The sequence below is a fragment of the Pantoea sp. R13S299 genome (assembly GCF_048515925.1).
Classification (GTDB): Bacteria; Pseudomonadota; Gammaproteobacteria; order Enterobacterales; family Enterobacteriaceae; genus Pantoea.
This window is the reverse complement of the sequence record NZ_JBLYEF010000002.1, coordinates 403,701-461,371: the sequence shown is the minus strand read 5'-3', so window position 1 is coordinate 461,371 and position 57,671 is coordinate 403,701. Positions and strand designations below refer to the sequence as shown.

The window sequence follows — 57,671 nt, the reverse complement described above, 5'->3', positions numbered from 1 at the left end:
GCGGACCCAGCGACAAAATCGCCTGACGAATATCGTCATGAGTGGTGTAGTGCGTCTGTCCTGTCACCACCAGTTTTGACAACGGCAGCCGGGACGCATCGTTCATCCACTTCACCACCACCAGCCCGCCAGCAACCATAATCCCGATTACGATCAGCAGGAAAAAAATGCCGAACAGTCGGGCTCCGTTACTGCGCCCGGTGCGAATACGCTCCTGCGGTTCACGGTTTCGAACTCTCATCGCCGCCTGTGACATATCAGTCGGCCAGCTCCAGAATATGGGCAACCAGCTGCGGGAAGCTCATGCCCGCCTGTTTCGCTGCCATAGGAACCAGGCTGTGGCTGGTCATGCCTGGCGAGGTATTGGCTTCCAGTAACTGAAAGCGCCCTTCCCCATCGGTCATCACATCAACCCGTCCCCAGCCGCGACATCCCAGCGCACGCCAGGCCGCCAGCACCAGCTGCTGCAATTCAGCTTCACGTTCAGCGCTTAAGTCGGCCGGACAGACGTACTGAGTATCGTCAGAAATGTATTTAGCTTCATAGTCATAGAACTCGCTGGCGCTCTTTATTTCAATTGAGGGCAGAATGCGATCGCCCACAATCGCGACGGTGTACTCCGCGCCGCTGAGAAACGCCTCGACCAGTACATCATTGTCGTACTTAAACGCCATCTCCAGTGCTGCCGGCAGCGCGCTCAGATCGTTAACACGACTGATGCCCACGCTGGAGCCTTCACAGGCTGGCTTCACAAATAATGGCAGGCCAAGCGCGGCAATCGCCGCGTTACTTTCCTCATCCAGCCCGGCATCAAACTGCTGACGCGTCAGCCAGACAAACTTTCCTGACGGTAAACCACGACCCTGCCACAGCAGTTTGGTGCGCAGCTTATCCATCGTCACCGCCGATGCCATCACGCCGCTGCCGGTGTAAGGCAGTTGCAGGAACTCCAGCACCGCCTGCATCGTGCCATCTTCACCGCCACGACCATGCAGTGCGATAAAGGCTTTGGTGAATCCCTGCTCTTTCAGCGTCAGTACGGAGACATCGCGGGTATCGATGCCATGCGCATCAATGCCCATTTCCCGCAATCCGGCAATTACTGCCTGACCCGAGTTGAGTGAAACCTCGCGCTCTGCCGAGGTGCCGCCCATTAAAACTGCAACTTTATCCGCCATGACGATCCTCCGCTTTGCGTTCCGGCTGGAGCTTCGTGTCCGCCAGTTTGCGGGCAACCTTGCCGACGTTACCGGCACCCTGCACCAGAATCAGGTCATTGCCTGACAGCAGCGGCGCCAGCATCTCCGGCAGTGCGTCATGTTCCGGCACCAGAATCGGATCGACCTTGCCCCGGTTACGAATGGCACGGCACAGCGAACGGCTGTCAGCGCCAGGAATCGCGGTCTCACCGGCGGAGTAAACATCCAGCATCAGCAACACATCGACATGCGACAGCACGTTAGCGAAATCATCAAACAGATCGCGGGTACGGCTGTAACGGTGCGGCTGAAACACCATCACCAGTTTTTTATCCGGCCAGCCTGCGCGCGCGGCTTTAATCGTCGCGTCCACTTCGGTTGGGTGATGACCGTAATCATCCACCAGCATCGCGGTGCCCGGCTGGCCGTTGACCGGCTCTGTCGGGAATTCACCCAGCAGATCAAAGCGACGCCCTGTGCCCTGGAAACTCTCCAGCGCAGCCAGGATGGCATTGTCTTCAATGCCCTCTTCCGTGGCGACGGCGACGGCGGCTGCCGCGTTCAGGGCGTTGTGACGACCCGGCGCGTTCAGCGTAATCTGCAGCGGCGCTTTGTCCTGACGGATCAGGGTGAAATGCCCCTGCGCGCCACTCTGCTCGTAGTTTTCAATGCGCAGATCCGCATCGTCACTGAAACCGTACGTGGTGATGTGACGGCCCACCCGTGGGATCAGGTCACGAATAACCGCATCATCCACACACATCACCGCACGACCGTAAAACGGCAGGTTGTGCAGGAAGTTAATAAACGTCTGCTTCAGGTTCTCGAAATCACCCTGATAGGTGTCCATATGGTCAGCTTCAATGTTGGTCACAATCGCCACCATCGGCTGCAGATGCAGGAACGACGCATCGCTCTCATCCGCTTCAGCAATCAGATACCGGCTGTGACCCAGACGGGCATGGGTACCTGCTGCTTTAACCAGTCCGCCGTTAACGAAGGTCGGATCGAGACCCGCTTCCGCGTAAATACTCGACACCATCGCCGTAGTCGTCGTTTTGCCATGCGTACCCGCGACGGCGATGCCGTGACGGAAACGCATCAGTTCCGCCAGCATCTCCGCGCGACGGATCACCGGGATACGCTGTTCGCGTGCCGCCACCAGTTCCGGGTTGTCCTGCGAAACGGCGCTGGAAACGACCACCACGCTGGCATCGGTCACGTTTTCGGGGCGATGGTTAAAGTAAATGGTGGCACCCAGCGCAATCAGGTTCTGCGTCACCGGGTTAGGGGCCAGATCTGAACCGCTGATATGGTAGCCTTCATTTGCTAACACTTCGGCAATACCGCCCATGCCAGCACCGCCGATGCCGACAAAATGGATGTGCCGGACGCGACGCATCTCGGGCACGATAGAACGCAGTTTTGCCAATTGTTGTGTATTCATCGCTCTCTGTTACCTGCTATTTCAGTTTGTACCCAGTCCGGGTACAGGTCAGACGCGCTGACCGGAATGATTACTTTGCGGCGCGAGCCACTTCCTGAGCGACCCGTTCAGTCGCATCGGGGATCGCCACCTGACGAGCCTGTTCAGCCATCGTCAGCAGTGTTGCGCGATCCCAGTGGCGTAGCAGATCCGCTACAGCCTCCGCAGTAAATTGCGGCTGCTCAAAGATTCTGGCGGCGCCCGCTTTCTCCAGCGGCAGCGCGTTCCAGTACTGCTGGCGATCTTTGTGCTGAAACGGCACGAAAATCGCCGGTAAACCAGCGGCAGCGACTTCGCTCACGGTTAACGCGCCGGAGCGGCACACCACCACATCAGCCCAGGCGTAGGCAGCGGCCATGTCATCAATAAACTCGGTCACCTTATGCTGCGTCTGACCGGCCTGCTGATACGCTTTCCCGGTTTCGGGCAGCGCTCCTTTACCGGTCTGATGCCACAGGGTGATCTCGTCACCTACCAGCGCCGCAATCTGCGGCAGCGTCTGGTTCAGTATCCGCGCGCCCTGACTTCCGCCAATCACCAGCACCCGAATCGGGCCATGACGATCCGCCAGACGTTGCGCGGGTAAAGGCAGTGCCAGAACATCAGTGCGAACCGGATTTCCCACCACATCGGCGGCAGGAAACGCGCCCGGAAACGCCTGCAAAACTTTGGTGGCGATCTTCGCCAGCCATTTATTGGTCAGGCCGGCAATACCGTTCTGCTCATGCAGCACCACCGGAATACCGCAGCTCCATGCCGCTAAGCCGCCAGGACCAGAAACGTAGCCGCCCATGCCCAGCACCACATCCGGCTGCCAGGCTTTCATGATGCGACGCGCCTGACGCCATGCATTGAAGATGCGCAGCGGTGCCAGCAGCAACGCTTTCATGCCTTTCCCGCGTAATCCACTGATGCGGATGAAGTCGATGTCGATGCCGTGCTTTGGCACCAGATCGGCTTCCATACGGTCGGCGGTGCCTAACCAGCGAACCTGCCAGCCCTGTTCCATCAGATGATGGGCGACAGCCAGACCGGGAAAAACATGTCCGCCGGTTCCACCTGCCATCACCATCAGTCGCTTACCGCTCATCGACCACCTCGGGTAAACGCCTGCGCTTTCGCCAGGCGCGTTTCATAATCTATGCGTAATAAAAAGACGATGGCGGTCGACATAATGATCAGACTCGATCCACCGTAACTGATCAGCGGTAAGGTCAGACCTTTGGTCGGTAACATACCGGCGGCAGCCCCGACGTTAACCAGCGCCTGGAAGCTGAACCAGACACCGATTGAACAGGCTAAAAAGCCGGAAAAACGCTGATCCAGTTCCAGAGCACGACGGCCAATCGACATCGCACGAAAAGCGACGAAGAATACCATTAAAAGTGCCATTACCACACCGACGTAGCCGAGTTCTTCCCCGATGATGGCGAAAATAAAGTCGGTATGCGCTTCCGGCAGATATTCCAGCTTTTGCACGGAGTTACCGAGTCCCTGCCCCCAGAATTCACCGCGACCAAATGCCATCAGTGACTGGGTTAGCTGGTAGCCGCTACCAAAGGGATCTTCCCACGGGTTCCAGAACGACGTCACACGGCGCATACGGTAGGGTTCTGCAATGATCAGCAGAATTACCGCAAAGATGCCGGAGCCGATGATGGCCATGAACTGCCACAGCTTGGCACCCGCCAGGAACAGCATCGCCAGCGTAGTCACAAACAGCACAACCACCGTACCGAGGTCCGGCTGCGCCAGCAGTAACACCGCCAGCACGACCATCACGCCCATCGGCTTACAGAAGCCCCAGAAGTTGTTTCGCACCTCTTCCACTTTGCGCACCAGGTAACTGGCGAGATAGCAGAACAGGGAGAGCTTCGACAGCTCCGCAGGCTGGATACGCAGTGGACCCAGCGCGATCCAGCGCGATGCACCGTTAACCGAGCTACCGACCACCAGAACAATCAGCAGCATCGCCACCGTGACCATCAGCATCACGTTGCTGTAGCGTTGCCAGAAGTCCATCGGCACCCGCAGCGTGACCAGCGCCATCGCCACGGCCAGCACGATGTAGAAAGCATCACGCTTGGCGAAGTAGAAAAGATCGTTATTCAGACGCTGACCCACCGGCATTGACGCCGACGTCACCATCACAAAACCAATCACCGCCAGGCCCAGCGTCAGCCATAACAGTGTGCGGTCATAGAGCACCAGCGAGGAGTCATCACTTTCGCGTGCGCCCATCACCCAGTCTTTCAGGCGTCCTGAGAAATATCCTGCCAGTCCGGCACCAGGAATACGCATCAGCTCAGCTCCTTCGCCAGTTGCGCGAACTGCTCACCGCGCTGCTCAAAGTTACGGAACTGGTCAAGGCTGGCGCAGGCCGGCGACAGCAGAACCATATCGCCTGCTTTAACCTGCGGCGCGATCTGCTCCATCGCCTGTCGCAGGGTTTCAGTGCGCACGGCGATCTCAGGACGCAGTGCGGCCAGCTCATCGCCGTCGCGGCCAAAGCAATACAGGCGCACATTGTCGCCCTGCAGCCAGGGGGTCAGTGGCGTAAAATCGGCTGACTTACCATCACCGCCCATCAGCAGCCACAGCGTTCCCTCAACCTGCAGGCCATTCAGTGCCGCTTCGGTGCTGCCGACGTTGGTTGCTTTGGAGTCATTAATCCAGCGCACGCCCTGATGTTCATGGACCAGCTGGAAGCGATGCGCCAGACCGTTGAAGTGCGTTAAGGCCGCCAGGCTTGAAGCGCGTGGCAGGCCCACCGCATCGGCCAGCGCCAGCGCCGCCAGTGCGTTGGTGTAGTTATGCTGTCCCACCATCTTCATTTCAGCAGTGTTCAGGACTTTCTCGCCTTTCACCCGCAGCCAGATACTGCCCTGCTGCTTGTTGAGGTGATAGTCCCCGAAATCGACACCAAAGCTGACACAGCGGGTATCCGCGCCGCGTACCGGCATTGTCAGCGCGTCATCGGCGTTAACGATGCAGATCTGTGCATTCTCATAGACCCGCAGCTTGGCGGCGCGATACTGCTGCATACCCAGCGGATAGCGATCCATATGATCTTCGCTGACGTTGAGCACGGTTGCCGCAGCCGCTTTCAGGCTGTGCGTGGTCTCAAGCTGGAAGCTGGAGAGTTCCAGGACATAAAGTTGCGCTGGTGATTGCAGCAGACTCAGCGCAGGCAGACCGATATTGCCACCGACCCCCACCTGCCAGCCTGCGGCTTTCGCCATTTCGCCCACCAGCGTAGTAACGGTGCTTTTACCGTTGGAACCCGTGATCGCCACGATAGGTGCCTGCGCCTCGCGGCAGAACAGCTCAATGTCACCGACGATTTCGATTCCGGCTTCGACGGCTTCGCTAAGAATCGGATGCGACAGCGCGACGCCCGGGCTGGCAACAATCAGATCGGCCGCCAGCAGCCAGTCACCGTTGATGCCGCCAAGGTGACGTTCAACCTGCCCGGGTAATTTATCCAGCCCCGGCGGCGAGACACGGGTGTCCATCACGCGAGGCGTTACGCCCTGCGCTAAAAAGAAATCAACACAGGAGAGCCCGGTAAGGCCCAGCCCGATGATGACGACTTTTCTACCCCGATAGTCAGCCATGATTAACGCACCTTCAGCGTGGCCAGGCCAATCAGCACCAGCATTAGCGAAATAATCCAGAAGCGCACAATGACGCGCGGTTCCGGCCAGCCCTTAAGTTCATAGTGGTGATGGATCGGCGCCATGCGGAAAATACGCTGGCCGCGCAACTTAAACGATCCCACCTGCAGGATCACCGACAGCGTTTCAACCACAAACACGCCGCCCATGATCACCAGTAAAAATTCCTGACGCAGTAACACCGCAATGGTGCCCAGCGCGCCGCCTAAAGCCAGCGAGCCGACATCGCCCATAAAGACCTGAGCCGGATAGGTGTTGAACCACAGGAAGCCCAGCCCTGCCCCGACGATGGCGGTACACACAATTACCAGCTCACCGGCATGACGCAGATAGGGAATATGAAGATATTCAGCAAACTTCACGTTACCGGTTGCCCAGGCAACCAGCGCAAAGCCCGCGGCAACGAAGACGGTTGGCATAATTGCCAGACCATCCAGGCCATCGGTCAGATTGACCGCGTTACCGGTTCCGACAATCACAAAGTAGGCCAGCAGCACATAAAAAAGTCCTAACTGCGGCATGATGTCTTTGAAAAATGGCACGACCAGTTGGGTTGCGGGGGTATCTTTGCCGGCCGCATAAAGTCCGAACGCAACGCCCAGCGAAATCACCGACATCCAGAAATATTTCCAGCGGGCGATCAGGCCTTTAGTGTCTTTGCGCACCACTTTGCGGTAGTCATCGACAAAGCCGATGATGCCAAAGCCAATTAACACAAACAGCACGCACCAGACATACGGATTCGAGGGGTATGCCCACATCAGCACCGAAATGGTGATTGAGGTCAGAATCATGATGCCGCCCATCGTGGGCGTGCCGCGCTTACTGAAATGCGATTCGGGGCCATCGTTACGGACAACCTGGCCAATCTGTAACTTCTGCAGCCACGCAATCAGGCGCGGTCCCATCCAGAGAGAGATAAATAGTGCAGTCAGCAGGCTGACAATGGCGCGAAACGTCAGATAGGAAAAGACGTTGAAGCCTGAATAAAAAGCGACCAGATGCTCGGCCAGCCAAACTAACATGTTCCTTTCTCCTTTAAGCTCTGTACTACCTGCTCCATGGCGGCACTACGTGAGCCTTTAATCAGGACGGTAATTTCTGAGTGTTCGGACAACAACTGACGCAAACGTTCAGTCAACGCTGTCTTATCGCTGAAATGTTCACCAACTTCGCTGCTTTCACTGATGAAATGGCTGAATTTTCCGCAACTCAGCACGCGATCGATACCTGCGTCACGAGCCGCTTCACCGATTTCTCGGTGACATTTTTCGGTCTCGTCACCCAGTTCCGCCATATCACCTGCGACCAGCACCTGGTAACCCGGCATCTCTGACAGGACCTGGACGGCGGCGGTCATCGATCCGACGTTAGCGTTGTAGCTGTCATCCAGCAGCAGCTGATGCGCAGAGAGGCGCACCGGGAACAGGCGACCTGGCACCGACTGCAGGTTTTTCAGTCCCTGCTGAACGGCACTAAGCGGGGCATCCACTGACAGGGCCAGAGCCGCCGCAGCCAGTGCGTTGGCGATGTTATGCCGACCCGGCAACGGCAGCACGATCTCAGCCTCGCCACGCGGTGTCTTCATCACAAAATGGGTGCCGTCCTGCGCAATGCGGATATCACGGGCGGAGAAATCGCACTCTGCCGCCTGCGGCGAGAAGCGCCATACGGTTTTGTCCTGCAGCGTGGCCTGCCAGTTTGGCCAGTCGTTGCTCTCCTCGTTGAGAATCGCAATACCGTTAGCCGGTAAGCCCTGGAAGATCTCACCTTTAGCTTTAGCGACACCCGCCAGCGAACCAAAACCTTCCAGATGGGCCGCTGCCAGGTTATTCACCAGCGCGCTTTCCGGTTTAACCAGGTCGGTGGTATAGGCGATTTCGCCCTGATGATTAGCGCCTAGCTCGATAACCGCATACTGATGTTCTGCGGTCAGACGCAGCAGCGTCATCGGCACGCCATAATCGTTGTTGAGATTGCCTGCGGTGTAGAGCGTTTCACCGCACTCACGCAGAATGGCCGCCGTCATCTCTTTAACCGAGGTTTTGCCGGAAGAGCCGGTCAGCGCCACGACGCGGGCGGTTGACTGCTGACGAACCCAGGCACCCAGTCGGCCAAAGGCGATACGGGTATCTGCAACCACCACCTGAGGTACAGCGACAGGTAAGTGCTTACTGACCAGCAGCGCCTGTGCGCCACTGGCAATCGCCTCTTCCGCGAAGTCATGGGCATCAAAACGTTCACCTACCAGCGCGACAAACAGGCTGCCCGCCGTCACTTTGCGGGTATCGGTGGTCACGTCGCTCAGGGTTAAATCGCTGCCGTGCAGCGTACCGTCGGTGATCTCCGCCAGCGTCTTTAATGAAACCGGAATCATGCTGCGCCTCCCAGCAGTGCCGCAACCGTGGCACGATCGGAATAGTCGAGACGGCGGTTGCCAATGATCTGATAATCTTCGTGGCCTTTACCGGCCACCAGCACGATATCGTCGGGCTGTGCCTGCATAATGGTGTTAGTGACCGCTTGCGCACGACCGGACACCACGCGGGCGCGGCCTGGATCCAGCAAACCGGTCAGAATATCTTTTACAATCGCCTGCGGATCTTCGCTGCGCGGGTTATCGTCGGTAATCACCACCACATCGGCATATTGCTCAGCAATCGCACCCATTAACGGGCGTTTGCCCTTGTCACGATCGCCACCGCAGCCAAACAGGCACCACAGTTTGCCTGTGCAATGCAGGCGTGCCGCTTCCAGCGCTTTTTCCAGCGCATCCGGCGTGTGGGCATAATCCACCACAACCGTCGGTTTTCCTGCGGCGCTGAACACTTCCATACGCCCGTTAACGGGCTGCAACTGCGGTGCAACGCTGACGAGCGTCGCCAGCGGATAATCCAGTGACAACAGCGTTGCCAGCGCCAGCATCAGATTGCTGACGTTGAATGCGCCCATGAGCGGGCTGTTGATTTCGCCATTGCCCCAGCTGGAACTGAAACGGATGTGCGCGCCGTTATCGTGGTACTCCACCGCATCGGCTTTCAGCCAGCGGCCGTGACAGCCCGGCTGAAGGTTATCTTCCATGGTGACGGCAACCGCATCCGGTAAGCGCGCCAGCCAGCGACGGCCGACTTCGTCATCGGCGTTAAGTATCGCCTGCCCGACCTGATGCTCAGAAAACAGCAGCCATTTGGCTGACTCATAGCTCTGCATATCACCGTGATAATCGAGGTGATCGCGGCTGAGATTGGTGAAGACCGCCGCGGCAAACGGCAGCGCCGCGACGCGATGCTGAACCAGACCATGTGACGAGACTTCCATTGCGGTCAGGGTCGCCCCTTTTTCCGCCAGATCGTGCAGCAGATGCTGAACATCCACCGCTGAACCCGTGGTATTTTCAGCAGCGGATAAGTGTCCCACCAGCCCATTGCCGACGGTGCCCATTACTGCGCTGGTTTCACCCAGCAGCGTCGCCCACTGCGCCAGCAACTGCGTAGTGGTGGTTTTACCGTTGGTGCCGGTGACGCCAATCAGCGTCTGCTTCTCGCCAGGCTGCTGATAAAAACGGCCTGCTAAGGCCGACAGACGCTGATTCAGCTGCGCCAGATAGATAACCGGTACGCCGTGCATTTCACGGATTTCGCCGTCGGCCGCTTCGCCCTCAGCTTCAGCCACCACGGCAGCGACGCCCTGCGCAATCGCCTGCGGAATGAAACGGCGCCCATCGACCTGATGGCCTGCAACCGCGACAAACAGATCGCCAGAAGCCGCAATGCGGCTATCCAGGGTCATGTCGCGCAGTGGGCGCGCCGGCGCGCCTGGCACCCAGGGGCCGAGTAAGTCGCGCAGGTTACGATCTGTCACTTGTTTCCTCACTTCTGTTAGTCACCAACTCATTCTTGTCATTGGTCGTCGGTAATGCGTCGGGCTCGATGTTCATGGTGCGCAGTACGCCGCCCATGATGGCACCAAACACCGGTGCAGAAACCGCACCGCCGTAATACTTGCCGGCCTGGGGATCGTTGATCACCACCACCAGCGCGAATCGGGGACGACTGGCAGGCGCAACGCCTGCGGTATAGGCAATGTATTTATTGACGTAGCGTCCGTCCGGCCCCACTTTTTTCGCCGTACCGGTTTTTATCGCAATGCGATAGCCCTTGATTGCCGCTTTGACACCACCACCACCCGGCAGCGCCACGCTTTCCATCATGTGCATCACGGTTTTCACCAGTGACTCATCGAAAACGCGTTGTCCCGCGACGGGCGGATCCACTTTGGTAATCGACAGCGGGCGATTAATGCCATAGCTGCCAATCGTTGCGTAGACTCGCGCTAACTGTAACGGCGTTACCATTAGCCCGTAGCCGAAAGAGAAGGTGGCCCTCTCTATGTCAGACCACCGTTGTTTTTTAGGGTATAAGCCACTGCTTTCCCCGACCAGCCCCAAATTGGTCGGTTTGCCCAGTCCAAAGCGCGCGTAAGTTTCTACCAGCGCAGAGGAAGGCATCGCTAACGCCAGACGTGAAACACCGACGTTACTCGACTTCTGTAAAACCCCTGTCAGGGTCAATTCGTTGTAGCGCGCCACATCTTTGATCTCATGACCATTCACGCGGTACGGCACGGTATTCAGGACGCTGTTCTCTCTGACCACGCCGCGTTGCAGCGCCGCCATGACCACCATCGGCTTCACCGTCGAGCCAGGCTCAAAAATGTCAGTGATGGCGCGGTTACGCATCAGATCTTTTGGCGTGTTGCCGAGATTATTCGGGTTGTAAGCCGGGCTGTTGGCCATCGCCAGCACTTCACCGGTATTCACATCCACCAACACCGCCGTACCCGATTCCGCTTTGTTAAAGGCTACGGCGTTGTTCAGTTCACGGTAGACCAGCGCCTGTAAGCGCTCATCAATGCTCAGGGTCAGGTTGTGGGCTGCGCGGCTATCCACAGAGGAAATATCTTCGATGACGCGACCGTAACGGTCTTTACGCACCGTACGCTCGCCCGGTGCACCGGTCAGCCATTTATCAAAGCTCTTCTCAATGCCTTCGATGCCCTGCCCGTCGATATTGGTAAAGCCAATCAGATGAGAGGTGACCTGCCCGGCAGGATAGTAACGGCGCGACTCTTCGCGCAGATGAATACCGGGAAGTTTGAGTTTTTTGACGTATTCGCCGATGGCCGGATTGACCTGGCGCGCCAGATAGACAAAGCGGCCTTTGGGATTGACATTTACGCGTGCAGCCAGCTGATCAAGGGGAATGGAGAGCGCATCGGACAGTGCCTTCCAGCGGCTGTCCAGTGTGACGCCGCCACCGGCGTGCAGCTCTTTTGGATCAGCCCAGATGGCATTAACCGGTACACTGACGGCCAGTGGACGTCCGGCGCGATCGCTGATCATCCCGCGTGAGGTCGGCACCGCCTGAACACGTAGCGAGCGCAGATCGCCCTCTTTGACCAGCTTGCCAGGATTGATCACCTGCAGCCAGGCAACACGTGACAGCAATCCACCCAGCGCCAGTAAAATACAGCCGCACAGCAACGCAAAACGCCAGCTTACAAAGCTGGCCTTATCTTCCGGTTTCTTTAACTTCAGCGTTCTGCCTGTGCCGCTCATTCGCTATCTGAAATCCTTATTTCTGCACCACGATATTTTCTTGTGAAGGATCAACGTGCTGCAGCTGCAGCTTCTCGGTGGCGATGCGTTCAACACGACTGTGATCGCCCAGCGCATTCTCTTCCAGAATCAGGTTACGCCACTCGATATCCAGCGCGTCACGCTCCAGCACCAGCTGTTCGCGCTGCGCGGTTAACAGTCGTGTTTTATGAGTGGTGGTCACCACCAGCACGGCAGACACCACCACAGCGATCAGTAACAGCACCGGAATCTTGCCTTTTCGCAGCAGATCCCCGCCGATGACGGCAGGCAGGCTGTGACGCTCATTACCGATCATTCGTCGGTTTTCTCCGCGATGCGTAATACTGAGCTGCGCGCGCGTGGGTTCTCAGAGACTTCAGCGTCACCCGGCGACATTTTGCCGAGCAACTTCAGTTCACGACCGCCAAGGGCACGCAGCTGATGTTCAGTCATGGGAATCCCAGGCGGCACCTGCGGCCCGCGACTCTGATCGCGCATAAAGCGCTTCACCAGCCGATCTTCCAGCGAATGGAAGCTGATAACCGAGAGACGACCCTGCGGTGCCAGCACTTCAACAGCGCCTTTCAGTGCAATGTCGATCTCTTCCAGTTCGCTGTTAATCCAGATACGAATTGCCTGGAAGCTGCGCGTGGCCGGATGTTTAAACTTATCTTTCACCGGCATGGCGATGGAGATGACTTCAGCCAGCTCACGTGTGCGGGTCATCGGCTGCTCGCGGTTCCGCTCGACAATGGCCCGGGCAATACGTTTAGCGAACCGCTCTTCACCGTAGGTCTTCAGAACGAAAGCGATATCCGCCTCTTCCGCGTGCAGCAACCATTCTGCGGCGGAGTGACCGCGCGACGGGTCCATTCGCATATCCAGCGGTCCATCACGCATAAAGGAGAAGCCACGTTCGGCGTCATCCAGCTGCGGCGATGAAACCCCCAGATCCAGCAAAATGCCGTCAATTTTTCCGACTAATTCCCGTTCAGAGACATACTCTGCCAGCGCGGAAAAAGGACCATGAATAATTGAAAAACGCGGGTCGGTGATCTCTGCGGCAGCGGCGATAGCTTGCGGATCACGATCGATGGCGATCAGCTTTCCCTTCTCTCCCAGTTGCGAAAGAATCAGGCGTGAATGGCCACCACGACCAAATGTGCCGTCGATGTAAATACCGTCTTCCCTGATATTGAGGCCGTTAACCGCCTCATCCAACAGCACGGTGGTATGTTTGAAATTTTCCTGCATAGCTATAGCGACAAGTCCTGCAACCGCTCAGATAAAGGCTCCTGAGCCGACTGTTCTGCGTCAATATCGTCCCTGACTTGTTGATACCAGGTCTGTTCATCCCACAGCTCAAACTTATTGAACTGTCCAACCAGCATCACTTCTTTGGTTAATTTTGCGTGCTGCCGAAGCGTATTCGCCAGCAGCAGGCGGCCCGCATTGTCCATCTGACATTCACTGGCATGCCCCAGCAGCAAACGCTGCACACGGCGCTCAAGTGGATTCATACTGGAAAGGCGTGCCAGTTTTTTTTCAATGATTTCCCATTCGGGCAGGGTATAAAGCAACAGGCATGGCTGGTGGAGGTCGATGGTACAGACCATCTGCCCCTGAGACTCCCCAATCAGCAAATCGCGATATCGCGTGGGTACGGCGAGCCGCCCTTTGCTGTCGAGATTGACTAACGTTGCTCCGCGGAACATGCCAGTCTCTTCTCCTCATCACCCATTTACGCCACTTTATCCCACTTTTTACCACGAAACGAGTTTAAGGATCCCATGAAATCCTTGTCAAGCCGGAGCGGCAGTTGAATATCACTCTTTACAAGGCGCAGAATTAAAGTCTGGCGACGATATAATCGAATAAAAGAGGGAAGTTAAAATTAAGCCAATGAATACCTGAATAAAAAAAACAGCCCGGGGAAAAACGACTAAAAATGAAACAATGTAAAGGGCTAAATATTTATACCGGTTTCTGAGACAGCGGCGGCATTTTAGGGGATTTCCGAAAGGAAGCCCAGCAGCTTCAGGCCAGACGGGAAAGGAAGTTTGTTGAAGTTGTAAGCAGATAATAAAAATAAGTCTTTCTGCTTTGTTAGATTTGATGAGCAGAATTTACGCTTTTTTACGTCGACCTGTTTATTTAATCAGTTAAATTGCGAAATAAAATGGGCGGGCAGTGTAATACTGCCCGTTAATCATTTAACTCTTCGGCTTAATTGTCCGCGACGGTATAAATTACGGCGGATGCGGGTTAAACCCGGTTTTGGTTTTCTGGGTTCGTCCAGCGAGGCTAAAACTAATTCCAGCACGCGTTCTGCCACATCGCGATGACGCTGGCCGACCGCCAGTACCGGACACTCAAGAAAGTCCAGTAATTCGTGGTCGCCAAAGGTGGCAATCGCCAGCTCAGTCGGCAGGCGGCCGTCTCGTTTCAGCGTCACATCCATTACACCCTGCAGCAGACCAAATGAGGTGGTAAACAGCGCCTCCGGCATCGGGTGTTCTTCAAGGTATTTTTCAAACAGTGCCGCAGCGGCAGTGCGTTCGAAGCTGTTGCAGTAGATATAGTCAATCGGACGGGGATCGTCTTTCCATGCATCACGGAATCCCATCTCGCGCAGGAAACTTACTGACAGCTCAGGTAACGCGCCGAGGAACAGCACATTTTTAACGTCCAGCTGACGCAGTTCAGCGGCCAGTGTCTGCGCATCGTCCTGATCGGCACCGACAACGCTGGTGAAATGTTCACGATCCAGCGCGCGGTCTAGCGCGATAATCGGCAGCGGATCGTTGATCCAGCGCTGATAAAAGGGATGCTCTGGCGGTAGCGAGGTGGAGACGATAATCGCATCGACCTGGCGCTGCAGCAGATGTTCAATGCAGCGCATCTCGTTATCGGGCTGATCTTCAGAACAGGCGATCAACAGCTGATAGCCGCGCTGACGCGCCTGTCGCTCAAGATAGTTCGCAATACGGGTATAACTGGTATTTTCCAGATCCGGAATGACTAACCCAATAGAGCGCGTACGCCCGGCGCGCAGCCCGGCAGCCACCGCATTGGGGTGATAATTATGCTCACGAACCACCGCCATGACTTTCTCAACGGTCTTGTCGCTGACACGATACTGCCGCGCTTTGCCGTTGATCACATAACTGGCCGTGGTGCGCGATACGCCTGCCAGACGCGCAATTTCATCCAGTTTCACGATAACCCCACCATCAAATCCGCTTTTACGGCAGAAATAGCCGCAGTTAAGCTATGGATAACTCATGTCTATCATCTAACAGCAGAAAAGTGCGCGGAGCAACCGCTTTTCTGAATGTAACTCGCCTGGCGCATAAAAAATAAAAAAACCCGGCATTTCGCCGGGTTAGGTGAGGATTGATGATGACGCAGCGTGATTAACGCATGATACGATCGCCACGTGAAACGCCCACGATACCGGAACGTGCCACTTCAACAATTTCCGCGACATCGCGAACGGTACTCAGGAAGGCGTCCAGTTTGTCGCTGGTGCCGGCCAGCTGAACCGTGTACAGCGTCGGGGTCACGTCGATGATCTGACCACGGAAGATCTCGGCGTTACGCTTCACCTCTTCGCGGCCATAACCGCTGGCCTGAATCTTCACCAGCATGATTTCGCGTTCAACGTAAGCGCCCTGCCCCAGCTCGGTGACGCGCAGTACGTCCACCAGCTTGTGCAGCTGCTTTTCAATCTGCTCCAGTACTTTCTGATCGCCTACCGTCTGAATGGTCATCCGCGACAGTGTCGGATCGTCGGTCGGTGCCACGGTCAGGCTTTCAATGTTGTAGCCGCGCTGTGAAAACAGGCCGACGACACGGGATAATGCGCCGGATTCGTTCTCCAGCAGAACTGATAAAATACGACGCATAATTATGTCCTCTCCGTTTTGCTCAACCACATCTCATCCATGCTGCCACCGCGAATCTGCATAGGGTAAACATGCTCGCTACCGTCAACGGTGACATCCACAAATACCAGACGCCCCTTCGCCAGGGTTTCCAGCGCCAGCGTCAGCTTCTCTTCCAGCTCAGCCGGATGCTCAATCGCGATTCCGACGTGACCGTAGGCTTCCGCCAGACGCACGAAGTCAGGCAGCGACTCCATATAAGACTGGGAGTGACGGCCGGAGTAAATCATATCCTGCCACTGCTTCACCATGCCCAGCACCCGATTATTCAGGTTTAACACCAGCACCGGCAGATCGTACTGCAGCGCGGTCGAAAGCTCCTGAATGTTCATCTGGATACTGCCATCGCCGGTTACACAGATCACGGTCTCTTCCGGCAGCGCCATCTTCACGCCCAGCGCAGCAGGCAGGCCAAATCCCATGGTGCCCAGACCGCCGGAGTTGATCCAGCGGCGCGGTTTATCGAAAGGATAATAGAGCGCAGCAAACATCTGATGCTGGCCTACATCCGACGTGACATAGGCATCGCCTTTGGTCAGACGGCTGATGGTTTCAATCACGGCCTGCGGCTTAATCTTGTCGCTGGTGCGATCGAATTCCAGGCAGTGACGACTGCGCCAGCCTTCAATCTCCTGCCACCAGTCGTGCAGGCTTTCAGCGCGCTGGCTTTCGCTTTGCGCCAGCAACTCCAGCATCTGCTGCAGCACCTGCTTCGCATCGCCCACGATCGGGATATCCGCCGCGACCGTCTTGGAGATAGAGGTTGGGTCGATATCGATGTGCATCACCGTGGCATTGGGACAATATTTCGCCAGATTGTTGGTAGTGCGGTCATCAAAGCGAACGCCGATACCAAAAATCAGGTCGGTGTTGTGCATCGTCATGTTGGCTTCATAGGTGCCGTGCATACCGAGCATGCCGACGCACTGACGATGGGTACCAGGGAACGCGCCCAGGCCCATCAGCGAGGTCGTCACCGGAATATTCAGGCTCTCGGCCAGCTGTAACAGTTCTGCTTCGCAGCCTGCGGTAATGGCACCACCACCGGCGTAGATCACCGGCTTCTTCGCAGCCAGCAAGGTGGTCAGCGCGCGCTTAATCTGCCCTTTATGCCCCTGAATGGTCGGGTTGTAAGAGCGCATGCTCACCGACTCCGGCCAGTGATAAGGCAGTTTGTTAGCCGGATTCAGAATATCTTTTGGCAGGTCGATCACCACCGGTCCCGGACGGCCGGTTGAGGCCAGCCAGAACGCCTTTTTCAACACGGTTGGGATCTCTTCGGTGCTTTTCACCAGGAAGCTGTGCTTCACCACCGGACGAGAGATGCCGACCATGTCGCACTCCTGAAAGGCGTCATAGCCAATCAGCGACGAGGGAACCTGACCCGACAGAATCACCAGCGGAATCGAATCCATATAGGCGGTGGCGATACCGGTAATCGCATTGGTTGCACCGGGTCCTGAGGTGACAAGCACCACGCCGACTTCGCCGGTGGCGCGCGCCAGGCCGTCAGCCATGTGCACTGCGCCCTGCTCATGGCGCACCAGAATGTGATCGATACCCCCGACGGTTTGCAGCGCATCATAGATATCTAAGACCGCGCCACCCGGATAACCGAATACCTGCTTAACGCCCTGATCGATTAACGAACGGACGACCATTTCGGCTCCTGACAACATCTCCATCTTCTGCCTCCAGGCTTGAGGACCCGGCTCTGTTAATCCGCCCGTTTGTGCGTACCACATTGCCCTGGTGCCTGCTTTGCCAATCAAAATCTTATGTTTATGCACGACAGCGGAAACATCTGCCGCTGTCCGGTTACAGAGAAATCTGTTGAGTTTATTTTTCTGAGAGTAGGTCGATTACCATAACCGCAGTTAACCGGGCAGGCAAACCGCAAACCCGCGTAAATTAAAAGGCAGGGACGTAAAGCCTCTGCCCCACAAGAATTGGCTGCGCGGATTAAACTAATTACGCGGCAGAACCGCAGAGGAAAATGCTGGGTACGAAATTATTTTCAGCGTGATCTAAGAAATAACGAAAACTTATTACCGGCTGCAATAGCCCACAATCGCCTGACACTTTTATTTTCTGGCGTAATTAACCATCAAATCACTAAAGCGCATTGGATTATGCTAACCAGCAGGTGATAAATGCTGTGCCATCGCAGATCAGAAAACCCATTAAGCCTTTAAATTTCAATAGAATAAACCCTGAACCCTGCTCCAAAGCCCCGCATTCCGGCGCTGATTTTATCTGCCACGACTGAGGCGCTGTTCATTACGCTGCCTGACCGGTAAATAACAGAATATCTTCCTCTGTCGCCCCGGAGAATACCCCTGCATTGAAGGTTGACATCCCTGAATGATTCCAGTACCAATATGTACAGCACAACATTTTATAAGGTTTGAATCCATGTTTCGTTCTGTCCGCCTTCTCGGTCTACTACTAAACGCACTCAGCTTGCGCGGTAGACTTGTGGGCGGAATCAAACACTGATTCAAACCTGCTGAAAGTTAAAAACCCGCGCCTGTCGCGGGTTTTTTTATGCTCGTTGCCAGGCCAGAAAAAGCATAAGGATGAATACGATGAGCCAGCAAGTCATTATTTTCGATACCACTCTGCGCGACGGTGAGCAGGCATTACAGGCCAGCCTGAGTGTGAAAGAAAAATTGCAGATTGCGTTAGCGCTGGAGCGCATGGGCGTGGATGTGATGGAAGTCGGTTTTCCGGTCTCCTCACCGGGCGACTTTGAGTCTGTGCAGACCATTGCGCGCACCATCAAAAACAGTCGGGTCTGCGGACTGGCGCGCTGTGTGGAAAAAGATATCGACGCAGCATACGAATCACTGCGCGTTGCCGAAGCCTTCCGTATTCATACCTTCATCGCCACCTCCCCGATGCACATCGCGACCAAACTGCGCAGCACGCTGCCGGAAGTGATTGAGCGTGCGGTGCATATGGTAAAGCGTGCGCGTAACTACACCAGTGACGTTGAGTTCTCCTGCGAAGATGGCGGCCGTACCCCGATTGATGACCTGTGCCGGATGGTGGAAGCCACGATTAACGCCGGTGCGACCACCATCAACATCCCGGACACCGTTGGCTACACCCTGCCAGGCGAATATGCTCACATCATCAGCGAACTGATGAACCGCGTTCCCAACATCGACAAAGCGATTATCTCTGTGCATACCCACGATGACCTGGGCATGGCAACCGGTAACGCCCTGGCTGCCGTTCAGGCAGGCGCGCGTCAGGTTGAAGGCACGATGAATGGCCTGGGTGAACGTGCCGGTAACTGCGCGCTGGAAGAGGTGATCATGGCGATTAAAACCCGTCAGCAGATCATGAATGTGCATACCAATATCAATCATCAGGAAATCTACCGCACCAGCCAGATGGTCAGCCAGATCTGCAACATGCCGATTCCGGCTAATAAGGCGGTGGTTGGCTCCAACGCCTTCGCCCACTCCTCCGGCATTCATCAGGATGGCGTGCTGAAGAACCGCGAGAACTATGAAATCCTGACGCCGGAATCGATCGGCTTACACAAAATCCAGCTGAACCTGACCTCACGTTCAGGCCGCGCGGCGGTCAAACATCGCATGGAAGAGATGGGCTATGCCGAGCAGGATTACAATCTGGATACGCTGTATGACGCCTTCCTGAAGCTGGCCGACAAAAAAGGTCAGGTCTTCGATTACGACCTGGAAGCGCTGGCCTTCATCAATAAACAGAATGAAGAGCCGGAGCATTTCCAGCTGCACGAATTTAACGTCCAGACCGGTTCCAGCATGACGGCCACCGCCTCTGTTAATCTGGGTTGCGGCGATGTCGCTAAATCTGATGCCGCTACCGGCAATGGTCCTGTTGACGCGGTTTATCAGGCGATTAACCGCATCACCCAGTTTGATGCTGAACTGGTTAACTACAAACTGACCGCTAAAGGCCACGGCGAGAACGCGCTGGGGCAGGTCGATATCGTGGTGAGCTACAACGGCCGCAAATTCCACGGCATTGGTCTGGCGACCGATATCGTCGAGTCCTCCGCTAAAGCGATGGTCAACGCCCTGAACAATATCTGGCGTGCCCGTCAGGTTGAACAAGAATTGCAGCGCAAATTTAAAGATCAGAAGGAAACCGTATAACCATGTCCAGCTCATCTCATATCGCAGTTTTACCCGGTGACGGTATCGGCCCGGAAGTCATGGCACAGGCGATGAAAGTGCTGGATGCCATTCGTCAGCACTTTGATATGCAGATCACCACCCAGGAATATGCGGTCGGCGGCATTGCTATCGATCAGCATGGCGAACCTCTGCCACCGGCGACGGTTGCCGGCTGCGAACAGGCCGACGCGATCCTGTTTGGCTCCGTTGGCGGCCCGAAGTGGGAGCATTTACCGCCTGCGTCACAGCCGGAACGCGGTGCGCTGCTGCCGCTGCGCAAACATTTCAAGCTGTTCAGTAACCTGCGTCCGGCTGCACTCTATAGTGGACTGGAAGCATTCTGCCCGCTGCGCGCCGACATCGCTGCTAAAGGCTTCGACATTCTGTGCGTGCGTGAACTGACCGGCGGCATCTATTTTGGTCAGCCAAAAGGACGCGAAGGCAGCGGTCCGGAAGAGCGTGCTTTTGATACCGAGGTCTATCACCGTTTCGAAATCGAGCGCATTGCCCGCATCGCGTTTGAATCGGCGCGCAAACGTCGCAACAAAGTCACCTCGGTTGATAAAGCTAACGTGCTGCAGACCTCAGTAATGTGGCGAGAAATCGTCAACGAAGTGGCAAAAGAGTACCCGGACGTTCAGCTGAGCCACATCTATATCGACAACGCCACCATGCAGTTGATCAAAGACCCGTCACAGTTTGACGTGCTGCTCTGCTCCAACCTGTTTGGTGACATTCTGTCTGATGAGTGCGCCATGATTACCGGCTCGATGGGTATGCTGCCGTCCGCCAGCCTGAATGAAGCAGGCTTTGGCCTGTTCGAACCGGCGGGTGGTTCAGCGCCGGATATCGCCGGTCAGAACATTGCTAACCCGATCGCTCAGATTCTGTCGCTGTCATTGCTGCTGCGTTACAGCCTGAATGCCGATGCGGCAGCCGACAGTATCGAACGCGCCATCAGTCGTGCGCTGGAACAGGGCTACCGCACCAAAGATTTAGCCGGTGATGGCCCAGCGGTCAGCACAGATGAGATGGGCAGCATCATTGCCCGCTTTATCGCCGAGGAAAAATAAAAAAATGAAAACCTTATACCAGAAGTTATTTGATGCACATGTCGTCCACGAAACGCCAGAAGAAACCCCGTTACTCTACATCGATCGCCATCTGATCCATGAAGTGACGTCACCACAGGCCTTTGATGGTCTGCGTGCGCACGGACGTAAAGTCCGTCAGCCGGGCAAAACCTTTGCCACCATGGATCACAACGTTTCTACCCAGACCAAAGACATCAATGCGTCGGGCGAGATGGCGCGTATTCAGATGCAGGAGCTGATGAAGAACTGCGCGGAGTTTGGCGTCCAGCTGTATGACCTGAATCACCCGTTCCAGGGCATCGTCCACGTTATCGGCCCTGAGCAGGGCATGACGCTGCCGGGCATGACCATTGTGTGCGGCGACTCGCATACTGCAACGCACGGTGCCTTTGGCTCACTGGCCTTTGGTATCGGCACCTCCGAAGTGGAACATGTGTTTGCGACTCAGACTCTGAAACAGGGTCGGGCGAAAACTATGAAGATTGAAGTGCTGGGCCAGGCATCAACCGGCATTACAGCAAAAGATATCGTGCTGGCGATCATCGGCAAAACCGGCAGCGCAGGCGGCACCGGCTATGTCGTTGAGTTCTGCGGCCCGGCGATTCAGGCGCTGAGCATGGAAGGTCGTATGACCCTGTGCAACATGGCGATTGAGATGGGTGCGAAAGCGGGCCTGGTGGCACCGGATGAAACGACCTTCAACTATCTGAAAGGTCGTCAGTTCTCGCCACAGGGTGAGAAATGGGAACAGGCAGTCGATTACTGGCGCACCCTGAAGTCTGACGAAGGCGCGAAGTATGATGCGGTGGTGACATTGCATGCTGAAGATATCGCACCGCAGGTCACCTGGGGCACCAACCCGGGTCAGGTAATTGCCGTTGATCAGGTGATCCCGAATCCGGCCTCGTTCGCCGATCCGGTCGAGCGCGCCTCAGCGGAAAAAGCGCTGGCCTACATGAACCTGCAACCGGGCATCAAACTGACCGATGTCGCGATTGATAAAGTGTTTATCGGCTCCTGCACCAATTCACGCATTGAAGATCTGCGTGCCGCCGCCGCCATCGCTAAAGGCCGCAAAGTCGCGCCTGGCGTGGTTGCCATGGTAGTGCCAGGTTCCGGCCCGGTGAAAGCACAGGCTGAAGCGGAAGGTCTGGATAAAATCTTCCTGGAAGCGGGCTTTGAATGGCGTCTGCCAGGCTGCTCAATGTGTCTGGCGATGAACAATGACCGTCTGAATCCAGGCGAGCGTTGCGCATCTACCAGCAACCGTAACTTTGAAGGTCGCCAGGGCCGTGGTGGGCGTACCCATCTGGTCAGCCCAGCGATGGCCGCAGCGGCTGCCGTAACCGGCCACTTTGCCGACATCCGTGAACTGACGACAGGAGCTTAAGTCATGGCGAATAAATTTACTCAGCACACCGGCATTGTTGCGCCGCTGGATGCCGCGAACGTCGATACGGACGCCATCATTCCCAAGCAGTTTTTGCAGAAGGTGACCCGCACCGGTTTCGGTCAGCACCTGTTTCATGACTGGCGCTTTGAAGATGACGCCGGTACGGTGCCGACGCCGGGTTTTGTGCTGAACAAGCCAGAGTTCAAAGGCACCAGCATCCTGCTGGCACGCGAGAATTTTGGCTGCGGCTCCTCACGTGAGCATGCCCCCTGGGCGCTGACCGATTTCGGTTTTCACGTGGTAATTGCGCCGAGCTTCGCCGATATCTTTTACGGCAACAGCTTTAATAACCAGCTGCTGCCGGTGAAATTAAGCGAAGAGGAAGTGGATGAGCTGTTCAGACTGGTTGCTGCCCAGCCAGGCATCAGCTTTACGGTAGACCTGGAAGCGCAGACAGTCACCGCAGGCGATAAGGTTTATTCGTTTGAGCTCGACAGCTTCCGCCGCCACTGCATGATTAACGGCCTCGACAGCATCGGCCTGACGCTGCAGCACGAAGCGTCGATTTCGCAGTATGAGCAGAATCAGCCCGCCTTCCTGCGTTGATTGAGTTAAAGCAGGGCGACATCCGGTCGCCTTCAGACTGCTGAAAAACCCTAATCAGGGTGAATCTGACAGCAATAAAAAAACCTGATGCGCTGGGAACACGGTCAGAAGAGGAAAGCGTCCCGCGCCAGGGACGGCGCGGGCCGAGCGGCCAGGGATTGGCTTAAGCGACTTTCCGATCTGACCGTGTTCCCTTCGCCAGCTCGGTCTTAACGCCACCGAGCCAGACTTTGTTAGCACTGTGAGGGCGACATCCGGTCGCCCTTCTCTTTTATACGTCGCGCACCCGCGCTGACATCACCAGCGCCACAATCGCCAGCCCGAATGCCAGCCAGTAAACCGCCTCATGCCCCAGTCGCTCACTCAGTGTTCCCTGAATCACCCCAGCCAGAATCATCCCGGTCGAGATCGAATTGGTGAACATGGTGGTCGCCGCGCCGGGCCGTCCTGGCATCAAATCCTGGAACCACAACATCCCTATGCCAGCAATAATCCCGACAAACACCGCGTTAAACAGCTGCAACACCATCAGCGAGGTGCGGGAGTTGAACAGCACCAGCCCCAGATAAAACAGGACGCCGGCCGCCACCGCAATCAGCATTAACCTGCGCTTACCGATGCGACGCGCGTAATGGCCCGCCAGCAGCATCACCGGGATCTCCAGCCCGGCCGCCGTTCCCATCAGCAGACCGGCCAGCTTCTCCGGGAGACCCAGCGTGGTGCTGATATAAAGCGGCATATCAATGATATACATCGTGTTGCAGGTCCACATCGCCACCGAGGCGAGGAACAGCAAACGCACATCACGATCGCGCCAGCCACTCAACGGCAGCCCGCCGCTTTGCATCAGCGGCTGCGTACGTGGCACCGACGGCAGGGTAAACCAGACCAGCAGAATGCAGAGCAGAAACAGTACCGCGGCCACCATAAACAGCGTCACAAAGCCGTAGTTCAGCGCCAGCGCGAACGATAACGGCGGCCCGATCACCCACGCCAGCGACAGCTGCGCACGCATCACCGAACTGAACATCACCGCTTCACGCGCCGACTGATCGGCATACTCCCGTGCCAGCGCAAACAGCTGCGGCATAGAGACGCTGGCCAGCGCCGACAGCAGCACGCCCAGCGTCAGCAGAGTCAGATAGTCGCGGGTAAAGGCAAACAGCAGCGCATTCACCAGCGCCATCAGGCAGCAGAAGAGAATGATATGACGACGATCGCCGACGCTGTCTGAGCGCTTTGCCACCAGCATACTCACCACGATACCGGCCACCGCGTTGAGGGTGAAAAACAGCCCTACCCAGAAGGGCCGCGCCTGTACCTCACGCGTCAGAAACAGGCTAAGCGTCGGCGCCTGCAGAGCACCCGCGATGCCCAGCATGAACGAGGCGACCATAAAAGCGAGGTAAACCGGGTTGATGCGGCGCTGCCGCGTTAACAGCGATTTCATACGAAATCCCTTACAGAACAAACAGAGGGGAAAAAGAAGCGTAGACGATACCGCGCAACATGAAAAAAGCCAGCAGAGATCATCTGCTGGCGGTGTAAATGCACCCTACTCAGAAAAGCACTCCGCTGAACAGCGAAGTGAGGGTCGAACGCCATTCACTGCTGAATGCCTCCCGCTCTTCCCATAGCATAAAGTTTGCTCTTAAAATGAGGCAGGAAAAACAGAGCGCTTTTCACAGGGAGTTCCCCTTTTATGTCCTCATCACGTCTGAAGCAGCAGTTCATCCGCCTGTGGCAAAGCTGTCAGGGTCAGACACAGGAGATTACGCTCAGCGAACTGGCTGATCTGCTGCACTGCTCGCGCCGCCATATGCGCAATCTGCTCAACAGGATGCAGGCCGCAGGCTGGCTGATCTGGCAGGCTGAAGCCGGACGCGGCAAGCGATCGCAGCTTACCTTCTGCTACACCGGCCTTGCCCTGCAGCAGCAGCGTGCCGAGGATTTGCTGGAACAGGATCGCATCGATCAACTGGTCCAGCTGGTAGGTGATAAAAACCAGGTGCGTCAGATGATCAGCGCGCATCTGGGGCGCAGTTTCCGGCAGGGCAAGCATATCCTGCGGGTGCTCTACTATCGTCCGCTGCTCAATCTTCTGCCCGGCTCGGCGCTGCGGCGCTCGGAAACCCACATTGCGCGACAGATTTTCAACGGTCTGACGCGGATAAATGAGGAAAACGGGGAAATCGAACCCGATATTGCGCACCACTGGCAGCAGACGTCCCCGCTTCACTGGCGCTTCTTCCTGCGTCCGGCGATTCGCTTCCATCACGGCAGAGAACTGGAGATGGAGGATGTGCTGGCGACGCTGGAGCGTCAGCGCCCGCATCCGCTTTTTTCCCATATTGCGCAGATCGACTCGCCCGCCCCCTGGACGCTGGATATCCGTTTAAGCCAGCCTGACGAGGGATTGCCCTGGCTGCTGGGCAGCGTCAGTGCGATGATCCTGCCGCGCGAATGGCCCACGCTGCACGACTTTGCCCGCCAGCCCGTTGGCACCGGTCCTTACCGGGTGATCCGCAATCAGGAGAGCCAGCTGAAGATCGAAGCGTTTGATGACTACTTCGGTTTTCGCGCGCTGATTGATGATGTCTCTATCTGGGTACTGCCCGACATCAGCGATGAGCTGGTCTATGCCGGCGTCCGTCTGCAGGGCGACAGCGCCGATGAAGTTCAGGAGGAGAGCCGCCTTGAAGAGGGTTGCTACTATCTGCTGTTTGACCAGCGTTCAGAGCAGGGCCGCAACGAGGCAGTGCGACGCTGGGTCAGCTACCTGTTTAACCCCATCGCCCTGCTCAATCACGCCGGTGTCGGCTATCAGCGCTACTGGTTTCCGGCGTATGGTCTGCTGCCACGCTGGCATCACCGGCGCGACCTGACGCCCGTGGAAAAACCGCCCGGCTTAACGCATCTGACGCTGACCTGGTACAGCCAGCACGTGGAGCATGAAGGCATCGCTAATGCGCTGCGTCCGCTGCTGGCAGAGCATGGCGTCACGCTGGAGACCCGTGAGATCAGCTACGAAAGCTGGTATCAGGGCGACGCGGAAAGTGACATCTGGCTGGGCAGCGTGAACTTCACCCTGCCGCTTAATTACTCGCTGTTTGCGCAGCTTTATGAGATCCCACTGCTGCATCACTGCCTGCCGATCGACTGGCATGGCGATGCGGCCCGCTGGCGCGAGAAAACGCTGCCGCTGGCTGAATGGAGTAAACAGCTGGTCGAAGAAGCTGGTCTGCATCCGTTGTTTCATCACTGGCTGCTGCTTGAAGGACAGCGCAGCATGCGCGGCGTCCGGATGAATACGCTGGGCTGGTTTGATTTTAAATCGGCCTGGTTCGCGCCACCGGCGTTGTGACGCTTTCGCCCCGGCGCTGAAATGACTAGAATGTGACGTTCTCAACGGGGTGCGGCTTGCCACAAGCAAGCAGCTGAGAAATACCCGTCGAACCTGATTCGGTTAATACCGACGTAGGGATTTGAGAGGCCTCTGTGCTCAGATCCTTTGCGACTCATCCCCTATACTCCTGAAGGAGCGCAAAGTGTTAAACAAAGTTCTGCCGGTGCTGCTGTTACTCTCCGCCCCCGTTCTGGCGGCCAAGCCGGTTCTCACGGTCTACACCTACGACTCCTTCTCCGCTGACTGGGGTCCTGGCCCGGCGGTAAAAAAAGCCTTTGAAGCCCAGTGCAACTGCGAGCTGAAATTCGTCACGCTGGAAGATGGTGTCTCGCTGCTGAACCGCGTCCGCATGGAAGGCAAAAACAGTAAAGCGGACGTGGTGCTGGGACTGGATAACAATCTGGTGCAGGCGGCGCAGAAAACCGGCTTGTTTGCTGAAAGTCAGGTCGATACCTCAAAATTAAAACTGCCCGACGGCTGGCATAACACCACCTTCGTGCCGTTCGATTACGGTTACTTCGCCTTTGTCTATGACAAAACCCGCCTGAAAAATCCACCAAAAAGCCTGAAAGAGCTGGTCGACAGTCCGGAGAAGTGGCGGGTGATCTATGAAGATCCCCGTACCAGCACTCCCGGATTAGGTCTGCTGCTGTGGATGCAGAAGGTCTATGGCGATCAGGCTCCACAGGCGTGGCAAAAGCTGGCGCAGAAAACCGTGACGGTCACCAAAGGCTGGAGTGAAGCCTATGGTCTGTTCCTCAAGGGTGAAGGCGATCTGGTGCTGAGCTACACCACCTCTCCGGCTTACCACATCATCGAAGAGAAGAAAGAGAACTACGCCGCGGCGCCATTTGCAGAGGGTCACTATCTGCAGGTCGAAGTTGCCGCGCAGTTAGCCAGCAGCAAACAGCCAGCACTGGCACAGCAGTTCATGAAGTTTATGGTCTCGCCTGACTTCCAGCGCACTATCCCCACCGGCAACTGGATGTACCCGGTGATCGACACGCCGCTGCCTGCCGGTTTCGCGGCGCTTAACGTGCCTTCTACTGCTCTGCAGTTCTCGCCGGAAGAGGTTGCCAGCCAGCGTTCGGGCTGGATAAGCCAGTGGCAACGCGCCGTCAGCCGCTGATGCCGCGCTGGCTGATTCCCGGTTCCCTCGCCACGGTGTTGTTGACCATCGTGGCGTTTCTGGCCTTTGGCGCACTCTGGAGTGCCGCGCCGGACACGGACCTGCGCGGCGTGCTGCAGGATGACTACCTGCATCACGTTATCATGTTTTCTTTCGGTCAGGCGCTGCTCTCCGCCCTGCTGTCGCTGCTGCCTGCTATACCGCTGGCGCGGGCGCTCTATCGACGCCGTTTTCCTGGTCGTCTGCTGCTTCTGCGCCTGTGCGCCATGACGCTGGTGCTGCCGGTGCTGGTCGCGGTGTTCGGTCTGCTGACCGTCTATGGTCGAGTCGGCTGGCTGGCGCAGTTGTGCCAGCTGGCAGGGTTGAATTATCACTTCTCCCCCTATGGTCTGTCAGGCATCTTGCTGGCGCACGTCTTCTTTAACCTGCCGCTGGCGACCCGCCTGATGCTGCAGGCGCTGGAGAGCATCCCAGCAGAACAGCGTCAGCTAGCGGCACAGCTTGACCTGCGTGGCTGGCATCATTTCCGTCTGCTGGAGTGGCCGTGGCTGCGGCGTCAGCTGCTGCCGACCGGTGCGCTGATCTTTATGCTCTGTTTCGCCAGCTTTGCCACTGTACTGTCGCTGGGCGGCGGTCCGCAGGCTACCACCATCGAGCTGGCGATATTCCAGGCGCTGAGTTATGACTACGATCCCGGACGTGCAGCGCTGCTGGCGCTGATCCAGCTCGGCTGCTGTCTGACGCTGGTGCTGCTCAGCCAGCGCTTCAGTAAAGCGATTCCTGCCGGAAGCAGCCAGCTGAACGGCTGGCGTGATCCGCAGGATTCGCGCGGAGCACAGCTGATGGATGCACTGCTGATCCTGCTGGCGCTGATTCTGCTGCTGCCCCCGCTGGCGGCGGTCATCGTCGATGGTCTGCACGGCGGACTGCGTGGCGCGCTGGCGCAGCCTGACCTCTGGCAGGCCACCTTTACCTCATTGCGCATCGCCCTCGGTGCCGGCCTGATCTGTGTGGTGCTGACCATGATGCTGCTGTGGAGCAGTCGCGAGCTGCGTCTGCGTCAGCGTCCGATTGCGGCACAGTTGATCGACACCAGCGGCATGCTGATTCTGGCGATGCCAGGCATCGTGCTCGCCACCGGTTTTTTCCTGCTGTTCAACGCAACCATCGGCCTGCCCGATTCGGCTGAGGGGCTGGTGATCTTTACCAATGCGCTGATCGCCATTCCCTATGCGCTGAAAGTGCTGGAAAACCCGATGCGGGATGTCGCCGAGCGCTACGGCAGACTCTGCGATTCACTGGATATCCACGGCTGGAACCGGCTGCGGCTGATAGAACTGCGGGCGCTGAAACGTCCGCTGGCCCAGGCGCTGGCCTTTGCCTGCGTGCTGTCGATTGGTGATTTCGGCGTGGTGGCGCTGTTTGGCAGTGCCGACTTCCGCACACTGCCGTTCTACCTTTATCAGCAGATTGGTGCCTATCGTGGCGCAGATGGCGCGGTCACCGCCCTGCTGTTGCTGCTGCTCTGCTTATTGCTGTTCACGCTAATGGAAAAATTACCAGGCCGCCATGCTGACTCTTGATAACCTCACATACCTTTATCAGCATCTGCCGATGCGCTTCAGCCTCACTGCCACGCGTGGGGAGCGCATCGCGATTCTCGGCCCCAGTGGAGCCGGAAAAAGCACCCTGCTGAGCCTGATCGCCGGTTTTCTGCCGGTGAAACAGGGCACCCTGATGATTGACGGCCAGGATCACACCCACAGCGTCCCGGCCAGACGACCGGTTTCGATGCTGTTTCAGGAGAACAACCTGTTTCCGCACCTCAGCGTGCAGCAGAACATGGCGCTGGGGCTGCATCCGGGATTAAAACTCAGCGCTGAGCAGCGTCAGCAGCTGGCCGCGCTGGCCGATCAGGTGGGATTAGGCGATCTGCTGACCCGTCTGCCGGGCGAGCTGTCGGGCGGACAGCGACAGCGAGTGGCGCTGGCACGCTGTCTGCTGCGTGATCGGCCGGTGCTGCTACTGGATGAGCCTTTTTCTGCGCTGGATCCCGCGCTGCGCGGAGAGATGCTGCAACTGGTGCGTTCGGTTTGTGAAGCGCGCAGCATCACGCTGCTGATGGTGTCGCACAGTCTGGAAGATGCACAGCAGATTGCGCCGCGCAGCGTGGTGATTGTGGATGGACGGGTTTACTGGGATGGCGAGACCCGACAGCTGCTGTCGGGCGACACGCGGGAGGCCGAAGTGCTCGGCATCCCGCGTCGTTAAGCGTCAGGCGAAGAAAACCTGCCATAGCAGATGGCGGAAAATCGGCATCATCGGATGGAACTGAATGCCAGCAAATGCCGCGACAGCGATCACCAGCCCCAGCGGTCCTGCCCAGCGCAGGCGTTCAGGTGGCAGCCAGGCGGTCGCCCAGTCGCGGCTCTTGCCGCTGCGCCACCAGCGCCAGCATAACCAGCCACCCAGCCAGATCAGCAGTGCTGCGCCGAGTAACAGCCATTTAAAGCTGCCGCCCTGCGCGGCCTTCGGCACATCGATCGCCACACCCGCCAGAATCCCGGGCAGCAGATAGAGCGGCGGCCAGAGGATGCAGCCGATAAGGTTCGGCGGCAGGAACTTACGCACCGGCAGCTCCAGCATACCGGCCGCCAGCGGGATCAGCGGACGCGTAGGGCCAACAAAGCGCCCCACCAGAATCGTAAACATGCTGTGCTGATGCAGGGCGTGCTCGGTTTTATCCAGCAGGCCTTTATACTTTTGCAGATACTTCGAGCGATGCAGCGGCCCCTGGAATTTCCAGCCGATGCCGTAGGAAACCCAGTCACCAATCAGGCAGCCCGCAAAGCCCGCCGCCCAGGCCGGGTAAAGGCCCAGCTCGCCACTCCCGATCAGCGCGCCCAGACTGGCCATCATCACTGTACCTGGCAGCAACAGCCCGACCAGCGCCAGCGACTCCAGAAACGTCACCAGCGCAACGGCAAACAGCGCCCATTCCAGGGACTGTGTAATCAGTTGTTGAATCCAGGCTTCCATAATCATCCTAAGTAAAAGCAGAAGGCTGGATTGTCCAGAGCCAGCCATACAGCGTCAAGGCAAAAATTGTAGGACAATGTTGACAAAACGCAGCGGCAGGAACTGTATAAATATCCATGATATACTTAAGCGGTTTTCTCACCCCTGAATTGCTGAGTCCGGAGAACATCTGAATATGCCCCGCGCAGGTTTTCTGCTCACCCGCCACTGGCGCGACAGCCCGCATGGCACCGAAATCATCCTCTGGCTCGCCACGGATGCCGGCGCGCAGCGCGTGGTGCTGCCGGTGCAGGAGTCCGTCGCGTTTATTCCCGAGGAATTTCAGGCGCAGGTCAGCGAATTACTCAAAGATGAACGTCAGTTTCGGATTCAGTCGCTGACGCTGAAAGATTTCCGCCGCCGCCCGGTTTTTGGCCTCTACTGCCCGCAGAATCGTCAGCTACAGCGCATCGAAAAACGGCTGCGCGAACAGGGAATTCCGGTCTATGAGGCGGATATCCGTCCACCGGAGCGCTACCTGATGGAGCGTTTTATTACCGCGCCGGTCTGGTTTGATGGCGAGCAGCGCGGCGACAGCGTGGTCAATGCACGACTCAAACCCCATCCCGATTATCGCCCGCCGCTGAAATGGGTCTCGCTGGACATTGAAACCACGCAGCATGGCGAGCTTTACTGCATCGGGCTGGAAGGCTGCGGTCAGCGCCAGGTTTATATGCTTGGCCCCGCCAACGGTGATGCCAGCACGCTGGATTTCGAGCTGATCTATCTCGACAGTCGTCCACAGCTGCTTGAAGCGCTGAACCAGTGGTTTGCAGAACATGATCCGGATGTCTTAATTGGCTGGAACGTGGTGCAGTTTGACCTGCGGGTGCTGCAGAAGCATGCCGATCGCTACGGTATTCCGCTGCGTCTTGGCCGCCAGCAGGCCGCGCTGGAGTGGCGCGAACATGGCTTCAAGCCCGGCGTTTTTTTCGCTCAGGCCAGCGGCCGGTTAATTATCGATGGCATTGACGCCCTGAAATCGGCGTTCTGGGATTTCCCGTCATTCAGCCTGGAGTCGGTGTCGCAACAGCTGCTGGGTGAAGGGAAAGCAATCGACAATCCCTGGGATCGCATGGAGGAGATCAACTGGCGCTTTGCCAACGATAAACCGGCGCTGGCACGCTACAACCTGAAAGACTGCGAGCTGGTCACGCGCATTTTTCACAAAACGGCAATTATGCCGTTTCTGCTGGAACGCGCGGCGGTCAATGGCCTGGCCGTCGATCGCCACGGCGGTTCGGTGGCAGCCTTTGGTCATCTCTATATTCCGCGGATGCATCGCGCCGGGTTTGTCGCCCCGAACATGGGTGATGTCGCCCCGGAAGCGAGTCCGGGCGGCTATGTGATGGATTCGCGCCCCGGCCTGTATGACTCGGTGCTGGTGCTGGATTACAAAAGCCTCTATCCGTCGATTATCCGCACCTTCCTGATCGACCCGGTAGGTCTGGTAGAGGGCCTGGCTCATCCTGATGATGCCGATTCGGTCGAGGGTTTCCGCGAAGCGCGTTTCTCACGGCATACTCACTGCCTGCCCGCGATTGTTGAGCAGATCTGGCTGGGACGTGAAGCGGCGAAAAAGCAGAACAACCAGCCGCTGTCTCAGGCGCTGAAGATCATCATGAACGCTTTTTACGGCGTGCTGGGCACCAGCGCCTGCCGCTTCTTTGATCCGCGTCTCGCCTCCTCTATTACTCTGCGCGGTCACGCCATCATGCAGCAGACCCGCACGCTGATTGAGGCGGAAGGCTATGACGTCATCTATGGCGATACCGACTCCACCTTTGTCTGGCTGAAGTCCGCCCACAGCGAAGAGCAGGCCGCCGCGATTGGTCAGCAGCTGGTGCAGAAAGTGAATGCCTGGTGGCGCGACCACCTGCAGCAGACCCACGGGCTGACCAGCGCGCTGGAGCTTGAGTATGAAAACCACTTCTGCCGTTTTCTGATGCCGACCATTCGCGGTGCGGAACAGGGCAGCAAGAAACGCTACGCCGGACTGATTCGTGACGCGGCCGGTGAGCGCATGGTGTTTAAGGGGCTGGAGTCGGTACGAACCGACTGGACGCCACTGGCCAAAGCGTTTCAGCAGCAGCTCTATCAACGCATCTTCCATCGTGAGCCGTGGCAGGATTACATCCGCACCACGGTGGCGCAGCTGCTGGCCGGTGAACTCGACGATCAGCTGATCTACAAAAAGCGTCTGCGACGTCCGCTGAAGGAATATGAACGAAACGTGCCCCCGCACGTGCGCGCCGCCCGTCTGGCCGATGAGCAGAATCGTAAATTAAACCGGCCATTGCAGTACCAGAATGGTGGCCGCATTCGTTACGTCATTGCCACGGCGGGCCCCGAGCCACTGGAGGCGCGCAGCACACCGCTGGACTACGACCACTACGTGACGAAGCAACTTCAGCCGGTCGCCGAGGGGATTCTGCCCTTTGTTGAAGGGGACTTTGCTACACTTATTACCGGACAGCTGGGGCTTTTTTGACAGGTGACGAACGCCCTGCCATCCAGTACCATAGCGCCCTTCCTGAAACTCACCGCTCTTATGCCCGTTCCAGACCTTGTTGTCTGGCGGTAACGCTATTGCCTGAGCTTTGGGAACACCTCTAAAAACGTTAAAATTCGAGCAAAAAATATATGGTTTTTACATTAGGTCAGCGCTGGATTAGTGATACGGAAAGTGAACTGGGACTGGGCACCGTGGTGGCGATCGATACCCGCATGATCACCCTGCTGTTTCCGGCCACGGGGGAAAACCGCCTCTACGCCCGCAACGATTCGCCGGTTACCCGCGTCATCTTTAATCCGGGTGATACCATCACCAGCCACGAAGGCTGGCAGATGCGCGTCGATGAAGTACGCAACGAAAATGACCTGATGACCTATATCGGTACCCGTCTGGATACCGAGGAAAGCGAAGTAATGCTGCGCGAAGTGATGCTCGACAGCAAGCTGGTGTTCAGTAAGCCGCAGGATCGCCTGTTTGCCGGCCAGCTCGACCGGATGGATCGTTTTGCCCTGCGCTTCCGCGCCCGTAAATATCAGAGTGAGCAATACCGCCTGCCGATCAGCGGCTTACGCGGTATGCGCACCAACCTCATTCCTCATCAGCTGCATATCGCCCACGATGTGGGTCGCCGCCATGCGCCGCGCGTACTGCTGGCCGATGAAGTGGGTCTGGGTAAAACCATTGAAGCCGGGATGATCATCCAGCAGCAGCTGCTGGCGGGCCGTGCCGATCGCGTCCTGATCGTGGTGCCAGAAACCCTGCAGCACCAGTGGCTGGTCGAGATGCTGCGTCGCTTCAACCTGCGTTTTGCGCTGTTTGATGACGACCGCTATACCGAAGCGCAGCACGACAGCGATAACCCGTTTGAAACGGAGCAGCTGATTATCTGCTCACTCGACTTCGTCCGCCGTAACAAGCAGCGTCTTGAGATGCTGGCCGATGCCGAATGGGATCTGCTGGTCGTCGATGAAGCGCACCATCTGGCCTGGTCAGAAGGCGAGCCAAGCCGTGAATATCAGGTTATCGAACAGCTGGCGGAGAAAACCGCTGGCGTTCTGCTGCTGACCGCGACGCCGGAGCAGCTGGGCATGGAGAGTCATTTCGCCCGTCTGCGCCTGCTCGATCCTAATCGTTTCCATGACTTCGCGGCCTTTGTTGAAGAGCAGCAGCATTTCCGCCCAATCGCTGATGCCGTTACGGCACTGCTGGCGGATAAAGCGATCTCCCAGGAGGAGATGAATCGGATCAACGATCTGGTCGGTGAGCAGGACATCGAGCCGCTGCTGCAGGTCGCTAATAGCGACCGTGACGGCAAGCTGGAAGCGCGTCAGGAACTCATCTCCATGCTGATGGATCGCCACGGCACCAGCCGCGTACTGTTCCGTAACACCCGTAATGGGGTTAAAGGCTTCCCGAAACGCGAACTGCATCAGATCCGCCTGCCGCTGCCTGCGCAGTATCAGACGGCGATTAAAGTCTCCGGCATTATGGGCGCGCGCAAAAGCGCAGAAGAGCGGGCGCGTGACCTGCTCTATCCGGAGCAGATTTATCAGGAATTTGAAGGCGACAGCGGCACCTGGTGGAACTTCGATCCGCGCGTGGAATGGCTGATGGGCTATCTCACCACCAACCGTAAAGAGAAGGTGCTGGTGATCTGCGCCAAAGCGGCCACCGCGCTGCAGCTGGAGCAGGTACTACGTGAGCGAGAAGGTATCCGTGCAGCGGTGTTCCACGAAGGTCTGTCGATCATTGAACGTGACCGGGCTGCCGCCTGGTTCGCATCAGAAGAGAATGGCGCGCAGGTGCTGTTGTGCTCCGAGATCGGTTCAGAAGGTCGTAACTTCCAGTTTGCCAGCCGTCTGGTGATGTTTGATTTGCCGTTTAACCCGGATCTGCTGGAGCAGCGCATTGGTCGTCTGGATCGTATCGGTCAGGCGCACGATATTCAGATTCTGGTGCCGTGGCTGGAGCAGACCGCACAGGCCGTGCTGCTGCGCTGGTACCATGAAGGGCTGGATGCGTTTGAACACACCTGCCCGACCGGCCGCACCATCTATGACAGCGTCCATTCGCAGCTGATCGGCTATCTGGCCGCGCCGGAAAACAGCGAAGGCTTCGATGCCTTTATCACCGACTGCCGCAAACAGCATGACGCGCTGAAACTGCAGCTGGAACAGGGTCGCGATCGCCTGCTGGAGCTGAACTCCAACGGCGGTGAATCGGCTCAGTTGCTGGCTAAAGCCATTAGCGAGCAGGACAACGACACCGGCCTGGTGAACTTCGCGCTCAACCTGTTTGATATCGTGGGTATCAATCAGGAAGATCGCAGCGATAACCTTATCGTGCTGACCCCTTCCGACCACATGCTGGTGCCCGATTTCCCTGGCCTGCCGGAAGATGGCTGCACCATCACCTTTAACCGCGATCAGGCGCTGTCACGCGAAGATACCCAGTTCATTACCTGGGAACATCCGCTGATCCGCAACGGTCTGGACCTGATTCTGTCGGGCGATACCGGCAGCAGCGCCCTGTCACTGCTGAAGAACAAGGCGCTGCCGGTAGGGACGCTGCTGGTTGAGCTGATCTATGTGGTTGAAGCGCAGGCACCGAAACATTTGCAGCTGACCCGCTTCCTGCCGCCGACGCCAATCCGTCTGCTGATGGATACCAAAGGCACTAACCTGGCGGGCAAAGTGGAGTTCGAAAGCTTTAACCGTCAGCTGAATGCGGTTAACCGTCACACCGCCAGCAAACTGGTGAATGCGGTACAGCAGGATGTGCATGCGATTCTGACTCAGGGTGAACAGAGCGTCGTTAGCGAAGCGCGTGCGGTGATTGATGCGGCGCGTGCTGAAGCGAATGAAAAGCTGGGCGCAGAACTCGCGCGTCTCAACGCGCTGAAAGCCGTCAACCCGAACATCCGTGAAGATGAAATCGAAGCGCTGGAAAGCAATCGTGAACAGGTGCTGGAAAGTCTCGACGAGGCCAACTGGCGTCTCGACGCGCTGCGCCTGATTGTGGTGACACACCAGTAAGCTCAGGGGCCGCATGGCCCCTTATTTTTGGAAAGCCCCATGGAACCTTACAATCCACCGCGTGAACCCTGGCTGCACATCCTTTATCAGGATGCGCATATCATGGTGGTGAACAAACCCAGCGGTCTGCTCTCGGTACCCGGTCGGCTATCCGAGCACAAAGACAGCGTGATGACGCGGATTCAGCGGGATTTCCCGCAGGCGGAATCTGTCCACCGGCTCGATATGGCAACCAGCGGCGTGATGGTGGTGGCACTGACCAAGGCGGCGGAACGCGAGCTGAAGCGACAGTTCCGTGAGCGCGAGCCTTCCAAAACCTACGTGGCCTGCATCTGGGGTCATCCGGAGAAGGAAGAAGGACTGGTTGATCTGCCGCTGATTTGCGACTGGCCAAATCGCCCGAAGCAGATGGTCTGCTTCGAGACCGGCAAAGCCGCGCAGACGGAGTATCAGGTGCTGGAGTATCGGACGGATAACAGTGCGCGTGTTTCGCTGAAGCCGATTACTGGCCGCTCACACCAGCTGCGGGTGCATATGCTGGCGCTGGGCCATCCGATTCTGGGGGATAACTTCTATGCGCATCCGGAGGCCAAAGCGATGGCACCCCGTTTGCTGCTGCATGCTGAGTCACTGACCATCACCCATCCGGCATTTGGCAATGCCATGACGTTTCGTCAGCCCGCCGATTTTTAAGATTTACTGCAGGACTGTCGCCGTGGCCTCCTCTGTTGCAGAAGAGGCCACAGGACCGGGAAATTACTTAAAGCCTTTCTCTTTGCGAATCAGATCGTATGCCGCCTGAATTTCCTGCGCTTTCTGCTTCGCCATCTCCATCATCTCTGGCGGTAATCCTTTCGCCACCAGCTTATCAGGATGATGCTCGCTCATGAGTTTACGGTAGGCGCGTTTAATGGTTGTGGCGTCATCGCTGCTCTTCACACCCAGCACGCTGCAGGCATCTTCCAGCGTTGGCCCACGTTGCGCCTGCTGGAAACCGCCTGAACTGCGCTGCCCCCCGCCAAACTGCTGGCCGCCTTCCATCATGCGCAGGAACTGATCGAACTGACCGCGCGAAATACCCAGCTCCTCGGCAATCACATAGAGCACCTGACGCTCATTGGGATGCAGTGAACCGTCAGCAAAGGCGGCCTGAATCTGGATCTCCAGGAACATCCGAATCAGATCGAAGCGGCCAAAGCAGGCGCTGCGCAGTTCACGCAGTTTGCTGCGTAACGGGTAATCTGCCTGCTTGCCTTCGCGGAACGCGCGCTGAGCAGCCGTGCGGGAGTCACCGTGCAGCTGCATCCTTTCCATTAACAGCGAAGCAATCTGAATATCTGCTTCTGTGACGCGCCCTTTTGACTTTGTCAGATGGCCCATCACCTGAAAGGTGGTGCTGAAAAACAGCGTCTGTCGGGTCTGATTATTTGAGAAGTAAGCCTTGCCTTGTGCGCCGCGTACTTTGTCAATCATATGGCCAATGATCAAACCGATCACAATACCCCAAAAGCCTGCGCCGGAAAGTAATCCCACCGCCAGACCCATAACTTTTCCCCAGTAGCGCATAAACTCCTCAATTCGCCATGCTTGCGGCTGAAAATTGCATTATCATACCTGTCATTTATCTCAGCGCCTAACGGCAACGCTGACAGACCAGGATTAACACTGGCGCAACGCCGGGCAGTAAGTTAGTCTCTGACCCGATTGTCGGCATGATGCCAGTTTTCATGGAATTCTCGATACCGCGTATGAAAAAACATATACCTACCCTGCTGGCCACACTGATCGGCGCAGCCATTAGCCAGCAAGCCTTTGCCGACGATTTGATGTCGCAGTGTATGTTAGGCGTGCCGAGTTATAACCGCCCGCTGGTGAACGGCGATACCAACCAGTTGCCTGTCACTATTCACTCCGACGCCGCCAAAGGGAACTATCCCAATGATGCGGTCTTTACCGGCAATGTGAATATTGAACAGGGCAACAGCCGTATGCAGGCAGATGAAGTTCAGCTTCATCAGCGTCAGCAGGAGGGTCAGACCGCGCCAGTACGTACCGTCGATGCCCTGGGTAATGTGCACTACGATGACAACCAGGTCATCCTGAAAGGTCCGAAAGCCTGGTCAAACCTCAACAGCAAAGATACCAACGTCTGGAACGGTCAGTACCAGATGGTGGATCGTCAGGGACGCGGCACCGCCGATCAGATGAAGCTGCGCGGTGATAACCGCTACACCATTCTGGAAAACGGCACCTTTACCTCCTGTCTGCCCGGCTCTAACAGCTGGAGCGTGGTCGGTTCAGAAGTGATCCAGGATCGCGAAGAGGAAGTGGCGGAGATCTGGAACGCCCGCTTTAAGATCGGTTCGGTTCCGGTGTTCTACAGTCCCTATCTGCAGTTACCGATTGGCGATCGTCGTCGATCCGGTTTCCTGATCCCGAATGCAAAATATGGCAGCAACAATGGCTTTGAGTTCATGCTGCCTTATTACTGGAACATCGCGCCGCAGGCCGATGCGACCATCACGCCGCACTACATGAGTAAGCGCGGCATGCAGTTCCAGAACGAATTCCGTTATCTGACGACACTGGGTGCCGGTCTGGTCGAATTCGACTACCTTGGCTCCGACAAACAGTACGATAACGACAAATCAGTGCGCGGCATCGCCGAAAGTGCGAATTCCGATCGCTGGCTGTTCTACTGGCGTCATGCCGGTGTCTATGACCAGAACTGGCGTTTCAACGCGGACTACACCAAAGTCAGCGATCAGTACTACTTCAACGATCTCGACTCGAAGTACTACAGCTCGACCGACAACTACGCCACGCAGAAATTCAGTATTGGCTATGCGGACACCAACTGGGACGCCACGCTCTCCACCAAAGATTTCCAGGTGTTTGGTAATAACACCAGCAATAACATCTACCGCGCGATGCCGCAGCTGGATGTTAATCTCTATCAGAATGATATCGGCCCGTTTGATGGCCGGATTTATGCCCAGGCGGTGAAGTTCACCAACGTCAACACCCGCTATCCCGAAGCGACTCGTTTACATGTTGAGCCAACGCTGAACCTGCCGCTGTCAAATGGCTGGGCCAGCCTGGATACCGAAGCGAAATTCCTGGCGACCCATTATCAGCAGGATGATGTTGAGTATTACAACAACTCAGTTGATACCGATCGCAACAACCAACTGAAAGAGTCGGTTAACCGCACCCTGCCACAGTTTAAAGTGGATGGCCGCCTGGTGTTTGACCGCGATATGGACTCCGCAGTGGGTTATACCCAGACGCTGGAACCGCGCGTGCAGTACCTTTATATCCCGTACCGCGACCAGAGCAATATCTATCCGTACGACTCAACTCAGCTGCAAACCGACTATACCGGTCTGTTCCGCGATCGTACTTATAGCGGTCTGGATCGCATCGCTTCTGCCAACGAAGTGGCAACCGGCGTCACTTCGCGTATTTATGATACCGATCTGGTTGAACGTTTTAACGTTTCTGTAGGTCAAATCTACTCGTTTACCCCTTCTCGTACGGGTGTGAATGAAACCAGTAAAGAAGATGATACCGGCAGCCTGATTTGGGCTGGCGATACATACTGGAAAATCAGCGATCGCTGGGGCGTCCGGGGTGGTCTGCAATATGACACCAAACTCGACAACGTCTCCCAGGGCAATACCGTACTGGAATACCGTCGTGATGCCGACCGCATGGTGCAGCTGAGCTACCGTTACAGCAGCCCGGAATATGTAGCCACTGCACTGAACAACAGCGCGCTGGTGACAAATCCTATCTTCAAAAATGGGATTTCACAGGTCGGTACTACGGCCAGCTGGCCGATCGCCGATGCATGGTCTGTGGTAGGCGCTTACTACTACGATACTCGCAACAAGCGTCCGGCGTCGCAACTGGTTGGCCTGCAATACAGCTCATGCTGTTACGCTGTCCGGGTCGGTTACGAGCGCAAAATTAACGGTTGGGAAAACAACGACAGTAAGTACGACAACCAAATCTCATTCAACATTGAGCTGCGTGGTCTGAGTCCGAACTATGGCTTAGGCACCAACGATATGCTGCGTCAGGGCATTATCCCTTACCAGCCTGCTTTCTGATGTTGTGATGTTTGACAGGCAATCCCGCAGTGCGGAACCAACAATGGATAAAGTATGAAGAACTGGAGAATGCTGATTCTTGGTGTGGCAATCAGTGCCAACACCGCGTTCGCAGCACCACAAGTCGTTGATAAAGTTGCAGCCGTGGTCAATAACGGCGTGGTTCTTGAGAGTGACGTGGACGGCATGATGAGCACCGTTAAATCTCAGGCCCAGCAGGCAGGTCAGCAGTTGCCGGATGATAAAACGTTGCGCCATCAGATTCTGGAACGTCAGATCATGGACAACATCATTCTGCAGATGGGTGACAAAGCGGGAATTCAGATCAGCGACGAACAGCTGGACCAGGCTATTCAGAACATCGCTGCTCAGAACAAGATGAGCCTTGATCAGCTGCGTAGCCGTCTGGCTTATGATGGCATGAACTACAGCGTGTATCGTTCTCAGATCCGTAAAGAGATGACCATCGCTGAAGTGCGCAACAATGAAGTACGTCGTCGTGTGACCATTCTGCCGCAGGAAGTCGATACGCTTGCTGCCCAGATCGGTTCTCAGAACAGTCAGGGCACCGAGCTGAACGTCAGTCATATTCTGCTGCCGCTGCCGGAAAACCCGACGCAACAGCAGGTTGATGAGCAGGAAACGCTGGCGAAACAGCTGGTTGGCGAACTGAAAAATGGCGCTGACTTCGGCAAGATGGCCGTAACCTACTCTGCCGACTCCCAGGCGCTGAAAGGCGGCAACATGGGCTGGGGTAAAATCGAAGAGTTACCGACCCTGTTTGCTCAGGCCCTGTCGAGCGCCAAAAAAGGCGATATCGTCGGTCCGATTCGCTCGGGTGTGGGCTTCCACATCCTGAAAGTGAACGACCTGCGTGGCGAGAGCAAAAATGTCTCGGTCACCGAAGTTCACTCGCGTCACATTCTTCTGAAGCCATCGCCGATCCTGACAGACGAGCAGGCACGCGCACAGCTGGAGCAGATTGCTAACGATATCCGCAGTGGTAAAACCACCTTTGCGGCCGCGGCTAAGCAGTACTCTGATGACCCGGGTTCCGCGAACCAGGGTGGCGATCTCGGCTGGACCTCACCGGAAGTCTTTGATCCGGCCTTCCGTGACGCGCTGCTGCGCCTGAAAAAAGGCCAGACCAGCCAGCCGGTTCACTCCTCTTTCGGCTGGCATCTGATTCAGTTGCTGGATACCCGCCAGGTTGATAAAACCGATGCGGCCCAGAAAGAGCGTGCTTACCGCATGCTGTTTAACCGTAAGTTCGCGGAAGAAGCACAGACCTGGATGCAGGAACAACGCGCCAGTGCCTACGTGAAGATTCTGGATGGCAATGCGCAGTAATGCCCGTGTAGTGATCACCCCCGGCGAACCTGCCGGGATTGGTCCCGATCTTACCGTTCAGCTGGCCCAGCAGTCGTGGCCGGTTGAACTGGTGGTCTGCGCCTCGCCAGTTCTGTTGCAGCAGCGTGCGGCGCAACTTGGTCTGCCGCTGACGCTGCGACCCTACCAGCCTGGCGTGGCAGCCGAGCCACAGCAGGCGGGTACGCTGACTATCCTGCCAGTTGAAACGGCAGCGCCGGTCAAGCCCGGTGAGCTGTGCGTCGCCAACAGCGACTATGTGCTGGCCACGCTGGCGCGCGCCTGTGACGGTTGTCTCGACGGTGAATTCGCTGCCCTGATTACCGGCCCGGTGCACAAAGGCGTCATCAACGATGCCGGCATCGCCTTTACCGGCCATACCGAATTCTTCGCCGATCGCGCAGGTGGGCATCGTGTCGTTATGATGCTGGCAACGGAAGAGCTGCGCGTCGCACTGGCGACTACCCATCTGCCGCTGAAAGATGTCCCCGCTGCGGTGACCCGTGACTGTCTGCATGAAGTAATTACGATTCTGCATCGTGATCTGCAGCAGAAGTTTGCGATTGCCGAGCCGCATATTTACGTCTGTGGTCTTAACCCTCATGCGGGCGAAAGCGGCCACATGGGTCGGGAAGAGATCGAGACCATCACGCCAGCACTCAATGAACTGCGTCAGCAGGGCATTAACCTGACCGGCCCGCTGCCTGCGGATACCCTTTTCCAGCCTAAATATCTGCAATATGCCGATGCGGTGCTGGCGATGTATCACGACCAGGGTCTGCCAGTACTCAAATTTCAGGGGTTTGGCCGGGCGGTAAATATCACCCTGGGCCTGCCCTTTATCCGGACTTCAGTTGATCACGGCACCGCGCTTGAACTCGCCGGTCTGGGTCAGGCTGAACCGGGCAGCTTCATCACGGCGCTTAACCTCGCCATCACTATGATCAAGAGCAGTAATGAATAATCGCGTCCATCAGGGGCACTACGCCCGTAAACGTTTCGGGCAGAACTTCCTGAACGATCAGTACATTATCGACAGCATTGTCTCCGCCATTCATCCACAGCGCGATGAAGCGCTGGTAGAGATCGGTCCAGGCCTGGGTGCCTTAACCGAACCAGTTGGCGAACGCCTCGATAAATTAACGGTGATAGAACTGGACCGCGATCTCGCTGCGCGTCTGGAAACTCATCCGTTCCTTGGCCCGAAACTGACTATCTTCCAGCAGGACGCCATGACCTTCGACTTTGCCGCGCTGGCGCAGGAGAGAGGCCAGCCGCTGCGGGTATTTGGTAACCTGCCGTACAATATTTCGACCCCGCTGATGTTCCACCTTTTCAGCTATACTGGTTCGATCAAAGATATGCACTTCATGCTGCAGAAAGAAGTGGTCAATCGTCTGGTCGCCGGTCCGGGTAACAAGACCTACGGTCGTCTGACGGTGATGGCGCAGTACTATTGCCAGATCATTCCGGTGCTGGAAGTGCCTCCGCACTCCTTTACACCGCCACCAAAAGTGGACTCTGCCGTGGTGCGTCTGGTGCCGTATCCTGAGCCGCCTTATCCGGTCAGCGATGTGCGTATTCTGAGCCGTATTACCACTGAGGCATTCGGCCAGCGTCGTAAAACACTGCGCAACAGCCTGAGCCACATGGTGGCTGCTGGTGCACTGGAAGAGTTATCCATAGATCCAACCCTGCGTGCCGAGAACGTCTCCGTCGCGCAATATTGTCAGCTGGCAAACTGGCTGGCGAATCATCAGGGAAAATCGCAGGAGTAAGTCATGAGTGAAACGGCCCGCGTCTCCGTCCATGTGCAAAGCCAGTACGTTGCCTCACAATCCTCACCGGATGATGATCGCTACGTCTTCGCCTATACCATTACGATTCGCAATCTGGGCCGTTCATCAGTGCAACTGCTGGGACGTTACTGGCTGATTACCAACGGTAACGGCCGGGAAACGGAAGTTCAGGGTGAAGGCGTGGTCGGTGAACAGCCGCTTATCACACCTGGCAATGAATTTCAGTACACCAGCGGTGCCGTGATTGAAACACCGATGGGCACCATGCAGGGACACTATGTGATGGTCGACGAACAGGGTGACACCTTCCACGTCGAGATCCCGGTGTTCCGCCTCGCCATTCAGACCCACATTCATTGATTTACACGCTTTTTGCCCGTTAAGTCGGGCACCTTCCTGATGGATAAAACGTTATGAGCACATATCTGATTGGCGACGTTCACGGCTGCTACGATGAATTACGTGCCTTGCTGCAACAGGTCGATTTTAATCCTGAGCAGGATACGCTGTGGCTGACTGGCGACTTAGTGGCGCGCGGTCCGGGCTCACTGGAAGTTCTGCGCTACGTGAAATCGCTGGGCGATGCGGTGCGTCTGGTGCTGGGCAATCACGATTTACATCTGCTGGCGGTCTATGCTGGTATCAGCCGTAACAAGCCCAAAGATCGCCTGACACCGCTGCTGGAAGCAGACGATGCGGATGAGCTGATCAACTGGCTGCGTCGTCAGCCGCTGTTACAGGTTGATGAAGAGAAAAAGCTGGTAATGGGACACGCCGGTATCACGCCGCAGTGGGATATCGAGACCGCGAAAAAGTGTGCACGTGAAGTTGAGGCGGTGCTCGCCAGCGACAGCTATCCGTTGTTCCTGGATGCCATGTATGGCGATATGCCGAATAACTGGAGTGAAGAGCTGACCGGACTGGCGCGACTGCGCTTCAGCACCAACGCCCTGACCCGCATGCGTTACTGCTTCCCCAACGGCCAGCTGGACATGATCTGTAAAGATGCCCCTGAATCCGCGCTTCCGCCGCTGAAACCCTGGTTTAACATTGAAGGCCCGGTCGCACGTGACTACACCATCGTGTTTGGTCACTGGGCGTCGCTGGAAGGCAAAGGGACGCCAGAGGGCATTATCGGTCTGGATACCGGTTGCTGCTGGGGCGGAACACTGACCCTGTTGCACTGGGAAACGCAGCGCTATGTGGTACAGCCTTCCAATCGCGAAAAAGCGCTGGCCTCCAGCGAAAGTCTGGCACCGCCTGCGCTATAACTGCGATGCTGGCCGTTAAGGCCAGCATCCTCTTTTATGCGCCGATAATGCCGCCATCTTCGCGGGTGATCATTATCACCGACGAGCGTGGACGCGGACTGTTATTGGGAAAGTGCGAGTCGCCCTCTTCGCCAGGATGCTGCACATTCACGAACAGCGTTTTGTAATCCGGCGTGAAGGTGATGCCGGTCAGCTCGCACGATTTGGGGCCGACCATAAACCGGCGGATCTCTCCGCTGTCAGGATCGCCCACCAGCATCTGATTGTTCCCCTGCCCCTGATAATCCTCTTTGTTACTGTATTTGCCATCGGTCAGGATCCATAATCGCCCGTGCGCATCAAACCCCAGACCATCCGGGCTGTTAAAGGTGTTCTCAACGGTGATATTGGGTGTACCGCGATAGATCCCCTCGGGATGCGCGATGGGATTACCGCACAACGCATAGATATCCCACTCAAACGTCTGCGCGATGGCATCGCCCTTTTCATCCCAGCGGATAATCTGGCCGTAGATATTTTTAGGTCGCGGATTCGCCGCATTGACCGGCATGCCTTCATTGCCACGTTTGTTATTGTTGGTCAGCGTGCAATAAGCACGGCCATCATGCGGGTTAACGGCAATCCACTCCGGCCGGTCCATCCGTGTAGCGTTCACCACATCGGCCGCCGCACGCGCATTGATCAGAATGTCGGCCTGACTGTTAAACCCCTTTTCAGCGGTGAGTCCATTTTCGCCCCACTTCAGCGCCAGCCAGCGCCCGGTGCCTTTCAGCGGTGTGCCCTGCGCATCGCCGTTGAACTGCGCCACATAGAGCGTGCCCTTATCGAGCAGTCCGCGATTGGCTTTAGCATCATCCGGGATGACCTTGTCGTCTGAGACATATTTATAGATATACTCGCCGCGCTCATCATCGCCCATGTAAACCACCAGCTGACCGGTTTTAGCGACCGTCACGGCGGCATTTTCATGCTTGAAGCGGCCCAGCGCGGTGCGTTTGACCGGCACAGAGTGAGGATCGAAGGGATCGATTTCGACAATCCAGCCGTGGCGGTTAAATTCGTTGGGATTTTTTGCGATATCGAAGCGGGGATCAAAGTCGGCCCAGTTGCGCTCTGGCTCGGCGGCATTCAGGGTATAGCGCTTCTGCTGTGGGGTCGGCGTAAAGTTCGCCTGATGGGTGCCAAAATAGGTGTCGTAGTTCTCTTCACAGGTGAGATAAGTTCCCCATGGCGTTTTACCGTTGGCGCAGTTACCAAAGGTGCCAAGGACATGCATTCCCTGTGGATCGGCGGCGGTCTGCAGCGCTTTATCCCCCGCAGCCGGGCCGGAAAAACGCATGGGGGTATTGGCGGTAATGCGGCGGTTGTAGTCAGAAGGACGAACCACCTGCCAGCGATTGTCGTCGCCCCGCTTCACTTCAACGATGGAGATACCGTGTGCCGCCTGCGACTTTTTCACATCTTCCAGACTGGTCGCTTTGCTGCCGCCGTGGGCGAACAGCGTTGGCTCGTTCACATATTCATTGTTAATCGCCATCACGCCACGGTGGTCATTAATCGCGAAGAAGCTCATCCCGTCGTTGTTATCACCGAACTGCTTTTCCTGATCTTCCGCGCTGTTGTTGCCGTGCGGATCAAATGCGACGGCGCCATTCACCAGCGGATCACCCCAGGAGATCAGCACGTCGGCACGATAGCCCGGGGCGACCACAACCTCATCGGCGGTTGACGCGGCAATCGCCTGAAAGCCCAGCAGCGGACTGCCAGCAGGCTTCTCCTGCGCCAGTGCGCTTCCTGAAAGCGTGAGGCCGCCGCTGAGAAAGCCGGTCAGCCCGAGAGCGCCGGAACCGGCAAGAAATTTACGACGCAGTGGATCACGCAGGCGGTCAGTGCTTAATGCGGAGAGTTCGGTTTTCATTATTGATTGCTTCCTTTATGACGATCCCAGAAAAGAAGCAATGCTAATGAACAGAGATGACAGCCAGGTTACAGACTGGCAGAGAGAGGATTAGCGACGGCGGTCAAGGATCTCAAAGCAGTAGCTGTGGGAGTTCTGCTCGTCAGCGTCGTGAAACTCGCTGAACGTGGACTGCCACTCATCCGGCTCGTAGTCCGGGAACTGCGTATCACCTTCAACTTCTGCATCAATATGCGTCAGATAGAGACGATCGGCACGCTTCAGCATCTGTTCATAGACGCGTCCACCGCCAATCACCATGATCTCTTCAGCATCACCGGCTGCCTGTATCGCCGCATCCAGGGAAGTGACCCAGGTGACGCCTTCAGTGGTGCCCGGCTGGCTGCTGACCACGATGTTCAGTCGGCCAGGTAACGGACGACCAATGGATTCAAAGGTCAGTCGACCCATAATGACCGGTTTCTTCAGCGTATTGCGCTTGAACCACGCCAGATCTGCTGGCAGGTCCCACGGCATGGCGTTTTCCATTCCAATAATGCGATCTGCTGCTAATGCCGCGATAAGACTAATCATGTTAACCACTCACTGAAAAAAATTGGCGCCATGATACGTAAAGGTGAAACTTTCGTCGATAGGGGAAAGGTCTATTTGCGTAAAGCTTTTCATGATGCCGTTTTTCACGGCTTGTGCAGCGTTTTTCACCGCGTAATCGCGTCAGTTTGCCGCAGCTCGCCAGCGACTGGCCTCAGGCTGGCACAAAAAGCGTGTGTAAAAGAAAACGGCTCCCGGAGGGAGCCGTCAGGATTATCAGAAGTCGTAGCGCAGACGCACCAGATTCATATCACCCAGGTTATCGGTGCTGGAGGTGAAGACATGTTCATAATCAACACGGAAACCGTAGTCGAGGAACAGCACCACACCCAGACCGTTGTCGATGCGCTGGTAATCACGGCCAGTCATGACCTCAATGCGATCACCCATGACATAAGGCTGCACCGCTTTCAGACCATACTGCCCCACCGGAATTTTGTAACCGGCGAAATATTCAACGCCCCACGCATCGCCAGCAAAGTAGTCATGCACATCTTTGCGTTTGGTGGTCATGAAGTTCTCATACCAGCCACCACCGGCTGACAACGTCCAGTTGCCTGGTGTCCAGCTCAATGCAGTGCCGTAAATGTTCTGATCGTAATCGTGGCTGTCGCCATTGGTCGGGTTACGCATCGCCGCGCGGGTGTAGTTCCACGCCGTGCCCCAGCTCAGATCGTCAGTGATGTGGTAATCTACACCCAGCGAGCCGCCGCCTTTGCGCTTATAGCGCAGGCCGTTGCCTGGCAGATAGTCATTATCCTCGAACAGATAAGAAGCGTAGATATCCGCATCGCCGAAGGTGTTTTTATACTTCAGCTGCTTACGTGAACGGTAAGATCCGTCGTAGTCGCCGTTGATTCCGTTGCCCGGCGCCTGGCCGACCATGTCGTAATCCCAGATATCGGTCTTGGCACCCACGGTGTCGTAATAGACGCTGTTCTGCTGACCAAAGGTAAGCTGACCCCAGGTTTTGCTTTTCAGACCGGTGTAGAGCTGGCGACGCGTGGTGTTATTGGCACCGTCCGCATAGTGGCGATCCCAGCCGAAAACCGCCGGGACGTTAACGCCCAGCTCGTAGTAGCTGATCCAGCTGACGTCATCAAACAGGTAGTAGTCAGCGCCGAAACGGAAACGGGTGCCGCCATCAAAACCGTCACGTTTGTAGGATTTGTCATCCACGCCGGTCTGATGATTGAACTGAGCACGAATGCTGCCGCCAACAGTGAAATTAAGACGGCTAAGCGGATCGCCTGCCTGCGGATCCTGTTTTAACAGAGTCACTTCCGCCTGGCTGGCGAAAGGAAGAATAGCCATCAGTGCAGCCACTGCACTCAGAGAAAAAGTACGCATTTTCATTTTTTATTTATGTCCTGATACGCTCCAGTGATGAGCGGCAGGCATAGTACTGGCGAAAAATCCGCACAGGAAGTGTTTATATTATAAATTTGTGCGAACCCGCCTTATTCGCACCCATAGCTAAAAAATTAAGCCAAATCAGTCACTTTAACGCAAACTCCAGCCTCTTCCTGGACCTGAATTTCGGATTATCGCCAATGAGAGGGCCAAAAAAAACGGCTCCCGAAGGAGCCGTTTTTCACATGACTTCGCCTTACATGGCCTTTATCTGAGCATGCATTTCCTGCACGGAGATTACCTGTTCCGTTGGGTCAGCATTCAGCGCCATCGCGGTGGCGAAGCCGCCGTTCAGCGTGGTGTCGTAGTGCACTTTATACTGCAGTGCGCTGCGGCGAATCAGTTTCGAATCTTCAATCGCCTGACGACCCGCCGTGGTATTAACGATATAGCTATACTCGCCATTCTTTAGACGGTCCTGAATGTGCGGACGACCTTCATGCACCTTGTTAACCAGGCGCGGATTAATGCCCGCTTCGCCCAGCACCACCGCCGTGCCATGAGTCGCATCCAGTTCGAAACCAAACTTCTGCAGCTTAGCGGCCAGGTCGACGATACGTTTCTTGTCGCCTTCACGCACCGACAGCAGCGCACGGCCCGACTTCTTCATGTTGCTTTGTGCGCCCAGCATCGCTTTGGAGAATGCCTCAGCGAACGTACGGCCCACGCCCATGACTTCACCGGTAGAGCGCATTTCCGGCCCCAGAATCGGGTCAACGCCCTGGAACTTGTTGAACGGCAGCACCACTTCTTTAACAGAGTAGTAAGGCGGAATCACCTCTTTAGTGACGCCCTGCTCTGCCAGCGTTTTACCTGCCATCACGCGCGCAGCCACTTTCGCCAGCGGTACACCGGTCGCCTTAGAGACGAATGGAACGGTACGCGCCGCACGTGGGTTCACTTCAATCAGGTAGACTTCGTTGTCTTTCACCGCGAACTGAACGTTCATCAGGCCGCGTACGTTCAGTTCGAACGCTAGCTTCTCAACCTGCTGGCGCATTACATTCTGAATGTCCTGATTCAGAGTGTAGGCCGGCAGTGAACAGGCGGAGTCACCGGAGTGCACGCCAGCCTGCTCGATGTGTTCCATGATGCCACCAATCAGCACCCGCTCACCGTCGCAAATCGCATCCACATCTACTTCAACCGCATCATCCAGGAAGCGATCCAGCAGTACTGGCGCATCGTTGGAAACCGAAACCGCGTTCTGGAAGTAGCGCTTCAGGTCGATCTCATCGTAGACGATCTCCATGGCACGGCCGCCAAGCACATAAGAAGGACGAACCACCAGCGGATAACCCAGGCCAGCCGCTTTCTCAACGGCCTGCTCCAGCGTAGCGACTGTGGCGTTAGCCGGTTGCTTCAGGTTCAGGCGATCAACCGCCTGCTGGAAACGTTCACGGTCTTCAGCACGGTCAATCGAGTCCGGGCTGGTGCCGATAACCGGTACGCCTGCGGCTTCAAGCGCACGCGCCAGTTTCAGCGGAGTCTGACCGCCATACTGCACGATCACGCCTTTTGGCTGCTCGATGCGCACAATCTCCAGCACATCTTCCAGCGTAACCGGCTCGAAGTAGAGGCGATCGGAGGTGTCGTAATCGGTCGAAACCGTTTCCGGGTTACAGTTGACCATAATGGTCTGATAACCATCTTCACGCAGCGCCAGAGCAGCGTGAACGCAGCAGTAGTCGAATTCGATACCCTGACCAATACGGTTAGGTCCGCCACCCAGAATCATGATTTTTTCGCGATCCTGACTTGGGTTAGCTTCGCACTCCTCTTCATACGTGGAGTACATGTAGGCAGTATCTGTCGCGAACTCTGCGGCACAGGTATCGACGCGCTTGTAGACCGGATGCAGATTAAACTGCTGACGCAGCTTGCGGATTTCGCTCTCTGCCACACCCGCCAGCGTCGCCAGCCGTGCATCGGCAAAGCCTTTGCGCTTCAGGGTGCGCAGGAAGGTCGCATCCAGGCTGTTCACGCCTTCGCGGGCCACCTGATCTTCCAGTTTCACCAGCTCTTCAATCTGCACCAGGAACCAGCGGTCCACATTGGTCAGATTGAATACGCCATCCACTGACATACCGGCACGGAATGCATCAGCGATGTACCAGATGCGGTCTGAACCGGCATCTTTCAGCTCGCGGCGGATGCGGGTTAACGCTTCCGGGTCGTCGAGGTGCACTTTCGGGTCGAAGCCGTTAGCGCCGACTTCCAGGCCGCGCAGCGCTTTCTGCATGGACTCCTGGAAAGTACGGCCAATCGCCATTACTTCACCGACTGATTTCATCTGCGTGGTCAGACGATCGTTGGCACCGGCAAATTTCTCGAAGTTGAAACGCGGGATCTTGGTAACGACGTAGTCGATGGACGGCTCGAACGAGGCTGGCGTCAAACCGCCGGTGATATCGTTCATCAGCTCGTCGAGGGTATAGCCGACCGCCAGTTTGGCCGCTACTTTAGCAATCGGGAAGCCGGTTGCTTTTGAGGCCAGCGCCGAGGAGCGCGACACACGTGGGTTCATCTCGATAACAATCAGACGGCCATCTTTCGGGTTAACCGAGAACTGCACGTTGGAGCCGCCGGTCTCAACACCGATTTCACGCAGTACCGCCAGCGAGGCGTTACGCATGATTTGGTATTCTTTGTCGGTCAGCGTCTGAGCAGGCGCTACCGTGATGGAGTCACCGGTGTGAATTCCCATCGCATCGAAGTTTTCAATTGAGCAGACGATGATGCAGTTGTCGTTTTTATCGCGCACCACTTCCATCTCATACTCTTTCCAGCCAATCAGCGACTCATCAATCAGCAGCTCATTGGTGGGTGAAAGGTCGAGACCACGCTCGCAAATCTCTTCAAACTCTTCGCGGTTATAGGCGATGCCGCCACCGGTTCCGCCCATCGTAAAGGAAGGACGGATAATGCACGGGAAGCCAACATCTTCTGCCACAGCCAGCGCTTCTTCCATGGTGTGCGCAATGCCAGAGCGTGCGGTATCCAGACCGATACTTTTCATCGCCACGTCGAAGCGACGACGATCTTCCGCTTTGTCGATCGCATCCGCGGTCGCGCCAATCATCGTGACGCCAAACTCTTCCAGCACGCCATGACGCTCCAGCTCCAGCGCACAGTTTAGCGCTGTCTGTCCGCCCATCGTTGGCAGTACCGCATCCGGGCGCTCTTTTTCGATGATTTTGCGCACCACTTCCCAGTGAATTGGCTCAATGTAGGTCGCATCGGCCATTTCCGGGTCGGTCATGATCGTCGCCGGGTTCGAGTTCACCAGAATGACGCGGTAACCCTCTTCACGCAGCGCTTTACACGCCTGCGCACCGGAATAGTCAAATTCGCAGGCCTGGCCGATCACAATCGGACCGGCACCAAGAATCAGGATGGATTTTAGGTCTGTACGTTTTGGCATGAATTAGCTCCTGATTACTTCGCTTGCAGACGGAATGCGTCAATCAATTCAATAAAGTGGTCAAACAGCGGCGCAGCATCACCCGGACCCGGGCTGGCTTCCGGGTGTCCCTGGAAGCTGAATGCTGGCTTGTCAGTGCGATGAATGCCCTGCACGGTTTTATCGAACAACGAAATGTGGGTGACACGCAGGTTCGCAGGCAGATTGTTCTCATCGACCGCAAAACCATGGTTCTGCGCGGTAATCATCACGCGGTTGTTTTCGAGATCTTTCACCGGATGGTTGCCACCGTGGTGACCGAGCTTCATCTTCACGGTCTTAGCCCCGCTGGCCAGCGCCAGCAGCTGATGACCCAGGCAGATACCAAATACCGGAATCTCTGTCTTCAGGAAGGACTGAATTGCGCTGATAGCGTAGTCGCACGGCTCCGGGTCACCGGGGCCGTTGGAGAGGAAAATGCCGTCCGGACTCAGCTTCAGAACCTCTTCGGCCGGCGTCTGTGCCGGAACCACCGTCAGACGACAGCCGCGATCGACCAGCATGCGCAGGATGTTGCGCTTAGCGCCGTAATCGTAAGCCACCACATGGTAAGGCAGCGACTCCGCAGAAGCCTGCTCTGGCAGACCCGCGTCCAGCGTCCAGCTGCCCTGCTGCCAGCAATAAGTCTCCGTGGTGCAGACCTCTTTCGCCAGATCCATTCCTTTCAGTCCCGGGAACGCCTGGGCTTTTTGCAGCGCCAGCGCGGCATCCGGATTGTCGCCGGCAATAATGCAGCCGTTCTGCGCCCCTTTTTCACGCAGCAGGCGCGTCAGCTTGCGGGTATCAATATCGGCAATCGCCACGATGTTGTTGCGCTGCAGGTAGGCGGATAAGCCCTCTTCGCTACGGAAGTTGCTGGCAATCAGCGGCAGATCACGAATCACCAGGCCCTGCGCATGAATCTGGCTGGATTCTTCGTCGGCGGCATTAGCACCGACATTACCGATATGGGGATAAGTGAGAGTGACGATTTGGCGGGAATAGGAAGGATCAGTGAGGATTTCTTGATAACCGGTCATTGAAGTGTTGAAAACGACTTCTCCCACTGCCGATCCTGTTGCCCCTATGGCCCGACCGTGGAATTGGGTTCCGTCTTCCAGAACCAGGATTGCTGACTTGATCAAAACATCCTCCAAGGAATAAAAAGTCAATATATCTGCATATTAATTCAAAATAGCCGCCTGAATCAATGCAAAAACCGCCTGAATTGTCGATTTTTGGCAAATTGCGCGCATTCTAATGATCGCCCTGGTCATTGTCTACCCTGTAGCAGGATTTTTTCATACTTATCTGCCTTCTGAGGAAAAAAACGGGTATGAGCGGCAAAAAGAGGGGAAAACTCGGCGGAATAATCGTTTGCCAGGCAGCGTAAAAACTAAATTAGCGCAACCGCCCTTTTATTTTTGACCAAATGGTCAAAAATAGCATCCAGCCGGGTAATAAAAGGAGGTAAATCGATAAAAATAAGAGTCAGAGCGGGATTTTTAATCAGGAAGCCTTTTTTCAGATAAAATTAAGGGCAATGAAAACATTGCCCCTTTTCAATCAAGATATTAACGATTGAAATAACCACATCACGATGGTTCACAACACTCACAACATCGACAAATCCAGCACATCCCGCATATCAAACAGGCCAGATTTCTTATCTTTCAGCCATAAAGCCGACTTAACCGCGCCATTTGCAAAGGTCATACGGCTCGACGCCTTGTGGGTAATCTCTACCCGCTCGCCGATATCTGCAAACATCGCCGTATGCTCACCCACGATATCACCCGCGCGTACCGTCGCAAAACCGATGGTCTGCGGCTGGCGTTCGCCGGTGTGGCCTTCACGCGTATAGACCGCATGCTCATCCAGTTTCCATTGCATGGCGTCGGCTATCGCCTCACCCATCGCCAGCGCGGTGCCAGACGGCGCATCGACTTTATGGCGGTGGTGGGCTTCGACGATCTCAATATCCGCGTACTCACCCATCACTTTGGCAGCCTTCTCGAGCAGCTTCAGCACCAGGTTAACCCCTACGCTGAAGTTAGCGGCGAACACAATGGCGATCTCTTTCGCCGCTGCGCGAATGGCCGCTTTGCCTGCCTCATCAAAACCAGTGGTGCCAATCACCATCGCTTTGCTGTACTCACGGCAGATTGCCATATACTCCAGCGTGCCTTCCGGCCGGGTGAAGTCGATCAGCACATCAAAGTCGTTGATCACCGCACGTAAATCGTCTGCGATGAGGATGCCATTCTTCCCAATGCCCGCTAATTCACCAGCGTCGCTGCCGGTCAGCGATGAGCCTGGACGGGCCAGTGCCGCACCCAGTTCAACGCCTGCTGCCTGCTGCGTCGCCTGAATCAGATTACGGCCCATTCGGCCCGGCGCGCCCACAATAGCAATGCGGATAGTGTTCATATTTATTCATTCCTAAAACAAAACTATGCATCCAAAGCGTCATCAGGTTAACGATGAGTTAACAGTCACGCCACTATTAATCCGTGATAATAAGAATTTTATGCCAGCCGCCCGTGATTATCAGTAAAAGCAATCATCGCAGCAAACCACAGCGTTTCTGGCAGACTACAAAAACAAAAAAGGCCGAACAGAGTCGGCCTTTTTACCAGTCATATCGAAGAGTTACTGCACGTTTCGTACTTCGACGCGCAGCTCTTTAGGCACTTCGAAGACAATATTCTCTTCACGGCCAATCAGCTCAATCGCCGCTTCGCCGCCCAGCTCACGCAGACGCTGGATCACCTGCTGCACCAGAATATCGGGAGCTGAGGCACCTGCGGTAACGCCAATGCAGGCCACGCCTTTTACCCACTCTTCCTGAATATCATCCGCAGAGTCGATCAGCTTCGCCAGTTTACCGGCGCGCTGTGCCAGCTCGGCCAGACGGTTGGAGTTGGAGGAGTTCTTCGAACCGACCACCAGCACCACTTCCGCCTCTTTCGCCAGGGTTCGAACGGCTTCCTGACGGTTGGTGGTGGCGTAGCAGATATCATCTTTACGCGGCCCGATGATCGCCGGGAAACGCTGACGCAGGGCATCAATGATGTCAGAGGTGTCATCCACCGACAGTGTGGTCTGCGTCATGAAGCTCAGATTGTTTTCGTCTTTGACGGTCAGCCTGAAGACATCTTCCGGTGACTCCACCAGATACATGCCACCATTAGGGTTATTGTACTGCCCCATGGTGCCTTCAACTTCCGGATGCCCCGCATGACCAATCAGTATCGCTTCCACGCCCTTACGGCTGGCGCGCGCCACTTCCATATGTACTTTGGTCACCAGCGGACAGGTAGCATCGAACAACATAGTCAGATTGCGTGCTTTGGCTTCGGCACGTACGGCCTGTGAAACGCCGTGCGCGGAGAAGATCAGAATCGCGTTATCCGGCACTTCGCTGATCTCTTCAATGAAGATAGCGCCGCGCTCACGCAGGCTGTTCACCACGTAGCGGTTATGCACCACTTCGTGACGAACGTAGATGGGCGCGCCATACATCTCCAGCGCGCGCTCAACAATACTGATGGCGCGATCAACGCCAGCGCAGAAACCGCGCGGATTAGCTAACAGGATTTGCATCGTTCGCCTCCAGTGCCGGATCGATTTCCAGCACCTCTACATCAAACTGAATACGACGACCTGCCAGCGGATGGTTGAAATCCACGGTGATCGAGTCACCGGAGACTTCACGGATCACGCCTGGCATTTCACTGCCGCCCATGCCGCTGAACAGCATGATGGCGCCCACTTCAGGTTCGCCTGCATCGATAAAGTCCCGACGCGAGAAATACTGAATCAGGTCAGGGCTGACGCCGCCAAAGGCGTCTTCCGGTTCGAGGGTGAACTGTTTAGTTTCACCCGCTTTCAGCCCCAGCAGTGCCTCCTCAAGTGCCGCAGAGAGGCTGCCATCACCGAGACGGAACAGCGCGGGCTTGCCGTTTGCACGGGTCGATTCCGCCGTCGAGCCATCTTCCAGCTTCAGCGTAAAATGCACCAACACCGCGCTTTCGCGCTGTACGGACTCAGTCATCACTTACCCTTTCTGTTTAGCCTGTTTGCCGTTCGGGCTGAAAAAGCCCTCCAGCACCACCAGTGCCGCACCAATACAGATGCCGCAGTCAGCGATATTAAATGTAGCGAAGTGCCAGTTACCGACATAGAAATCGATAAAATCGACCACAAAGCCATGGTATGAGCGATCGAACAGATTGCCGATCGCGCCGCCAATGATCAGAGCATAGGCGATGTTAGCCATCTTCTGACTGGCGTGATTGCGATACATCATCACCATCAGTGAGATGACGATAGCCAGAGCAATACCGGCAAAGAACCAGCGCTGCCAGCCGCCTTTGTCTGCCAGGAAACTGAACGCCGCGCCATAGTTGTGGGCGTAGAACAGATTCAGATAAGGCATCAGCGGCTGGGTTTCATGCAGCATCATGTTGTTCATCACCCACTGCTTACTGGCGAAGTCGACAACAATCACCACCAGCACCAGCCACAGCCAGCGCAATCCGGTTGATAAAATAGGTTTACGCATCAGGCAAATTCACGCTGTTCGCCGTCACCGGCTACGTTAGTGTAACAACGACCACAGACCTCAGCATGCTCAGGATTCTGTCCGACGTCGGTAGTGTAATGCCAGCAGCGCTGACATTTCTCGCCTTCCGCCTTGTGCAGCGCGATTTTCAGACCTTTCAGCCCTTCACTCTGCTGCGCTTCGTCGTTCGCCAGGGCGTAATCCGCCACCTGTGCGCCAGAGGTCAGCAGCACAAAGCGCAGTTCATTGCCCAGCGCCTGCAGTTTTGCGGCCAGCTCCGGATCGGCATACAGCGTGACCGTCGCTTCCAGTGCGCCACCGATGCGTTTATCCGCACGCGCCTGCTCGATCACCTTGTTCACTTCGCCACGCACTTTCAGCAGCTCAGCCCAGTAGGCGTCATTCAGCGCTTCATCTTCTGCCAGGCCAAACAGACCCTGATACCACTCTTCGGTGAAGACATACTGCGCACGTTCACCTGGCAGGTAGCCCCAGATCTCATCCGCGGTAAAGGACATGATCGGTGCCATCCAGCGCACCAGCGCTTCGACGATATGCCACAGCGCGGTCTGGCAGCTGCGACGTGCCAGGCCATCGCCTTTCGCGGTGTACTGACGATCCTTGATGATGTCGAGATAGAAGCTGCCCATCTCAATCGAGCAGAACTGCATCAGACGCTGGATCACTTCGTGGAAATCGTAATTCTCGTAAGAGGCAACAATATCGGCCTGTGCTGCCTGTGCGCGACCTACTGCCCAGCGATCCACTACGACCATCTCTTCCGGTTTCACCAGATCGGTGGCCGGGTTGAA

The 57,671-nt window shown here is 56.4% G+C and carries 47 protein-coding genes and 1 riboswitch (2 of these 48 cut by a window edge); of the genes, 18 read left to right on the top strand and 29 right to left on the bottom strand.

Annotation, left to right across the window (positions count from 1 at the left end):
* The 16 genes from ftsQ to ilvI all read right to left on the bottom strand — a co-directional run.
* Window positions 1–256: the 5' end (the start) of a cell division protein FtsQ gene (gene ftsQ, locus ACN1CO_RS13050; protein ID WP_419139291.1), read on the bottom strand. Its footprint begins 584 nt before the window's first position; 256 of the gene's 840 nt are visible here — the first part of the coding sequence; the start codon lies at window positions 254–256; its stop codon lies off the left edge, out of view.
* 1 nt (window position 257) lies between these two features.
* Complete coding sequence (locus ACN1CO_RS13045) at window positions 258–1,178, bottom strand: D-alanine--D-alanine ligase (RefSeq protein WP_419139290.1); 921 nt, start codon at window positions 1,176–1,178, stop codon at window positions 258–260.
* Window positions 1,168–2,646, bottom strand: a complete 1,479-nt coding sequence (gene murC, locus ACN1CO_RS13040; RefSeq protein ID WP_419139289.1) for a UDP-N-acetylmuramate--L-alanine ligase — start codon at window positions 2,644–2,646, stop codon at window positions 1,168–1,170. The genes ACN1CO_RS13045 and murC overlap by 11 nt, the downstream gene beginning before the upstream one ends.
* A gap of 70 nt (window positions 2,647–2,716) precedes the next feature.
* Window positions 2,717–3,775, bottom strand: coding sequence for an undecaprenyldiphospho-muramoylpentapeptide beta-N-acetylglucosaminyltransferase (gene murG, locus ACN1CO_RS13035; protein WP_419139288.1), 1,059 nt, complete (start codon window positions 3,773–3,775; stop codon window positions 2,717–2,719).
* Window positions 3,772–4,986 carry a cell division protein FtsW gene (gene ftsW, locus ACN1CO_RS13030; RefSeq protein ID WP_419139287.1) on the bottom strand — a complete coding sequence of 405 codons (1,215 nt, stop codon included), beginning with the start codon at window positions 4,984–4,986 and terminating at the stop codon, window positions 3,772–3,774. The genes murG and ftsW overlap by 4 nt, the downstream gene beginning before the upstream one ends.
* Window positions 4,986–6,302 (bottom strand): UDP-N-acetylmuramoyl-L-alanine--D-glutamate ligase, encoded by a 1,317-nt coding sequence (gene murD / locus ACN1CO_RS13025; protein WP_419139286.1) that lies wholly within the window; start codon window positions 6,300–6,302, stop codon window positions 4,986–4,988. The genes ftsW and murD overlap by 1 nt, the downstream gene beginning before the upstream one ends.
* A gap of 2 nt (window positions 6,303–6,304) precedes the next feature.
* Window positions 6,305–7,387: a phospho-N-acetylmuramoyl-pentapeptide-transferase gene (gene mraY / locus ACN1CO_RS13020; RefSeq protein WP_003854755.1), complete on the bottom strand. Its 1,083-nt coding sequence runs from the start codon at window positions 7,385–7,387 to the stop codon at window positions 6,305–6,307.
* Entirely contained in the window at window positions 7,381–8,739 is a 1,359-nt protein-coding gene (gene murF / locus ACN1CO_RS13015; protein WP_419139285.1) for a UDP-N-acetylmuramoyl-tripeptide--D-alanyl-D-alanine ligase, read from the bottom strand. Before murF ends, mraY begins: the two co-directional genes overlap by 7 nt.
* A complete protein-coding gene (gene murE, locus ACN1CO_RS13010; protein ID WP_419139284.1) occupies window positions 8,736–10,223 on the bottom strand; it encodes a UDP-N-acetylmuramoyl-L-alanyl-D-glutamate--2,6-diaminopimelate ligase in 1,488 nt (495 codons plus the stop codon). Before murE ends, murF begins: the two co-directional genes overlap by 4 nt.
* Window positions 10,210–11,979, bottom strand: coding sequence for a peptidoglycan glycosyltransferase FtsI (locus tag ACN1CO_RS13005; RefSeq protein ID WP_419139283.1), 1,770 nt, complete (start codon window positions 11,977–11,979; stop codon window positions 10,210–10,212). The genes murE and ACN1CO_RS13005 overlap by 14 nt, the downstream gene beginning before the upstream one ends.
* Before the next feature lie 16 nt (window positions 11,980–11,995).
* A complete protein-coding gene (gene ftsL / locus ACN1CO_RS13000) occupies window positions 11,996–12,316 on the bottom strand; it encodes a cell division protein FtsL (protein ID WP_003854764.1) in 321 nt (106 codons plus the stop codon).
* Complete coding sequence (rsmH, locus tag ACN1CO_RS12995; protein ID WP_313697550.1) at window positions 12,313–13,254, bottom strand: 16S rRNA (cytosine(1402)-N(4))-methyltransferase RsmH; 942 nt, start codon at window positions 13,252–13,254, stop codon at window positions 12,313–12,315. Before rsmH ends, ftsL begins: the two co-directional genes overlap by 4 nt.
* A gap of 2 nt (window positions 13,255–13,256) precedes the next feature.
* Window positions 13,257–13,715 (bottom strand): division/cell wall cluster transcriptional repressor MraZ, encoded by a 459-nt coding sequence (gene mraZ / locus ACN1CO_RS12990; protein WP_009092149.1) that lies wholly within the window; start codon window positions 13,713–13,715, stop codon window positions 13,257–13,259.
* A 494-nt stretch (window positions 13,716–14,209) separates the two neighbouring features.
* Window positions 14,210–15,220, bottom strand: coding sequence for a catabolite repressor/activator (gene cra / locus ACN1CO_RS12985; protein ID WP_419139282.1), 1,011 nt, complete (start codon window positions 15,218–15,220; stop codon window positions 14,210–14,212).
* Between the two features lie 196 nt (window positions 15,221–15,416).
* Window positions 15,417–15,908 carry an acetolactate synthase small subunit gene (gene ilvN, locus ACN1CO_RS12980; RefSeq protein WP_003854770.1) on the bottom strand — a complete coding sequence of 164 codons (492 nt, stop codon included), beginning with the start codon at window positions 15,906–15,908 and terminating at the stop codon, window positions 15,417–15,419.
* A 2-nt stretch (window positions 15,909–15,910) separates the two neighbouring features.
* Window positions 15,911–17,632 carry an acetolactate synthase 3 large subunit gene (gene ilvI, locus ACN1CO_RS12975; RefSeq protein WP_419139281.1) on the bottom strand — a complete coding sequence of 574 codons (1,722 nt, stop codon included), beginning with the start codon at window positions 17,630–17,632 and terminating at the stop codon, window positions 15,911–15,913.
* Between the two features lie 679 nt (window positions 17,633–18,311).
* Here ilvI and leuL point away from each other — a divergent pair.
* From leuL to leuD, 5 genes are all read left to right on the top strand, one after another.
* Entirely contained in the window at window positions 18,312–18,446 is a 135-nt protein-coding gene (leuL, locus tag ACN1CO_RS12970) for a leu operon leader peptide (protein WP_193555294.1), read from the top strand.
* A gap of 89 nt (window positions 18,447–18,535) precedes the next feature.
* Entirely contained in the window at window positions 18,536–20,098 is a 1,563-nt protein-coding gene (leuA, locus tag ACN1CO_RS12965) for a 2-isopropylmalate synthase (RefSeq protein ID WP_136196401.1), read from the top strand.
* 2 nt (window positions 20,099–20,100) lie between these two features.
* Complete coding sequence (gene leuB / locus ACN1CO_RS12960) at window positions 20,101–21,192, top strand: 3-isopropylmalate dehydrogenase (protein WP_419139280.1); 1,092 nt, start codon at window positions 20,101–20,103, stop codon at window positions 21,190–21,192.
* A gap of 4 nt (window positions 21,193–21,196) precedes the next feature.
* Window positions 21,197–22,603, top strand: a complete 1,407-nt coding sequence (gene leuC / locus ACN1CO_RS12955) for a 3-isopropylmalate dehydratase large subunit (RefSeq protein ID WP_283546267.1) — start codon at window positions 21,197–21,199, stop codon at window positions 22,601–22,603.
* Between the two features lie 3 nt (window positions 22,604–22,606).
* Complete coding sequence (gene leuD / locus ACN1CO_RS12950; RefSeq protein WP_008925570.1) at window positions 22,607–23,212, top strand: 3-isopropylmalate dehydratase small subunit; 606 nt, start codon at window positions 22,607–22,609, stop codon at window positions 23,210–23,212.
* Window positions 23,213–23,483: 271 nt separating this feature from the next.
* Here leuD and ACN1CO_RS12945 read toward each other — a convergent pair whose 3' ends face one another.
* The gene (locus ACN1CO_RS12945) at window positions 23,484–24,662 is read right to left on the bottom strand and encodes an MFS transporter (protein WP_419139279.1); all 1,179 of its coding nucleotides are present in this window, start codon (window positions 24,660–24,662) and stop codon (window positions 23,484–23,486) included.
* A 252-nt stretch (window positions 24,663–24,914) separates the two neighbouring features.
* Here ACN1CO_RS12945 and sgrR point away from each other — a divergent pair, with 252 nt between their 5' ends.
* From sgrR to thiQ, 4 genes are all read left to right on the top strand, one after another.
* Window positions 24,915–26,576, top strand: coding sequence for an HTH-type transcriptional regulator SgrR (sgrR, locus tag ACN1CO_RS12940; RefSeq protein ID WP_419139278.1), 1,662 nt, complete (start codon window positions 24,915–24,917; stop codon window positions 26,574–26,576).
* A 35-nt stretch (window positions 26,577–26,611) separates the two neighbouring features.
* A riboswitch (TPP riboswitch) is annotated at window positions 26,612–26,714 on the top strand.
* Between the two features lie 46 nt (window positions 26,715–26,760).
* Entirely contained in the window at window positions 26,761–27,747 is a 987-nt protein-coding gene (gene thiB, locus ACN1CO_RS12935) for a thiamine ABC transporter substrate binding subunit (RefSeq protein ID WP_419139277.1), read from the top strand.
* Window positions 27,723–29,330, top strand: a complete 1,608-nt coding sequence (gene thiP, locus ACN1CO_RS12930; RefSeq protein ID WP_419139276.1) for a thiamine/thiamine pyrophosphate ABC transporter permease ThiP — start codon at window positions 27,723–27,725, stop codon at window positions 29,328–29,330. Before thiB ends, thiP begins: the two co-directional genes overlap by 25 nt.
* Window positions 29,317–30,018 (top strand): thiamine ABC transporter ATP-binding protein ThiQ, encoded by a 702-nt coding sequence (gene thiQ / locus ACN1CO_RS12925; protein WP_419139275.1) that lies wholly within the window; start codon window positions 29,317–29,319, stop codon window positions 30,016–30,018. Before thiP ends, thiQ begins: the two co-directional genes overlap by 14 nt.
* A 3-nt stretch (window positions 30,019–30,021) precedes the next feature.
* On the opposite strand, the gene ACN1CO_RS12920 is transcribed toward thiQ, so the two are convergent.
* Window positions 30,022–30,786: a DedA family protein gene (locus ACN1CO_RS12920; RefSeq protein WP_419139274.1), complete on the bottom strand. Its 765-nt coding sequence runs from the start codon at window positions 30,784–30,786 to the stop codon at window positions 30,022–30,024.
* Window positions 30,787–30,955: 169 nt separating this feature from the next.
* On the opposite strand from ACN1CO_RS12920, the gene polB reads away from it, so the two are divergent.
* The 3 genes from polB (at window position 30,956) to rluA (ending at window position 37,068) form a co-directional block, all read left to right on the top strand.
* On the top strand, window positions 30,956–33,316 hold the full coding sequence (gene polB, locus ACN1CO_RS12915; protein WP_419139511.1) for a DNA polymerase II: 2,361 nt from the start codon (window positions 30,956–30,958) through the stop codon (window positions 33,314–33,316).
* A 152-nt stretch (window positions 33,317–33,468) separates the two neighbouring features.
* Window positions 33,469–36,375 carry an RNA polymerase-associated protein RapA gene (rapA, locus tag ACN1CO_RS12910; RefSeq protein ID WP_419139273.1) on the top strand — a complete coding sequence of 969 codons (2,907 nt, stop codon included), beginning with the start codon at window positions 33,469–33,471 and terminating at the stop codon, window positions 36,373–36,375.
* 39 nt (window positions 36,376–36,414) lie between these two features.
* Window positions 36,415–37,068 carry a bifunctional tRNA pseudouridine(32) synthase/23S rRNA pseudouridine(746) synthase RluA gene (gene rluA / locus ACN1CO_RS12905; RefSeq protein WP_419139272.1) on the top strand — a complete coding sequence of 218 codons (654 nt, stop codon included), beginning with the start codon at window positions 36,415–36,417 and terminating at the stop codon, window positions 37,066–37,068.
* Between the two features lie 63 nt (window positions 37,069–37,131).
* Here the strand turns inward: rluA and djlA are convergent, their stop codons facing one another.
* Window positions 37,132–37,941 (bottom strand): co-chaperone DjlA, encoded by an 810-nt coding sequence (gene djlA / locus ACN1CO_RS12900; protein ID WP_003854797.1) that lies wholly within the window; start codon window positions 37,939–37,941, stop codon window positions 37,132–37,134.
* Window positions 37,942–38,123: 182 nt separating this feature from the next.
* Between djlA and lptD the strand changes: the two genes are divergently transcribed.
* The 6 genes from lptD to apaH are packed head-to-tail and all read left to right on the top strand — an operon-like array spanning window position 38,124 to window position 44,928.
* On the top strand, window positions 38,124–40,490 hold the full coding sequence (gene lptD, locus ACN1CO_RS12895) for an LPS assembly protein LptD (RefSeq protein ID WP_419139271.1): 2,367 nt from the start codon (window positions 38,124–38,126) through the stop codon (window positions 40,488–40,490).
* A gap of 54 nt (window positions 40,491–40,544) precedes the next feature.
* Window positions 40,545–41,840, top strand: a complete 1,296-nt coding sequence (surA, locus tag ACN1CO_RS12890) for a peptidylprolyl isomerase SurA (RefSeq protein WP_283546279.1) — start codon at window positions 40,545–40,547, stop codon at window positions 41,838–41,840.
* Complete coding sequence (gene pdxA / locus ACN1CO_RS12885) at window positions 41,830–42,822, top strand: 4-hydroxythreonine-4-phosphate dehydrogenase PdxA (RefSeq protein WP_419139270.1); 993 nt, start codon at window positions 41,830–41,832, stop codon at window positions 42,820–42,822. The genes surA and pdxA overlap by 11 nt, the downstream gene beginning before the upstream one ends.
* Window positions 42,815–43,636 carry a 16S rRNA (adenine(1518)-N(6)/adenine(1519)-N(6))-dimethyltransferase RsmA gene (gene rsmA, locus ACN1CO_RS12880; RefSeq protein WP_419139269.1) on the top strand — a complete coding sequence of 274 codons (822 nt, stop codon included), beginning with the start codon at window positions 42,815–42,817 and terminating at the stop codon, window positions 43,634–43,636. The genes pdxA and rsmA overlap by 8 nt, the downstream gene beginning before the upstream one ends.
* Window positions 43,637–43,639: 3 nt before the next feature.
* Window positions 43,640–44,017, top strand: coding sequence for a Co2+/Mg2+ efflux protein ApaG (gene apaG, locus ACN1CO_RS12875; protein ID WP_179897619.1), 378 nt, complete (start codon window positions 43,640–43,642; stop codon window positions 44,015–44,017).
* 53 nt (window positions 44,018–44,070) lie between these two features.
* Entirely contained in the window at window positions 44,071–44,928 is an 858-nt protein-coding gene (apaH, locus tag ACN1CO_RS12870; protein ID WP_419139268.1) for a bis(5'-nucleosyl)-tetraphosphatase (symmetrical) ApaH, read from the top strand.
* Window positions 44,929–44,962: 34 nt separating this feature from the next.
* Here apaH and ACN1CO_RS12865 read toward each other — a convergent pair whose 3' ends face one another.
* The 10 genes from ACN1CO_RS12865 to ileS form a co-directional block, all read right to left on the bottom strand.
* The gene (locus ACN1CO_RS12865) at window positions 44,963–46,846 is read right to left on the bottom strand and encodes a PhoX family protein (protein ID WP_419139267.1); all 1,884 of its coding nucleotides are present in this window, start codon (window positions 46,844–46,846) and stop codon (window positions 44,963–44,965) included.
* A 90-nt stretch (window positions 46,847–46,936) separates the two neighbouring features.
* Window positions 46,937–47,419: a type 3 dihydrofolate reductase gene (gene folA / locus ACN1CO_RS12860; protein ID WP_419139266.1), complete on the bottom strand. Its 483-nt coding sequence runs from the start codon at window positions 47,417–47,419 to the stop codon at window positions 46,937–46,939.
* Between the two features lie 234 nt (window positions 47,420–47,653).
* Window positions 47,654–48,793 (bottom strand): porin, encoded by a 1,140-nt coding sequence (locus tag ACN1CO_RS12855; protein WP_419139265.1) that lies wholly within the window; start codon window positions 48,791–48,793, stop codon window positions 47,654–47,656.
* Window positions 48,794–49,046: 253 nt separating this feature from the next.
* Window positions 49,047–52,274, bottom strand: a complete 3,228-nt coding sequence (gene carB, locus ACN1CO_RS12850; protein WP_419139264.1) for a carbamoyl-phosphate synthase large subunit — start codon at window positions 52,272–52,274, stop codon at window positions 49,047–49,049.
* 14 nt (window positions 52,275–52,288) lie between these two features.
* Entirely contained in the window at window positions 52,289–53,437 is a 1,149-nt protein-coding gene (gene carA / locus ACN1CO_RS12845) for a glutamine-hydrolyzing carbamoyl-phosphate synthase small subunit (protein ID WP_419139263.1), read from the bottom strand.
* Window positions 53,438–53,906: 469 nt separating this feature from the next.
* A complete protein-coding gene (gene dapB, locus ACN1CO_RS12840; protein ID WP_419139262.1) occupies window positions 53,907–54,722 on the bottom strand; it encodes a 4-hydroxy-tetrahydrodipicolinate reductase in 816 nt (271 codons plus the stop codon).
* A 222-nt stretch (window positions 54,723–54,944) separates the two neighbouring features.
* The gene (ispH, locus tag ACN1CO_RS12835; RefSeq protein ID WP_419139261.1) at window positions 54,945–55,898 is read right to left on the bottom strand and encodes a 4-hydroxy-3-methylbut-2-enyl diphosphate reductase; all 954 of its coding nucleotides are present in this window, start codon (window positions 55,896–55,898) and stop codon (window positions 54,945–54,947) included.
* Complete coding sequence (gene fkpB, locus ACN1CO_RS12830) at window positions 55,879–56,349, bottom strand: FKBP-type peptidyl-prolyl cis-trans isomerase (RefSeq protein WP_315309466.1); 471 nt, start codon at window positions 56,347–56,349, stop codon at window positions 55,879–55,881. The genes ispH and fkpB overlap by 20 nt, the downstream gene beginning before the upstream one ends.
* A gap of 3 nt (window positions 56,350–56,352) precedes the next feature.
* A complete protein-coding gene (lspA, locus tag ACN1CO_RS12825; protein ID WP_090964192.1) occupies window positions 56,353–56,859 on the bottom strand; it encodes a signal peptidase II in 507 nt (168 codons plus the stop codon).
* On the bottom strand, window positions 56,859–57,671 hold the final stretch of the coding sequence (ileS, locus tag ACN1CO_RS12820; protein ID WP_419139260.1) for an isoleucine--tRNA ligase. It continues 2,004 nt past the right edge of the window; 813 of the gene's 2,817 nt are visible here — the last part of the coding sequence; its start codon lies off the right edge, out of view — the gene reads right to left on this strand; its stop codon occupies window positions 56,859–56,861. The genes lspA and ileS overlap by 1 nt, the downstream gene beginning before the upstream one ends.

Bases quoted from the DNA above. Each gene is read 5' to 3' on its own strand.
- ACN1CO_RS12855 (WP_419139265.1), bottom strand. From the start codon at position 48,793: ATGAAAATGCGTACTTTTTCTCTGAGTGCAGTGGCTGCACTGATGGCT.
- apaG (WP_179897619.1), top strand. From the start codon at position 43,640: ATGAGTGAAACGGCCCGCGTCTCCGTCCATGTGCAAAGCCAGTACGTT.
- ACN1CO_RS12945 (WP_419139279.1), bottom strand. From the start codon at position 24,662: ATGAAATCGCTGTTAACGCGGCAGCGCCGCATCAACCCGGTTTACCTC.
- ACN1CO_RS13045 (WP_419139290.1), bottom strand. From the start codon at position 1,178: ATGGCGGATAAAGTTGCAGTTTTAATGGGCGGCACCTCGGCAGAGCGC.
- ACN1CO_RS12920 (WP_419139274.1), bottom strand. From the start codon at position 30,786: ATGGAAGCCTGGATTCAACAACTGATTACACAGTCCCTGGAATGGGCG.
- ilvI (WP_419139281.1), bottom strand. From the start codon at position 17,632: ATGGAGATGTTGTCAGGAGCCGAAATGGTCGTCCGTTCGTTAATCGAT.
- thiQ (WP_419139275.1), top strand. From the start codon at position 29,317: ATGCTGACTCTTGATAACCTCACATACCTTTATCAGCATCTGCCGATG.
- fkpB (WP_315309466.1), bottom strand. From the start codon at position 56,349: ATGACTGAGTCCGTACAGCGCGAAAGCGCGGTGTTGGTGCATTTTACG.
- pdxA (WP_419139270.1), top strand. From the start codon at position 41,830: ATGCGCAGTAATGCCCGTGTAGTGATCACCCCCGGCGAACCTGCCGGG.
- ilvN (WP_003854770.1), bottom strand. From the start codon at position 15,908: ATGCGTCGTATTTTATCAGTTCTGCTGGAGAACGAATCCGGCGCATTA.
- ftsW (WP_419139287.1), bottom strand. From the start codon at position 4,986: ATGCGTATTCCTGGTGCCGGACTGGCAGGATATTTCTCAGGACGCCTG.
- mraZ (WP_009092149.1), bottom strand. From the start codon at position 13,715: ATGTTCCGCGGAGCAACGTTAGTCAATCTCGACAGCAAAGGGCGGCTC.
- murF (WP_419139285.1), bottom strand. From the start codon at position 8,739: ATGATTCCGGTTTCATTAAAGACGCTGGCGGAGATCACCGACGGTACG.
- surA (WP_283546279.1), top strand. From the start codon at position 40,545: ATGAAGAACTGGAGAATGCTGATTCTTGGTGTGGCAATCAGTGCCAAC.
- leuL (WP_193555294.1), top strand. From the start codon at position 18,312: ATGATTCCAGTACCAATATGTACAGCACAACATTTTATAAGGTTTGAA.
- sgrR (WP_419139278.1), top strand. From the start codon at position 24,915: ATGTCCTCATCACGTCTGAAGCAGCAGTTCATCCGCCTGTGGCAAAGC.
- lspA (WP_090964192.1), bottom strand. From the start codon at position 56,859: ATGCGTAAACCTATTTTATCAACCGGATTGCGCTGGCTGTGGCTGGTG.
- djlA (WP_003854797.1), bottom strand. From the start codon at position 37,941: ATGCGCTACTGGGGAAAAGTTATGGGTCTGGCGGTGGGATTACTTTCC.
- mraY (WP_003854755.1), bottom strand. From the start codon at position 7,387: ATGTTAGTTTGGCTGGCCGAGCATCTGGTCGCTTTTTATTCAGGCTTC.
- dapB (WP_419139262.1), bottom strand. From the start codon at position 54,722: ATGAACACTATCCGCATTGCTATTGTGGGCGCGCCGGGCCGAATGGGC.
- ftsL (WP_003854764.1), bottom strand. From the start codon at position 12,316: ATGATCGGTAATGAGCGTCACAGCCTGCCTGCCGTCATCGGCGGGGAT.
- apaH (WP_419139268.1), top strand. From the start codon at position 44,071: ATGAGCACATATCTGATTGGCGACGTTCACGGCTGCTACGATGAATTA.
- murC (WP_419139289.1), bottom strand. From the start codon at position 2,646: ATGAATACACAACAATTGGCAAAACTGCGTTCTATCGTGCCCGAGATG.
- rluA (WP_419139272.1), top strand. From the start codon at position 36,415: ATGGAACCTTACAATCCACCGCGTGAACCCTGGCTGCACATCCTTTAT.
- rsmA (WP_419139269.1), top strand. From the start codon at position 42,815: ATGAATAATCGCGTCCATCAGGGGCACTACGCCCGTAAACGTTTCGGG.
- ispH (WP_419139261.1), bottom strand. From the start codon at position 55,898: ATGCAAATCCTGTTAGCTAATCCGCGCGGTTTCTGCGCTGGCGTTGAT.
- murD (WP_419139286.1), bottom strand. From the start codon at position 6,302: ATGGCTGACTATCGGGGTAGAAAAGTCGTCATCATCGGGCTGGGCCTT.
- rapA (WP_419139273.1), top strand. From the start codon at position 33,469: ATGGTTTTTACATTAGGTCAGCGCTGGATTAGTGATACGGAAAGTGAA.
- lptD (WP_419139271.1), top strand. From the start codon at position 38,124: ATGAAAAAACATATACCTACCCTGCTGGCCACACTGATCGGCGCAGCC.
- carB (WP_419139264.1), bottom strand. From the start codon at position 52,274: ATGCCAAAACGTACAGACCTAAAATCCATCCTGATTCTTGGTGCCGGT.
- folA (WP_419139266.1), bottom strand. From the start codon at position 47,419: ATGATTAGTCTTATCGCGGCATTAGCAGCAGATCGCATTATTGGAATG.
- leuD (WP_008925570.1), top strand. From the start codon at position 22,607: ATGGCGAATAAATTTACTCAGCACACCGGCATTGTTGCGCCGCTGGAT.
- leuA (WP_136196401.1), top strand. From the start codon at position 18,536: ATGAGCCAGCAAGTCATTATTTTCGATACCACTCTGCGCGACGGTGAG.
- rsmH (WP_313697550.1), bottom strand. From the start codon at position 13,254: ATGCAGGAAAATTTCAAACATACCACCGTGCTGTTGGATGAGGCGGTT.
- ACN1CO_RS12865 (WP_419139267.1), bottom strand. From the start codon at position 46,846: ATGAAAACCGAACTCTCCGCATTAAGCACTGACCGCCTGCGTGATCCA.
- leuC (WP_283546267.1), top strand. From the start codon at position 21,197: ATGAAAACCTTATACCAGAAGTTATTTGATGCACATGTCGTCCACGAA.
- ACN1CO_RS13005 (WP_419139283.1), bottom strand. From the start codon at position 11,979: ATGAGCGGCACAGGCAGAACGCTGAAGTTAAAGAAACCGGAAGATAAG.
- leuB (WP_419139280.1), top strand. From the start codon at position 20,101: ATGTCCAGCTCATCTCATATCGCAGTTTTACCCGGTGACGGTATCGGC.
- murG (WP_419139288.1), bottom strand. From the start codon at position 3,775: ATGAGCGGTAAGCGACTGATGGTGATGGCAGGTGGAACCGGCGGACAT.